The organism is Pseudoalteromonas apostichopi, from assembly GCF_030297135.1.
GTDB lineage: Bacteria > Pseudomonadota > Gammaproteobacteria > Enterobacterales > Alteromonadaceae > Pseudoalteromonas > Pseudoalteromonas apostichopi.
Genome location: NZ_AP028066.1, coordinates 807,401 through 865,071, shown reverse-complemented (window position 1 = coordinate 865,071; position 57,671 = coordinate 807,401). Strand labels below are relative to the sequence as shown.

At 40.0% G+C, this 57,671-nt stretch carries 56 protein-coding genes (2 of these 56 running past the window's edge); 24 read left to right on the top strand and 32 right to left on the bottom strand.

The features are described 5' to 3' along the window. The 5 genes from QUE86_RS19900 to QUE86_RS19880 all read left to right on the top strand — a co-directional run. Positions 1-1,016, top strand: partial view of an SAM-dependent methyltransferase gene (locus QUE86_RS19900; RefSeq protein ID WP_286260632.1) — the 3' portion only. It extends 247 nt beyond the left edge of the window; only the last 1,016 of its 1,263 coding nucleotides appear in the window; its start codon lies beyond the left edge, outside the window; the stop codon is at positions 1,014-1,016. Between the two features lie 28 nt (positions 1,017-1,044). Beyond that, positions 1,045-1,488 carry a DUF2878 domain-containing protein gene (locus QUE86_RS19895; RefSeq protein ID WP_250662181.1) on the top strand — a complete coding sequence of 148 codons (444 nt, stop codon included), beginning with the start codon at positions 1,045-1,047 and terminating at the stop codon, positions 1,486-1,488. A gap of 55 nt (positions 1,489-1,543) precedes the next feature. Further along, entirely contained in the window at positions 1,544-2,041 is a 498-nt protein-coding gene (locus QUE86_RS19890; protein WP_286260631.1) for a chalcone isomerase family protein, read from the top strand. Next, a complete protein-coding gene (locus QUE86_RS19885; protein WP_130052657.1) occupies positions 2,034-2,567 on the top strand; it encodes a DUF3833 domain-containing protein in 534 nt (177 codons plus the stop codon). Before QUE86_RS19890 ends, QUE86_RS19885 begins: the two co-directional genes overlap by 8 nt. A gap of 204 nt (positions 2,568-2,771) precedes the next feature. Then, the gene (locus QUE86_RS19880; RefSeq protein ID WP_036972004.1) at positions 2,772-3,047 is read left to right on the top strand and encodes an HU family DNA-binding protein; all 276 of its coding nucleotides are present in this window, start codon (positions 2,772-2,774) and stop codon (positions 3,045-3,047) included. A gap of 82 nt (positions 3,048-3,129) precedes the next feature. Here QUE86_RS19880 and ilvN read toward each other — a convergent pair whose 3' ends face one another. The 9 genes from ilvN to QUE86_RS19835 form a co-directional block, all read right to left on the bottom strand. Next, the gene (ilvN, locus tag QUE86_RS19875) at positions 3,130-3,627 is read right to left on the bottom strand and encodes an acetolactate synthase small subunit (RefSeq protein ID WP_130052656.1); all 498 of its coding nucleotides are present in this window, start codon (positions 3,625-3,627) and stop codon (positions 3,130-3,132) included. Further along, positions 3,627-5,351, bottom strand: coding sequence for an acetolactate synthase 3 large subunit (locus QUE86_RS19870; protein ID WP_130052655.1), 1,725 nt, complete (start codon positions 5,349-5,351; stop codon positions 3,627-3,629). Before QUE86_RS19870 ends, ilvN begins: the two co-directional genes overlap by 1 nt. A 750-nt stretch (positions 5,352-6,101) precedes the next feature. Further along, positions 6,102-7,076, bottom strand: coding sequence for a transposase (locus QUE86_RS19865; RefSeq protein WP_286260630.1), 975 nt, complete (start codon positions 7,074-7,076; stop codon positions 6,102-6,104). Positions 7,077-7,288: 212 nt separating this feature from the next. Then, positions 7,289-8,296, bottom strand: coding sequence for an isocitrate dehydrogenase (locus tag QUE86_RS19860; protein ID WP_130052654.1), 1,008 nt, complete (start codon positions 8,294-8,296; stop codon positions 7,289-7,291). Between the two features lie 215 nt (positions 8,297-8,511). Then, on the bottom strand, positions 8,512-10,209 hold the full coding sequence (locus QUE86_RS19855) for a hypothetical protein (RefSeq protein ID WP_286260629.1): 1,698 nt from the start codon (positions 10,207-10,209) through the stop codon (positions 8,512-8,514). A gap of 6 nt (positions 10,210-10,215) precedes the next feature. Beyond that, positions 10,216-10,599: a DUF3192 domain-containing protein gene (locus tag QUE86_RS19850; RefSeq protein ID WP_054563904.1), complete on the bottom strand. Its 384-nt coding sequence runs from the start codon at positions 10,597-10,599 to the stop codon at positions 10,216-10,218. 71 nt (positions 10,600-10,670) lie between these two features. Beyond that, positions 10,671-11,444 (bottom strand): flap endonuclease Xni, encoded by a 774-nt coding sequence (gene xni, locus QUE86_RS19845; RefSeq protein ID WP_286260628.1) that lies wholly within the window; start codon positions 11,442-11,444, stop codon positions 10,671-10,673. An 11-nt stretch (positions 11,445-11,455) separates the two neighbouring features. After that, positions 11,456-12,799 (bottom strand): nucleotide 5'-monophosphate nucleosidase PpnN, encoded by a 1,344-nt coding sequence (gene ppnN / locus QUE86_RS19840; RefSeq protein ID WP_130052651.1) that lies wholly within the window; start codon positions 12,797-12,799, stop codon positions 11,456-11,458. Between the two features lie 71 nt (positions 12,800-12,870). Beyond that, positions 12,871-14,406: a GGDEF domain-containing protein gene (locus QUE86_RS19835; RefSeq protein WP_130052650.1), complete on the bottom strand. Its 1,536-nt coding sequence runs from the start codon at positions 14,404-14,406 to the stop codon at positions 12,871-12,873. A gap of 203 nt (positions 14,407-14,609) precedes the next feature. Here QUE86_RS19835 and QUE86_RS19830 point away from each other — a divergent pair, with 203 nt between their 5' ends. Continuing rightward, complete coding sequence (locus QUE86_RS19830; protein WP_130052649.1) at positions 14,610-16,391, top strand: M61 family metallopeptidase; 1,782 nt, start codon at positions 14,610-14,612, stop codon at positions 16,389-16,391. A gap of 4 nt (positions 16,392-16,395) precedes the next feature. Here QUE86_RS19830 and QUE86_RS19825 read toward each other — a convergent pair whose 3' ends face one another. The 4 genes from QUE86_RS19825 to QUE86_RS19810 all read right to left on the bottom strand — a co-directional run bounded on the left by QUE86_RS19825 (position 16,396) and on the right by QUE86_RS19810 (position 18,883). Then, on the bottom strand, positions 16,396-17,190 hold the full coding sequence (locus QUE86_RS19825; protein ID WP_286260627.1) for a glycosyltransferase family 25 protein: 795 nt from the start codon (positions 17,188-17,190) through the stop codon (positions 16,396-16,398). Between the two features lie 64 nt (positions 17,191-17,254). Further along, positions 17,255-17,440, bottom strand: coding sequence for a DUF1289 domain-containing protein (locus tag QUE86_RS19820; RefSeq protein ID WP_286260626.1), 186 nt, complete (start codon positions 17,438-17,440; stop codon positions 17,255-17,257). A gap of 41 nt (positions 17,441-17,481) precedes the next feature. Then, positions 17,482-17,994, bottom strand: a complete 513-nt coding sequence (locus QUE86_RS19815) for a hypothetical protein (RefSeq protein ID WP_256853886.1) — start codon at positions 17,992-17,994, stop codon at positions 17,482-17,484. 151 nt (positions 17,995-18,145) lie between these two features. Continuing rightward, positions 18,146-18,883: a DUF4097 domain-containing protein gene (locus QUE86_RS19810; protein ID WP_167657551.1), complete on the bottom strand. Its 738-nt coding sequence runs from the start codon at positions 18,881-18,883 to the stop codon at positions 18,146-18,148. Positions 18,884-19,093: 210 nt separating this feature from the next. Here QUE86_RS19810 and QUE86_RS19805 point away from each other — a divergent pair, with 210 nt between their 5' ends. After that, positions 19,094-20,473 carry a serine hydrolase domain-containing protein gene (locus tag QUE86_RS19805; protein WP_250662170.1) on the top strand — a complete coding sequence of 460 codons (1,380 nt, stop codon included), beginning with the start codon at positions 19,094-19,096 and terminating at the stop codon, positions 20,471-20,473. 43 nt (positions 20,474-20,516) lie between these two features. Here the strand turns inward: QUE86_RS19805 and hisIE are convergent, their stop codons facing one another. The 8 genes from hisIE to hisG are packed head-to-tail and all read right to left on the bottom strand — an operon-like array spanning position 20,517 to position 27,584. Next, the gene (gene hisIE, locus QUE86_RS19800; RefSeq protein WP_130052642.1) at positions 20,517-21,131 is read right to left on the bottom strand and encodes a bifunctional phosphoribosyl-AMP cyclohydrolase/phosphoribosyl-ATP diphosphatase HisIE; all 615 of its coding nucleotides are present in this window, start codon (positions 21,129-21,131) and stop codon (positions 20,517-20,519) included. Further along, positions 21,122-21,901, bottom strand: coding sequence for an imidazole glycerol phosphate synthase subunit HisF (gene hisF / locus QUE86_RS19795; protein WP_167657553.1), 780 nt, complete (start codon positions 21,899-21,901; stop codon positions 21,122-21,124). Before hisF ends, hisIE begins: the two co-directional genes overlap by 10 nt. After that, positions 21,883-22,617, bottom strand: a complete 735-nt coding sequence (locus QUE86_RS19790) for a 1-(5-phosphoribosyl)-5-[(5-phosphoribosylamino)methylideneamino] imidazole-4-carboxamide isomerase (protein WP_167657554.1) — start codon at positions 22,615-22,617, stop codon at positions 21,883-21,885. Before QUE86_RS19790 ends, hisF begins: the two co-directional genes overlap by 19 nt. A 27-nt stretch (positions 22,618-22,644) precedes the next feature. Further along, on the bottom strand, positions 22,645-23,235 hold the full coding sequence (hisH, locus tag QUE86_RS19785; RefSeq protein WP_130052610.1) for an imidazole glycerol phosphate synthase subunit HisH: 591 nt from the start codon (positions 23,233-23,235) through the stop codon (positions 22,645-22,647). Beyond that, the gene (hisB, locus tag QUE86_RS19780; protein WP_256853884.1) at positions 23,232-24,293 is read right to left on the bottom strand and encodes a bifunctional histidinol-phosphatase/imidazoleglycerol-phosphate dehydratase HisB; all 1,062 of its coding nucleotides are present in this window, start codon (positions 24,291-24,293) and stop codon (positions 23,232-23,234) included. Before hisB ends, hisH begins: the two co-directional genes overlap by 4 nt. Next, entirely contained in the window at positions 24,290-25,387 is a 1,098-nt protein-coding gene (gene hisC, locus QUE86_RS19775) for a histidinol-phosphate transaminase (protein ID WP_250662167.1), read from the bottom strand. Before hisC ends, hisB begins: the two co-directional genes overlap by 4 nt. Next, positions 25,377-26,678 (bottom strand): histidinol dehydrogenase, encoded by a 1,302-nt coding sequence (gene hisD, locus QUE86_RS19770; protein ID WP_250662166.1) that lies wholly within the window; start codon positions 26,676-26,678, stop codon positions 25,377-25,379. The genes hisC and hisD overlap by 11 nt, the downstream gene beginning before the upstream one ends. Positions 26,679-26,684: 6 nt before the next feature. Further along, on the bottom strand, positions 26,685-27,584 hold the full coding sequence (gene hisG / locus QUE86_RS19765) for an ATP phosphoribosyltransferase (RefSeq protein ID WP_130052606.1): 900 nt from the start codon (positions 27,582-27,584) through the stop codon (positions 26,685-26,687). Positions 27,585-27,940: 356 nt separating this feature from the next. Here hisG and QUE86_RS19760 point away from each other — a divergent pair, with 356 nt between their 5' ends. Together QUE86_RS19760 and QUE86_RS19755 are read left to right on the top strand one after the other, a co-directional pair. After that, positions 27,941-28,195 carry a hypothetical protein gene (locus QUE86_RS19760; RefSeq protein ID WP_286260625.1) on the top strand — a complete coding sequence of 85 codons (255 nt, stop codon included), beginning with the start codon at positions 27,941-27,943 and terminating at the stop codon, positions 28,193-28,195. 91 nt (positions 28,196-28,286) lie between these two features. Beyond that, positions 28,287-29,252, top strand: a complete 966-nt coding sequence (locus tag QUE86_RS19755) for a sensor domain-containing diguanylate cyclase (protein WP_286260624.1) — start codon at positions 28,287-28,289, stop codon at positions 29,250-29,252. Positions 29,253-29,279: 27 nt separating this feature from the next. Here the strand turns inward: QUE86_RS19755 and QUE86_RS19750 are convergent, their stop codons facing one another. Continuing rightward, positions 29,280-30,563 (bottom strand): cation:proton antiporter, encoded by a 1,284-nt coding sequence (locus tag QUE86_RS19750; RefSeq protein ID WP_130052603.1) that lies wholly within the window; start codon positions 30,561-30,563, stop codon positions 29,280-29,282. A gap of 225 nt (positions 30,564-30,788) precedes the next feature. Further along, positions 30,789-31,868, bottom strand: coding sequence for a mechanosensitive ion channel family protein (locus QUE86_RS19745; protein ID WP_250662162.1), 1,080 nt, complete (start codon positions 31,866-31,868; stop codon positions 30,789-30,791). 379 nt (positions 31,869-32,247) lie between these two features. Here QUE86_RS19745 and QUE86_RS19740 point away from each other — a divergent pair, with 379 nt between their 5' ends. From QUE86_RS19740 to QUE86_RS19720, 5 genes are all read left to right on the top strand, one after another. Next, a complete protein-coding gene (locus tag QUE86_RS19740) occupies positions 32,248-34,443 on the top strand; it encodes a M4 family metallopeptidase (protein WP_286260623.1) in 2,196 nt (731 codons plus the stop codon). A gap of 53 nt (positions 34,444-34,496) precedes the next feature. Then, complete coding sequence (locus tag QUE86_RS19735; RefSeq protein WP_286260622.1) at positions 34,497-36,359, top strand: M28 family metallopeptidase; 1,863 nt, start codon at positions 34,497-34,499, stop codon at positions 36,357-36,359. A 104-nt stretch (positions 36,360-36,463) separates the two neighbouring features. Further along, the gene (gene yoaA, locus QUE86_RS19730) at positions 36,464-38,380 is read left to right on the top strand and encodes a DNA repair helicase YoaA (protein WP_130052600.1); all 1,917 of its coding nucleotides are present in this window, start codon (positions 36,464-36,466) and stop codon (positions 38,378-38,380) included. 10 nt (positions 38,381-38,390) lie between these two features. Then, positions 38,391-39,083 (top strand): tRNA (adenosine(37)-N6)-threonylcarbamoyltransferase complex dimerization subunit type 1 TsaB, encoded by a 693-nt coding sequence (gene tsaB, locus QUE86_RS19725; protein ID WP_130052599.1) that lies wholly within the window; start codon positions 38,391-38,393, stop codon positions 39,081-39,083. Positions 39,084-39,159: 76 nt separating this feature from the next. After that, the gene (locus QUE86_RS19720; protein WP_062565644.1) at positions 39,160-39,483 is read left to right on the top strand and encodes a hypothetical protein; all 324 of its coding nucleotides are present in this window, start codon (positions 39,160-39,162) and stop codon (positions 39,481-39,483) included. 87 nt (positions 39,484-39,570) lie between these two features. Here the strand turns inward: QUE86_RS19720 and QUE86_RS19715 are convergent, their stop codons facing one another. After that, positions 39,571-40,860 carry an alkaline phosphatase gene (locus QUE86_RS19715; RefSeq protein ID WP_054563873.1) on the bottom strand — a complete coding sequence of 430 codons (1,290 nt, stop codon included), beginning with the start codon at positions 40,858-40,860 and terminating at the stop codon, positions 39,571-39,573. Positions 40,861-40,970: 110 nt separating this feature from the next. Between QUE86_RS19715 and QUE86_RS19710 the strand changes: the two genes are divergently transcribed. The 3 genes from QUE86_RS19710 to rnd all read left to right on the top strand — a co-directional run bounded on the left by QUE86_RS19710 (position 40,971) and on the right by rnd (position 44,780). Next, positions 40,971-41,822 (top strand): alpha/beta fold hydrolase, encoded by an 852-nt coding sequence (locus QUE86_RS19710; RefSeq protein WP_286260621.1) that lies wholly within the window; start codon positions 40,971-40,973, stop codon positions 41,820-41,822. 117 nt (positions 41,823-41,939) lie between these two features. After that, positions 41,940-43,601: a long-chain-fatty-acid--CoA ligase FadD gene (gene fadD / locus QUE86_RS19705; protein WP_286260620.1), complete on the top strand. Its 1,662-nt coding sequence runs from the start codon at positions 41,940-41,942 to the stop codon at positions 43,599-43,601. 48 nt (positions 43,602-43,649) lie between these two features. Next, the gene (rnd, locus tag QUE86_RS19700) at positions 43,650-44,780 is read left to right on the top strand and encodes a ribonuclease D (RefSeq protein ID WP_167657563.1); all 1,131 of its coding nucleotides are present in this window, start codon (positions 43,650-43,652) and stop codon (positions 44,778-44,780) included. 34 nt (positions 44,781-44,814) lie between these two features. Here the strand turns inward: rnd and QUE86_RS19695 are convergent, their stop codons facing one another. The 5 genes from QUE86_RS19695 to QUE86_RS19675 all read right to left on the bottom strand — a co-directional run bounded on the left by QUE86_RS19695 (position 44,815) and on the right by QUE86_RS19675 (position 50,777). Beyond that, entirely contained in the window at positions 44,815-45,261 is a 447-nt protein-coding gene (locus QUE86_RS19695; protein ID WP_286260619.1) for a hypothetical protein, read from the bottom strand. A 402-nt stretch (positions 45,262-45,663) separates the two neighbouring features. Further along, entirely contained in the window at positions 45,664-46,386 is a 723-nt protein-coding gene (locus QUE86_RS19690; protein ID WP_286260618.1) for a cytochrome b/b6 domain-containing protein, read from the bottom strand. 31 nt (positions 46,387-46,417) lie between these two features. After that, complete coding sequence (locus QUE86_RS19685) at positions 46,418-46,723, bottom strand: DUF3240 family protein (protein WP_055022338.1); 306 nt, start codon at positions 46,721-46,723, stop codon at positions 46,418-46,420. Next, positions 46,716-49,784, bottom strand: a complete 3,069-nt coding sequence (locus QUE86_RS19680) for an efflux RND transporter permease subunit (RefSeq protein WP_167657566.1) — start codon at positions 49,782-49,784, stop codon at positions 46,716-46,718. The genes QUE86_RS19685 and QUE86_RS19680 overlap by 8 nt, the downstream gene beginning before the upstream one ends. A 3-nt stretch (positions 49,785-49,787) precedes the next feature. Beyond that, on the bottom strand, positions 49,788-50,777 hold the full coding sequence (locus tag QUE86_RS19675; RefSeq protein ID WP_286260617.1) for a hypothetical protein: 990 nt from the start codon (positions 50,775-50,777) through the stop codon (positions 49,788-49,790). A gap of 197 nt (positions 50,778-50,974) precedes the next feature. On the opposite strand from QUE86_RS19675, the gene QUE86_RS19670 reads away from it, so the two are divergent. The 7 genes from QUE86_RS19670 to QUE86_RS19640 all read left to right on the top strand — a co-directional run bounded on the left by QUE86_RS19670 (position 50,975) and on the right by QUE86_RS19640 (position 55,347). Next, positions 50,975-51,484, top strand: coding sequence for a helix-turn-helix transcriptional regulator (locus QUE86_RS19670; RefSeq protein WP_130052591.1), 510 nt, complete (start codon positions 50,975-50,977; stop codon positions 51,482-51,484). Positions 51,485-51,766: 282 nt separating this feature from the next. Then, complete coding sequence (locus QUE86_RS19665) at positions 51,767-52,153, top strand: YybH family protein (protein WP_175580347.1); 387 nt, start codon at positions 51,767-51,769, stop codon at positions 52,151-52,153. A 560-nt stretch (positions 52,154-52,713) separates the two neighbouring features. Further along, positions 52,714-53,064: a hypothetical protein gene (locus QUE86_RS19660; protein WP_286260616.1), complete on the top strand. Its 351-nt coding sequence runs from the start codon at positions 52,714-52,716 to the stop codon at positions 53,062-53,064. Between the two features lie 108 nt (positions 53,065-53,172). Continuing rightward, the gene (locus QUE86_RS19655; RefSeq protein ID WP_286260615.1) at positions 53,173-53,733 is read left to right on the top strand and encodes a hypothetical protein; all 561 of its coding nucleotides are present in this window, start codon (positions 53,173-53,175) and stop codon (positions 53,731-53,733) included. A gap of 33 nt (positions 53,734-53,766) precedes the next feature. Beyond that, on the top strand, positions 53,767-54,120 hold the full coding sequence (locus tag QUE86_RS19650; RefSeq protein ID WP_286260614.1) for a hypothetical protein: 354 nt from the start codon (positions 53,767-53,769) through the stop codon (positions 54,118-54,120). A gap of 122 nt (positions 54,121-54,242) precedes the next feature. Beyond that, positions 54,243-54,902 carry a restriction endonuclease gene (locus QUE86_RS19645; RefSeq protein WP_286260613.1) on the top strand — a complete coding sequence of 220 codons (660 nt, stop codon included), beginning with the start codon at positions 54,243-54,245 and terminating at the stop codon, positions 54,900-54,902. Positions 54,903-55,026: 124 nt separating this feature from the next. Next, the gene (locus QUE86_RS19640; RefSeq protein ID WP_130052588.1) at positions 55,027-55,347 is read left to right on the top strand and encodes a DUF2834 domain-containing protein; all 321 of its coding nucleotides are present in this window, start codon (positions 55,027-55,029) and stop codon (positions 55,345-55,347) included. A 104-nt stretch (positions 55,348-55,451) separates the two neighbouring features. Here QUE86_RS19640 and QUE86_RS19635 read toward each other — a convergent pair whose 3' ends face one another. From QUE86_RS19635 to QUE86_RS19625, 3 genes are all read right to left on the bottom strand, one after another. Next, on the bottom strand, positions 55,452-56,282 hold the full coding sequence (locus tag QUE86_RS19635) for a sugar phosphate isomerase/epimerase family protein (protein WP_286260612.1): 831 nt from the start codon (positions 56,280-56,282) through the stop codon (positions 55,452-55,454). A 68-nt stretch (positions 56,283-56,350) separates the two neighbouring features. Continuing rightward, positions 56,351-57,106, bottom strand: a complete 756-nt coding sequence (locus QUE86_RS19630; protein ID WP_286260611.1) for a gluconate 2-dehydrogenase subunit 3 family protein — start codon at positions 57,104-57,106, stop codon at positions 56,351-56,353. Positions 57,107-57,108: 2 nt separating this feature from the next. Beyond that, positions 57,109-57,671 carry the 3' portion of a GMC family oxidoreductase gene (locus QUE86_RS19625; protein ID WP_130052585.1) on the bottom strand. It continues 1,117 nt past the right edge of the window, so the window shows 563 of its 1,680 coding nt (coding positions 1,118-1,680); its start codon lies beyond the right edge, outside the window; its stop codon occupies positions 57,109-57,111.

Sequence of the window (57,671 nt, the reverse complement as noted above, 5' to 3'; positions counted from 1 at the left end):
TTGGTTATTGGGATTGTGACAACCTCACTAAACTTATTGAAATATTTGCCCTTAATCAAGATCAACTAGATGCCTTTGAGAAAAAATTTGCTTTTTTAAGTGGTATTGCGCACAGACTTAATCATCTTAAAAATAAAAACTCAGCCAGCGGTTCGAAAAAGAATATTGCAGCGCATTATGATTTAGGTAACGACCTATACAGTGCATTTTTAAGTGATGAAATGCTGTATTCTTGTGCAGTGTATCCTTCAAAACAAGCCACCCTTGAACAAGCCCAATCTCATAAGCTGGCATTAATTTGTGAGCAAGTTGATTTACAGCCAGGTGATTCTGTTATTGAGATTGGCACAGGGTGGGGCGCCTTTGCGATTTACGCTGCAACACATTTTGATTGTCATGTTACGACTACGACGATTTCTGATGAGCAACATGCTTATGTAGAACAAAAAGTTAAAGAGCTAAAACTTGAGGATAAAATCACTTTACTGAAGCAGGATTATCGTCTGTTAGAAGGTAGATACGATAAGCTTGTGTCAATCGAAATGATTGAAGCAGTAGGTCATGAGTACTTACCAGGCTTTTTTGCTAAATGTCAGTCTTTATTAAAAGACAGTGGTGCAATGCTTATCCAAGCAATTACCATCGCTGATCAGCGTTACAGTCATTACCTAAAGAACTCAGACTTTATTCAGCAATATATCTTCCCAGGTGGCTGCCTGCCTTGCTTAGATGAAATGAATAAGCAAATAAAGCAGCAAACAGACATGGTCGTGCATAGTGTCAAAGATATTGGTGTTCACTATGCAAGAACCTTGGCTGACTGGCGTGAGCGCTTTGTTGCTAGTTGGCCTGAAATAGATAAAGTGAAATTTGACCAGCGTTTTTATCGCTTATGGCTATTTTACTTAGCTTACTGTGAAGGAGCATTTAGAACCCGCGCCATCAGTACCGTTCATTTAGTTGCCCGTAAACCGCGTTTTGGCCATTCTGGCGATGATATCGCGCTCAATTATTAATTTTGCGTTGTTTCAAGGAGTTTGGTTTATGGCCTTACTCCTCGAACACAACTCTCTGATACCCGCTTTAGCTGTTGTAGCTGTGATGATTTTTTTATCAACGCAGCGAAGACAAGATATTTGGCTAATTTTATGCGGCTTACCGCTTGCTTTAGGTTATGAATGGCTAGCGAGTAGTTTTAATTTACTCGCTTTTAAAGAGAGTCCCTTTCCCTTATGGCTTGCTGTACTTTGGACTGCGCTACTTCTAACTATTAATACTTCGATGAAATTTCTACAAAAGTTGCCTTGGTATATTGGCTGGGGTGTTTGCGCGTTATTTGCTCCAGCCAGTTACTACGCTGGGATGCGCTTTGAAGTACTTAACACACAATTTGCTATTTGGCAGTTTTGGCTTATTTATGGTTTAGGATGGGCGAGCATGTTTATGATTATCATCACTATTAATAAGCGATTTTTAGCGTCTAAATGATCAGTTCAGTTATGCTTTACGTAATGATTAATAACACAACTTTTAGGATTTATTGATGTATCAGTCACTTAAATTATCCTTGTTTGCTGCGTTATTTTTTTCAGCAGGGGCTATCGCAAACGGCTTTAAAACAGTAGGACAAGCCAAGATGGAGTATCTATTTTGGGATGTGTATAACGCCAAACTAGAAACGCCAACGGGTTCGTATCAATTTGGTCAGCACCCCAGCAAGTTAACACTTACCTATTTACGGGATTTTGATGCAAAAGACATCGTTAAAGCAACCAACGAGCAATGGCAACATTTAAAGCTCAATGACATGGTAGGTGTATACGACGAACAGTTATTAGCCCTTTGGCCTGATATCAAAAAGAATGATTCGCTGTCGTTTCGTACGAACGAGCAAGGCATTGGTACTTTCTACTTTAATGACAAAAAGTTAGGTCAGGTTGGTGACAAAAAATTCGCTAATAACTTTTTAGCAATTTGGTTAAGTCCTGACACTTCTGAACCATCACTTCGAAAACAGCTTATTGGAGGGAAACATGATTAAGCTCAAAGCACTTTTTATTTTTGCTATGGTATTGTTAATTACCAGCTGCTCTGCGCCAAACGTTGATTATTATCAAGGCACAGAACCTAAGTTTGACTTTAAACAGTTTTTTAGCGGAAAGCTCAAAGCCTACGGCGTTGTTCAAGACCATAAAGGTGAATTAACTCGTAAGCTGGTTGTCGATATGAAAGCAACTTGGGATGGCAATCAGGGAGTGATTGACGAGCAATTTGTTTATGATGATGGCGAAACGCAAACGCGTATTTGGTATATCACCATCAATGAAGATGGCAGTATCACAGGTACAGCCTCAGATGTGGTTGGCGAAGCAAAGGGTGATAGTAATGGTAGTGTGTTCCACTGGACATATTCTGTCGAACTTCCATATAAAGATAGTACTTTAGTGGTGAATTTCGATGATTGGATGTACTTGGTAACACAATCACGCTTGATAAACCGTACCGCTATTGATAAGTTTGGCTTTGAGGTTGGGGAAGTTACCTTAGTTATCGAGAAAATTGAATGATGGTTTGGCTATCATAAAATTTAGTTATGGAAGTTAAATTAAGTCTTTATTAATACTGATGTCACTAACCTTGTGATTGATAGTTAAATAGTAGTCATTTTTGAATAAATTACGTAAAAATAGCAATTTGCTGTTGCTAACTTCTCAAAAATGCATAAAGATAGGTTTTGCGAAGGCAAAATAATAACGAATAGGAATCTAACAATGAATAAAGCTCAATTAGTTGAAAAAATTGCTACTGATGCAGAAATCTCAAAAGCGGCAGCAACTCGTGCACTAGATGCATTCACTGGCGCAGTTACTAACTCTCTTAAAGAAGGTAACTCAGTAGCATTAGTTGGTTTCGGTACTTTCTCAGTAAAAGAGCGTGCAGCGCGTACTGGCCGTAACCCACAAACTGGTGCAGAAATTCAAATTGCGGCAGCAACTATCCCAAGCTTTAAAGCGGGTAAAGGTCTTAAAGACCAAGTTAATCCTTAATAGGGTAACTTACTATTTATTGAAAAAAGGGCTTATAGCCCTTTTTTTGTGTCTGTAATTTAATCGCTACTGCGAAAAAGGCTTACGCCTTTAACGCTTTATCACCACGACCAATGCCAACTGCACCTGAACGCACTACCTCAATAATATCGGTTTCATGACGCAGGGTATCAAGGAAAGATTCGATCTTTTCAGTACTCGCTACAAGCTGCAGAGTGTAGCTGTGGCGACCCATATCTAAAATAGCACCTTGAAATACATCTGCAACACGAGTTACTGCTGCACGAGTTGTCTCATCTTGGGCAAATACTTTAACTAGCAACAGCTCACGTTCAATATGCGCCATTTCGGTTAGATCAATAATCTTGAGGACATCTACTAACTTGTTCACTTGCTTGGTGATTTGTTCAACGATACGATCATCACCCATAGTGGTAATGGTAATACGCGACAGAGAATGATCGTCAGTCGTACCAACAGTAAGGCTATCGATGTTGTAAGCGCGCTGTGAAAATAAGCCTACAATGCGCGATAACGAGCCAGGTTCGTTTTCTAATAAGATTGATAAAATACGGCGCATTATGCTTTTACTCCTTTACGTAACCACATATCATCGACTGCCCCTAGCTTGATTTGCATAGGGTAAACATGTTCTTTCTCATCTACACAGATATCTAAAAATACTAACCTGTCATTTATAGACATGGCTTTTTCAATAGCAGGCTGTAGCTCATCAATATGATCAACGCGAATACCTATATGACCATAGCTTTCTACTAATTTTACGAAATCAGGAAGTGATTCCATGTAAGAAGATGAGTGACGACCTGAATACATCATATCTTGCCATTGACGCACCATGCCCAGAGAGCGGTTATTCAACGACACAACTTTTACTGCTAAATTGTATTGTAAGCAGGTTGATAGTTCTTGGATGTTCATTTGAATTGAACCATCTCCAGTCACACAGATTGACTCTTTTTCAGGGAAAGCAAGCTTCACGCCCATTGCCGCAGGTAAACCAAAGCCCATAGTGCCTAAGCCACCAGAGTTAATCCATTGGCGTGGGTGTTTAAACGGATAATACTGAGCTGCAAACATTTGATGCTGACCTACATCAGAGCTGATGTAAGCATCACCATTGGTTGCCTTGTAGATTGCTTCGATAACCGCTTGTGGTTTGATTTTATCGCCATCGGTGCTGTAGCTAAGGCATTTTTGTTCACGCCAGCTAATGATCTGACGCCACCAATCTTCTTGTGCAGAACGATCAATTGAAATAGAGCTTTTATCAATCGCTGTTTGTAACTGTTCAAGTACAGTTTGTAAGCAGCCAACAACTGGGATGTGCGCTTTGATTGTTTTAGATATTGAGGTTGGGTCAACATCAACATGAACGATGGTGGCATTTGGGCAGAATTTCTTAACATTATTTGTTACCCGATCATCGAATCGAGCACCTAAGGCTAAAATAACATCAGCATTTGCCATGGCTTTATTTGCTTCAAGGCTACCGTGCATACCTAACATGCCAATAAAGTTAGGGTGCGTACCGCTGATGCCACCCAGACCCATCAAGGTATTAGTGATCGGTGCGTTTAATGATTCAACCAAGTGAGTTAGTTGCTCAGAGGTGTTTGAAAGTATGATGCCGCCACCTGAATAAATAACCAGCTTTTTAGCTTCTAATATAGCGCTAACAGCTTTACGAATTTGTTTTGAATGACCCTTGGTATTCGGGTTATAAGTTCTAAGCTCAGTCGTTTTTGGAAACTCAAACGGAAACTTTAATTCAGGGTTAAGCATATCTTTTGGTAGTTCAACCACAACCGGGCCAGGGCGGCCTGTACTGGCTAAGTAAAATGCTTTGGCTAAGATTGTTGGAATATCTTTTGCGCTACGACAGTTATAACTGTGCTTTACGATAGGGCGAGAGCAACCAACGATATCAGTCTCTTGGAATGCATCATCACCTATTAAACCTGTAGGAACTTGGCCTGAAAGTACCACCATAGGAATAGAGTCCATGTAAGCAGTAGCAATACCTGTAACACAGTTTGTTGCACCTGGGCCTGAGGTTGCAAGTACAACACCAACTTCACCAGTCGCACGGGCATAACCATCAGCCATATGAGTAGCAGCTTGTTCGTGGCGTACTAATATATGCTCAATATCTTCTTGTTGAAATAACGCATCATATAAATCAAGGACAGACCCGCCAGGATAGCCGAAAATATACTTTACATTCAATTCTTTAAGTGCCCGAACAACTAGTTCGGATCCATTATATTCAGTTGTACTCATCCTCATTCCTCTATCTGTGCAGCATAAATGCATAAAAAAACCCCCGCATAAGGCGGGGGTTTTTTAAAAAGCGTGCTTTCACCTTTTAATAGCCTCCCGCTGGGCTTGTAACTAAGACCAGTACGAGAACGTTGACGACTAAAAGGTGGCGGCGAATATTCATTATTTTTAATTTCTTCTAAAAACAGACAGCAGACTAAATGTTTGCTGTTTAAAAAATGTTAGTAGTATTTTTAAGTGTTTTAGAAACTGATGTCAACCGCAAAAGAGTGTTTTTGCATTAATTTTTCCATATTTGATTTTTATGTTGGTTTTTTTGCATCTGTATTTTGTTTATCCTGATTTTGATGGTGTAACTATGCATTGAATCGTTCGTGTAGTTAATTAATAACTCTACCAATAGATAATGCATTTTCATGTCTGAAATGCATAACTTAGCCACTTTATAAGAGATATTTATTTAGACACCCATTTTAATAAAAAGCTTCTTTAAATTATCTGAAAACATGACACCCAAATTAATTTCTAACAGCAAGCGGTCATTTAGTAAGATGTAAGTCGAGGTCAACAAATTATATAGACTAAGAAGTTTTGTACTATTTGATGGGGACTCTTCAAAAAAGCAATCCAATATGATGGCTTTATTTTTTAAATTGTGCGTACAGGGTAACTCTATTTGTCAAGAAGGTTCGCCTCCAGTTTGCAAGGAAGTTTAGTTTATAAAATAGAAACTCAATGCCTAACATGCAACTAAGCAAATAAAGCTAAACTATTTGTAATCGAGCTTCTTCGCTGTCGCTTCATGCGATTTGTATATGCATTGATAGCTCTCTCTTTACCCGCTGCATTTTTGAATGACTGTGTAAATGAGGTGGTGAGTGTAAGCCAGTTGACAGCACAGATATTTAATCGTTCAAAGATAGGTAGTGCGTCTTTAGGTATTGCACCGGGTTTACCCTTTTGTATTGAGCGGCCAGTCCAATCAACGAGCTGCAAATATGTTTTAAGCTCAAATGGTAAGCCTTTAGACATATGATTATGTGGCTTACTAGCAAAACGCATCAATGATTTGGGTTGTTTGTCTTTTTGAGCTGATTCAATGCGTGTTTTTATACTTGTATAATCAGAACGCTCTGGTAAATCAGCCACTTTTACTCTTACTGGGTTTAAGTCAACGTAAGCAAGGCAAGCTGCAAGTGCGGCTTCATCTAGCAAGGCTTGCGATTTAAAGCGACCTTCCCAAAATCGCCCTTTGCACTCATCTTCTTGATTGGCCTTTCGTGCAATGCTCTCATTAAGCACACGCATAAACCAACTAATACTGCTGAGCCTTTCTCGATATATATTTACTCTGATATTCACCGCTGAAAGCTCTGCTTGTGTTAGTAATTCGCCATTTAAGAATCGTTGACAAAGAAAAGTGCTTTTAAATAACTTGTGCCACCTAATCAGAATAGCTTTATTATTTAGACGCTTAGCTTTTGCTATATCAATGTGTAGAACCAAATGAGTATGATTACTCATAACTGCATAGGCACAAACATCAATACAAAATATTCGACCGAGTTTGAGTAGTTTTTTTTCTACCCATTCGCGCCGGTGTTCATAAGAACGACCGGTTAGTGGGTCTTGACCACACAAATAAGCACGACGAACGCAGCGTGAAATACAGTGGTAGTAAGGTGTGTTTGAAACGCTAATTAAGTTTCTACGAGGGGTTGCCATGCTCTTCTCCTCCATGAGTTGAACAATCTAAGTTTAGGCACAATTTTTAGGAATGTGAAATATTAAGTTGGGTGTCTTGTTTTGCTTTTCTTATCTTGATAAATAAAAGTGGGTGTCTGATTAATTAGAGGTAATAAAAAAGCCAGTCTGAGACTGGCTTTTGGTAGGGGGGTTAAGGGTTATGTTGTCATAAGCCCTAAACAATTGTTCTCTTATAGACGCTCAATTACAGCTTGAGTGAAGTCTGTAGTGCCGTGGCTGCCGCCTAGGTCACGCGTTGTGCGGTCGCCTGTTTTGATTACATCAGCAACTGCACTACGGATGCGCTCTGCAGTGTCAGCCATACCTAAGTGCTCAAGCATTTGGATAGATGCTAAGATCACTGAAGTTGGGTTAGCAAGGTTTTTGCCTGCGATGTCTGGAGCACTACCGTGTACGGCTTCGAAGATAGCTGCATCTTCACCAATGTTTGCACCAGGAGCCATACCAAGACCACCAACAAGGCCTGCACATAAGTCAGATAAGATATCACCAAATAAGTTTGTAGTAACAATTACATCAAACTCATCAGGAGTCATAACTAGTTTCATACATGTTGCATCAACAATCATTTCTGTTGATTCGATTTGCGGGTAACGCTCAGCTACTTCACGTGCAACTTTTAAGAATAAACCAGATGTTGATTTAAGGATGTTAGCTTTGTGCACAGCCGTTACTTTTTTACGGCCTTCACGTACCGCTAACTCGTATGCAAAAGTTACGATCTTTTCTGCACCTTCACGGGTGATTTTAGACATTGCTTCTGCTTCGTTACCATCTTCAGATACTACTTGACCAAGGCCAGAGTACATACCTTGTGTGTTCTCACGAACTGTGATGATGTCGATATCGTCGTAACGAGCTTGTGTACCTGCGAATGATTTAACAGGACGAACATTAGCATATAGGCCAAACTTTTTACGTAAAGTTACGTTGATTGAAGTGAAACCTTCACCAACTGGTGTAGTTAATGGGCCTTTTAAAGTGATCTTGTTACGCGCGATTGTGTCGATTGTTTCTTGCGGCAGTAACTCACCAGTTTTTTCTAGGGCAGCAAGGCCAGCATCAACGAATTCATAATCAAAATCGCAACCTGCAGCTTCAAGGATCTCAAGTGCTGAATCAATAATGCTAGGACCAATGCCGTCGCCTTTGATCACTGTGATGGTTTGTTTAGCCATTTACTTTTCCTATTTATGAGTAGATAAACACGTAAACTCGTCGCGAAATAGCATGCGATTTACTTGTTAGAAGGTTTACGTGAATGTGTTTGAAAATTTAAGCGGCTTTTATAGCAATTTATTCAGCTTTTTGCCAGTTTATCCTGTGAATACTGACTATAAACAGACTAAAGTTCATATTTATTTAACGTTTTCGCACTTTTTAACAACACACTCTAAAAATTGTCTGCAAATTCACAGTTTTTGAGATATGCATAAAAATCTGCTTTTGATTGCCAACCAGCAGCCAATAAACTATCGGAAATAATTTGCTCTTGCCAACTACTAAACAGGGCTTTTGGTTGGAAAACATAATAAGTAAAAAGCTTAATTGCGACCCAATGCTTTTCGTTGATATCAAGTTGCTGTTTTTTATGTTGCTCACTACCTAGTAAATGCTGAGTCCAGCTATTGTCGCCAATCAGCTGATTTAAATACATCGTCAGAGGTTCTTGGTTTAATTGACTAACACCAAATAAACAAGCCAGTGGCGGGCTTATTATCTGTTCTTCGGCTTGTTCAAAAATGGTTTTACGTGAAAGGCTAGTTGCTTGATGCTCGCAAAGGAACAAAACATAGGCATATAACGGCAAAGCAACCTGTTCAAATTGAATTGAGTCGATGTGTTTAAATAGCGCCTGGATAATTCGCACCATATTCTCAAGGCGCTTAGATATATGCTGAAAAAGCGGATGAGAGGTGGTTGCAACTAAGCGTTGAAATAAGACTTTTTGAATAATCGCAGGGGCGTTATCGTATCCGACCATAGATAAACAATGGCGTAAGTCTTTAGCTCTTTGCTGCTCTTTATTATAGGGCTTAACGGCAATAGTAAGCTGCGTAATCAATTCAGGGTAGGGGCTTAAAAGCTTATCTAAGCTACGGTAGCTGTATTCTTTTGATACTTTTAATGTGCTAATTAGCTCTAAATATTGCTGTCTACGTTGCTGATTTAAAGGCTGTGGCTCGGCAAAATTAATGTTTTCACTAAACCATACGGTGTATAGCAAACGAGTATCTTTACAAAGTCTTTGTTTGTCAAAAATAGTTAAGTTTGCTTTAAAGCGGTGCCAGCGAATTTTATCTGGGCAACTGGCATCAACTAAAATATGGCGGCCATGTTCATCTGTGGCTAAATAGATAAGCACCTGCTCTGCGTACTTTATTTCACTTGCTGGAATATAAGGACCAATATGAGCAATCAATGCTTTTATAGCATTTTGAGCAAACTCGTTCGGAGTGCGCAAGTAGATATCAGCCATAGCTTTGTGCATACTAATATGACCACCCGAATCGCGATAAGTCGTATTCATAGCAATAATATTAGCTAGAGCTACTAGGGTTGTTGCACCATCGTAAATCATAATTTTTGGTGCGCTTAATAGTGCTTGTTTATATTTATTTAAACGAGCTAATAAATGCTGAATAGAAAGCGTATGTGGGCCTGAGTCTTTTAGTAGTTTTGCGGCTAATTGATGACGACACTGCCAAAGCTTTTTATCTTGAGCTGTGAGTGTTTGGCCTGCGGCTAATTTATTGCTTTGTGATTGCACACATAGGTAATTGGCTAAACAACAGCTAATTATCTGTTCACTAATTGCTTGGTTGTAGTTAAGGCTGTGGCATAAAGTACAGGCAATAACACATTGGTTTACGACTAAATTGGTCGTGTAGCCGTGGTTCGCAACATACAAACTTAATTGCGCTTGCATGCCTTTTGGGCAGGCTTGATATAGTAGATAATACCGCTCGGCAAGATTACTTAGTATAGGGAAAATTTGTGACCATTTTTGCTTTTGATGATAAAGCTTGAGTAACTGGTGCGTACTATCAAATAAGCGTGCCAATTCTCGTGGCGTCACGTTTTCCATCATAAGCTGTTAGGTTTCTTGTTGATAGCTTTCATAGGCACTTGGTCCCCATAATACCAGCTGACCATTTTTAAAAAGTAGGCCAGTGCATTCATCTATAGTGGTTATCCCATCAGATTTAACATGCTGAGTGCGATAAAAAATAATTTGCCAAACATTGTCCTCAACTCGTTTAGCATAGGTTAGATCGGGGCTACCTAAATAATCAAGTACAGCATTGAGGTTTTCGGGCTTATCAATAGATAGTTTCGCGATATAGCGTTTATTAAAAGCTTCACGGTCTTGCCAAATCATAGCTTGCGGATCATCTTTATAAAAAGTGATCACTAGGGTTGCTATCAGTGCATAAACACCTAACCCAAGTACCAGATATTGGAAAACCTTTTTAAACATGTGTAACTCTATAAAACTAACGCGAATTTTCAGTATACGCCCAGTTAGCAAACTGTGCTACGAGATTGCGACTAATTGAGCCTTAACTGCTTTAAACTAAAGCCTAAGTTAATATCGGTACGCAGCATGACAAGGTTTTTTGATATCACAAACATGTCCATACCAGCACTAAGCTTACGTTTTAGTGTTGGGTTTAAATCATCGTCATTAATAGCTGCTTCAATCGACTCATAATCATTTATAAGTTGCTGCGCTGATTTGTTACCAATGCCTTTGACCCCAGGTATATCATTGGTTTTATCACCTGCTAAGGCCCAAAAATCAGCGAGCCGATGCTTGGGTACATTAAAACGCTGCTTTATATCTTCAACGTCAAGATATTGCTTTTTAAAGTAATCATATATAGCTATTTGCTCAGATAAAAACGGTAAAAACCCTTTATCTGTTGAGACGATAGTAGAAGGTACATTATTAGTCGCAGCTTTATGAGCAAGGGTAGCAATTATATCGTCTGCTTCGTCATTATCTGGTGAGAAAATCACAATGCCCGTTTCTTCAATTGCTTGTTTAAAGCATGATAAGTTTTGTTTGAGGGTATCGGGCATCGGTGAACGAGTGCTTTTATATGCTTCAAAATAGTGATAACGCCAGCTTTTTTCACCATCAAACACTGCAATCGCGTGAGTAGCATTCGTTTGCTGGCGTAGTTTTTTGCAAGCATGTGCCACGCGGGCACAGCTTGCTTTTATCATATGTTCTTCACTGTGATGACTCTGATTACTATCAACAGCATAGATGCGTCTAATAAGATTAAGCGCATCTATTAAAAGTAATTGGGTTGTCACATAGGCTCCTATTAAGCTTTGATCTCATAGCAAGGAATATATCTACTGCCTGGTAACTTCATGCGGCCTTGCTCAACAAATGCTGCCAGTAGTTTATCCATATCAGCCATAAGTGCAGGCTCACCACTTAACACAAAGCGGCCATGCTGTTTGATGGCTTGTAAGCCTTCGTCTTTAACGTTACCAGCCACGATGCCTGAAAACGCACGGCGTAAATTAGCAGCTAATTGCTGAGTTGGTTGATCTAAATGTAGATCTAAGCTCGACATATTAGCATGAGTCGGTGCAAACGGTTGTTGGAAATCATGATCGATTTTTAGCGTCCAGTTAAAGTAATATGCATCACCTTGGCTTTTACGATAGTCACGTACCTCGACCATTTTATCTTTTAATGTTTTACCAACACGCTCTGGATCGTCGATTATCACTTCAAACTTATCAAGTGCCGCTTTACCTAATGTTTTCTCGATGAATTTACACAGCTCAATAAAGTAGTTTTCACTTTCTTTAGGGCCTGTAAGGATTACTGGTAAACATTGTTTTTCGTTATCTGGGTGCAGCAGAATACCCAAAAGGTATAGCAACTCTTCAGCGGTACCTGCACCACCTGGAAAGATAATAATGCCATGAGCGGTGCGAATAAATGCCTCTAAACGCTTTTCGATATCAGGCAAAATAACCAACTCATTTACTATTGGGTTAGGTGGTTCAGCGGCAATAATGCTTGGTTCAGTTAAACCTAGATAACGGTTGTTTGTAATACGTTGTTTAGCGTGTCCAATGGTGGCACCTTTCATTGGGCCTTTCATTGCACCAGGGCCACAGCCGGTACAAATATTTAATCCACGGAGGCCAAGCTCATAGCCAACCTGTTTGGTGTATTTGTATTCAACCTCGTTAATTGAATGACCGCCCCAGCATACGATCATACTCGGGTCACTATTAACTCTAAGTGCGCCTGCGTTTCTGAGCATATCAAAGACCATATGAGTGATGGCTTTTTGTTCTGTTAAGTCTTTTTCATATTTTTGACAAATAAACAGAATATCGCGAATAACCGAGAAAATATGTTCATGAATACCGGTAATAATTTCGCCATCAACAAAAGCGGATTCGGGTGGGTTTTCAAGTTCAATTTTAATACCACGCTCTCGGCTTAATAAGCGAATATCAAAGTCTTCGTATTTATTGTAAATTTCTAAGCTTGAATCGGTGTGGCTGCCCACATTGAGAACCGCAAGCACACAGTTCCTAAATAATTTATAGCGCTCGCTGGTGGATGATTGTTCGAGTAGATCAACTTCTAGTTGCGATAGTAAATCCAGTACACCTGTAGGATTCAGTTGTTTTAACATAAGCACTCTCCCGGCTCGTCAATGAGCCTTTATCATTATGTGTCAAAGACCTCACATACTAGATGAGGCCTTTATTTGCTAATGCAAACTTTATTTCGTCCCTCGTTCTTGGCTTTGTATAATGCTTCATCGGCACGGTCAAAGGCAATTAGCGGGGTATCACCTTTTTTCAACTGGGTTGCACCAGCAGAAATAGTGATTTCTACTTGCTTATCTTTGAATTTAAACGGAATACTTTGAATAGTCTTGCGCAGCTTTTCTAGCGGTACTGTCGCTTTTTCAATCGCCATTCCACTCATTAGTAATACAAACTCTTCGCCCCCGTAACGGGCAATGAAGTCTGATTTACGAATTGATTTTTGTAATGCTTTGGCAATCACCTGCAGTGTTTTATCACCAGCACTGTGGCCATATTGGTCATTGATTGATTTAAAGTGGTCAACATCAATCACTACAAATGTGATGTCTGATTCCTGCACATTAAACAAGTTGAACTCATGATTGAACCGCTCATCGAACGCAGAACGATTTGGTAACTTCGTTAGACCATCCAGTAAACTCTTAAAGCGTTGTTCATTAAGGCGCTGCTTGTAGGTCGAAAGCTTGCTTTCTAAATGACTAATACGGTTATTAATATCGTTGAAGCTGGCAAGTAAGTTCTCGCGCTCCGTTTGTTCTAGCTTTTCTTTAGCGATTAAATCATCACTTAATGATTTTAACTCTTCTTCTACTAGCTCTTTAAGCGAAGAAATAGATGTAGCCTGCTGTGTTTGCGTATGCAAGTTTTTAATCTTGTTTTCGATTTGTTTATTCAGCGTATCATATTCGGCGCTGAGAGATTCTGAGTGTTTACTAGTAGAAACAATTGAATGATGTAAATCTTCAATGGTCTGATTTAAAGAGATCAAAAAGCTCTGAGCTGATTGCCGCTCTTTACTCATATTGCGTGTAACGATGCTAATTATATTCAGCGCAGAATCAAGTAGGTCGTCAACACTATCATTATGGGTGATTTTGCTTTTGATGCTATTTATTTGCTCGGCACTTTCTTCCTCGAGCACTAAGTCATTAGCAAGAGATAAAAGTTGCGTGGCAAGTTCAGGCTTGATTTGTGCTTCAGTTTTGCTTGTCGTTGCAAGTTTGGCTTGTAGGGCTTGATGATAGATAACCACTAACTTTGAGAGTAACGGAACAAAGTCATGATTAGACTGAATATTATTTAATTCGTGGTCGAGTAGATAACGCAGCGAACGACGGGCATCATCAGGCAGACCTCTCACTTTTTGTAGCTGCTTACCAGCGTCAGTGACACTATCATTCAGTTCGCGTTGAAGTGCCATTTGCTTAGTTTCTTGGTGTTTTAACAGGCCAAGCACATCATCTATTAGCGGTGAAAGTAAATCGAAATTTACACCTTTTTTTAACGCATTTCTAAATTTAGCCAATCGATTGTCTAGTTCAATGTCTAGTCCCTTACAGCTGAGTGATAGTTTCGCTGCAAATTGAGAAAGGACTTCAACTTGATGTTTGCGCGCATCTTCGACCACTGCACGAGCGTCGATCGCTTGCTTTAGCTTTTTATTAAGAACATCATGCTGTTGCTGCACCAAGTAATACCGCCATCAAATTTCAAAAATTGCTATACGATAAGTTTACAACAAATTAATACGAAATGTAGTTTCCAAGTCAAAAACTTAGCTATTTTGTCTATCAAACTTGTTGCAATGGTTGTTTATCGGTTTTTAATTCACATTTTTTCTCGCAATTGTTAGTCTGTTTTGCAATTTTGATAGTAATAAAAAGAGTTGTTATGAAAAAGTTTTTGGCAATGTCTATCTTGGCGGCCTGTTCTAACAGTGTGTTTGCAGATGTAAACTACTCACTGTCTATCACTCAGCCAGAGCACCACCTAGGTAATGTAAGTGTTGAGTTTCCCCAAACCGCACAAGCACATTTAGATATTAAACTTCCAGCTTGGCGTACTGGCCGTTATGAAATTTTAAATCTTGCCAATGGTGTACGCTTTTTCGAAGCAAAAGATGATGACGGTAAAGCATTAAAGTGGGAAAAAATTGACCACAGCACTTGGCGTGTTCATCTAAACGAGCCCACTCAAGTAAATGTAGACTACCAAGTATACGCTAACGAGCTAGGTAAACGCGCTCGACATATTGATGACAGTCATGCATTTATTGATGCATCTGGCTTTTTTATGTTTAGTGAATCATTCCGTCAAGACCCTGTGACTGTAAAACTAAACGTACCAAAAGAATGGCGTTCAGTGTCGGGGATGGAAAATGCGGGTTCTAAACATAGCTTTAAAGCTGCAGATTACGACATTTTAGTTGATTCACCAATCGAGAGTGGTATCAATGAGCTACATAAGTTTAGCGTTGATGGTCGTGAATACGAACTAGTTATCTGGGGTGAAGGTAACTACGACGTAGATCAAATGCTAACCGACCTTAAAAAGCTCGTTACAACTGGCAATGTAATTTGGGATAGCTACCCGTATGAGCGTTACGTATTTATGGTACATGCAACGTCAGGTGCCGGCGGTGCAACAGAGCATTTAAACTCAACAATTATACAACGTCCTCGCGATCGTTTTGGTTCTCGTAAAGATTATCTTGCGTTTATCAGCACCGCAGCACACGAATTTATTCACACTTGGAACGTAAAAGCGTACCGTCCTAAAGGGATTGCACCGTACGACTACACGAATATTAACTACGCGAAAACATTATGGATTGCAGAGGGCTCAACCAGCTACTTTGAGGATCACTTAATGGTTCGTGCAGGTATTGAAACAATGGATGAGTTCTTCGGTACATTAACCAAAACAGTTAATCGTCACTTACAAACACCGGGTCGCGAAGTACAAAGCGCAACTGAAACTAGTTTTGATAAGTGGATTAACCAAGGCGGCGATCATGCACGCAACTACAGCACCAATATCTATTTAGAAGGTTCATTGATCTCAATGGCGCTTGATATTGATTTACTAGAAAAGAGCGACGGCAAAATTAGTTACCGCGATGTTCACCGTGCACTTTACAACAAACACCGTTTACCAGATGGTTTTACGCCTGATGATGTTAAAGCGATTTTAAAAGAGCTAACGGGTCGTGATTACAGCGCATGGTGGCAAGCGAATGTGGATGAGCCAGCAGCTATCGATTTTGATTCACTACTTGCAAAAGTGGGGTTAGGTTTAATTCGCCCTGAAGGTGCAAAATCAGTACCTAGTATTGACTCGTTCGCTAAAAACAGCGGTGAGTTATTAACCTTAACTCATGTTCGCCGTGGCGGCGCTGCATGGCAAGCGGGCTTAACTACAGATGATAAAATCGTCGCGTTTAACAAAAAGCATGTTGGTAAAGATTTAACAGCCAGCCTTGAAACGTTTAAAGCAGGCGACACAGTGACTGTTGATTTCATTAGACGTGATGCATTGCAAAGTACGACACTGACACTTAGTGAAGACTTTGATAAAGAGAAAAAGGTACAAGCATTAAAAGATGCAACACCGGCTCAAATGGCATTGTTTAAAGCATGGATGGGCGTTGATCACCCAAACCTAGCAAAATAACTCGTTAATGGTTTTTGATTGGTAAGAGAGGAGCTGCGGCTCCTTTCTTTTTGTTTGGTGTTTGCTGCGCTTTTATAAACTGCTTAGAGTATTTTGCATTTTGTACAGTGCTTTGGAGTTGCTGCTTTTTTCGTCGCCAAAACGATTTTTTAACTTTGTCTGTTCGGTCTCGAATATCACTTTGTGGATTATCGGGTTGTGATACTGGGTAGGGCAGCAATGAGTATCCATATACGCCGGTTTCCCAAACATGCTGTAAATCACAATCAACGGGGCGGCCAAATGTGGCTGTGGCCTTTAAAAGTGATTTTGCACCTTCCAAACTAACAGCTGTTGCACAGCAGCCAGACATAAGCTTTTTATGAATGACTAAATGCTGCTCATCAGCGAGTTGTTTTGTGAAAGCAATGTCGCGATTGCGGTCTTTGTAAGCAGCCAATTTTATTAGCTGCCAAGGCTGTTTTAATGTATTAATGTTGTCAATTGCACTGTGAATAGAGCGGTCGAGAACAAAGTCATCTTCTAAAATAATGGCATAATCTAATTGCCTATCGACAATGGTTTGCCATGCTTTTCTGTGGCTTAAGTAACAGCCAATTTCACCTTTGCTCAATGGCTTATGATATTTTTTTAGGTTTAAATCAGCACTATAGTGCTTGGCTATCTCTTTATCAGACAGCTCTCTTCCATCAATTGCATCAAGGCGTTCAAATGCCAAATTCTGTGCGTTGAGCTCATGGCTTACACGGTTTAATCGTTCAGTAGAGCTTGCTAAGTTGATTACAAAAATAGCGGTCATTATCGTTACCTGATGGTCAGTTTGAATCAGGCTAACAAGCTTTAATGACGCTTGGGTGTCAGAACTATTTCGTTTTTATGTCAGGGCGAGGGGTATTTAAAATTACTTTTTTTTCTTGCTCGGATAAAATGATCCAATCAAAAATTTCATCATTACTGCGGCCACAGCCAGTGCAAAAGCCATTTAGGCGATGACATTGGCCGATGCAATCTGTTTTGAATTGGCTGGTTGGTTTTTTTGAATTTGTCATAGTGATGAGAAGGCTAATGTCTATTAGCCTTCAAGGGTATTTTATTTGCCTTCAACGGGTTTACCAATTTCAAGAGTGGTAGACCAAGGCTGTTTACGCGATAAGGTTTTACCCGAATGAATTGAGATAACAGGGTTGTTTTCGTCAAGCACAAACGTGGTGCGTAACGATTCTGCAGACTCTTTTTGTGTTTGATGCCAATTATTACCTGCTAAACAAGCTTGGGTAAAATTAACCGCACGGGTGTGATCGGCCACAGCTTGCTGCTGTTGCTCATAGTTGCCTACACAACGGTAGGTGACATTGTCTTTATCAAGCGCCGTGATTTGACAGTTATCAGCAATAAGGTTGTATTTTGCTGTCCATGTTTCCATGTATTTAGTATTTACACGGCTACGTTTTAAGCCTTCAAAGCGGTTGTCGTAAGCACCTAATAGGGCGTTGATTTTCTCGCAAGGGGTTAAGTTATCAATGGCAACTTGTTGTTCAGTTGTTAGTCCTGTACAACCTGTTAAAACAAGGCCAGTTAGTAAGGCGACGAGTGGCTTTTTCATATCAGGCTATCCTTTTAAATAGCAGTTCCTTAAACGTTTTCTAGAGGATACCTAAGCCCTTGTAAAAATGCTAATAAAGATTGGCAATTACAATGCAAAATGCCCTCACAAAGGAGGGCATTTGGTTATATCTTGTTATATATTCGTGAGCTTACATCTTAGTTTTACCGGCAATATTAGTTACTTTTACAGAGCCAGAACCATCACTTAATAGTTCAAAGTTTGCCGCAGTATCAACGCGAATGCTTCCAGAGCCATCTGAAACGACAACATCACCGGAAATATCATTTAAATCGATACCGCCAGAACCGTCGTGTACTTCAATATTGCCCTGTGCTTTTGCCACATTAATATTGCCAGAGCCGTCATGAATTTTAATATTACGGCTGACATTACGAACATCTATGCTGCCAGAGCCGTCATTGATTTCTAAAGTGCCTGTAATGTCATTAGCTGTAATTGAACCAGAACCATCGTTGATTACTGTATCAGCTACTTGGCTAATAATAATCTCACCAGAACCATCGTGCACATCGACATTAAATGAACGCGGGATCGCAACAGTTAAATCAATGCGAGTTTGCTTATTGGTATGGTGTTCACATTGTCCTGCACCAAGTGCGGCATTATTGCCTTTAGCTTCAAGCGTTAAGCAGTATTCATCGTGCGGCTGTTCTTGATAAATTTCAGCTTTAACGGTTACTTCATCACTGTCAGTGCCTGTAATGTGCAAAAAACCAGAGCCAGCTTCGACTTTCAAAGCACTTAATGATGCTGCATCTAGCTTAAGGTTTTTGGTTTCTTGCAGAGGCATTTCACCCCAAGCAAATGTTTGGGCTGATAATAGGCCTGCGGCAATAAGCGAGAGTGTTTTTACTTTACTTAACATGGTTCTTCCCTTTCATATTTGAGATGTTTTTAGCTTAGTCGCAGGTGCTGGTACAAAAGGTTTAAACAGTTTATAAACTTTTAAAAAAATAATGCTTCTTAGTTTTTAATATCCAGCTTTTTTACCGTTAAAAGCGTTAACTCTGCCGTAAAAACATATCATTATTTTTTCCTTTTGCTAACTTATAGTATTTGCCCCCAAGGAATAATAATGAAAAAAATAATCTTCCTAAGTAGTTTATTGTGGATCAGCTTTTGTGCTTGTAGTGAGGAAACTGATGTAACCTTAAATGCTTATGCTGCAGGGTATGTCGCCAACTTTACTTGTAGTGCCACGTTTAATGCTGACAAAACGACTGAGCAAATCGTTACAGATGAACTTACGGGAATTTATCCTTTAATCGCAGACACGGTAAAAACACTGCAAGCAAATATTGATACCAAGCATAGGCGAGTCACTGTCGATTATGATAAAGATAAGCAGCGTATATCAGTGTGGCGTCCGCGTTTAGGTTGCGTTGATTTGCCTGTTGGAGCTAGCCTAGAATCTGCATCACTTGTGCAATCTCCGTTTAAAGAAAACCTAGCTGATCTAAAGGATGATGGTAAGCCATGGCAAACGCTAAATGGTGTTAATAAAACAACGGGCAATAAGGCGCTTGATGAGGTCATTGCTCAGGCTTTTACTCGTCATTATGGCGAAGGCGCACGTACTTCAGCTATTTTAATAGCAAGCCCACAGGCGATTTTAGCAGAGCAATATAAAGCAGGCTTTACCCCAGAAACCGCACAGCGAACTTGGTCTGTTGCAAAAAGTATTGGCGCTAGCATCATTGGTGTGGCGGTAGAGCAAAAGCGACTTGATGTAACTAAACCAGCGGGGCTTGAAAGTTGGTCTCATTCGCTTGATCCGCGTGGTGAAATAACTCTTGAAAACTTACTTCATATGGCATCAGGCTTAGATAGTAATAAAGCGGGCAACCGGACAGATCGGGTTTATATGGGGGGCGGTTTAGTGTCTGATACTGCAACGCATACTGCGTTAGAAGTAAAGCCTGGCAGCCGCTGGAAATATGCCAATAACGACACCATGTTAGCGCTTCGAACTCTAAGAGAAACTTTCAACGATGAAGCGAGTTACTTACGTTATCCGTATGAAAACTTGCTCGATAAAATTGGCATGCAGCATACTTTTTTAGAATCTGACTGGCAAAGTGACTTTATTTTGTCATCGCAAGTGTGGACTACCTCACGAGATCTTGCTCGTTTAGGACTGTTACACCTAAATAATGGTCGCTGGCAAGGTGAGCAAATATTACCAAAAGATTGGTTAAGTTATATAAGTAAACCAGCACCTGCGCAGCCCCCAGAAGCTGCACCTGGATACGGTGCACAGTGGTGGCTTTATAACGAACGCTTCCCAGAATTACCAAACGATACTATCGCAGCGCGAGGCAACCGAGGTCAATATTTGGTGATTATTCCAAGCGAGCAGCTAGTTATTGTTAGGCGAGGGTATGATCTTGCGGGTCTTAAAGGCTTTAGTGAACATGACTTTACTCGTGATGTTTTAAAAGCACTTAGGCAATAAGATTTAAGATGCACCTGAAAAGGTGCATCTTAATGTACTTCATTTACTTATGGCGGCCTTGTAAGCAACTCACCACATCGGCCAATGATAAGCCTTGGCGCTGTAATAACACGGTTAAGTGATACAGTAAGTCTGCCGATTCATTGGTTAATTCATCGTTATCATGTTTCATAGCTGCAAGGGCAACTTCGACACCTTCTTCCCCCACTTTTTGGCAACTACGGCTTAAGTCTTTTGCAAATAAAGACGCAGTGTAGCTTTTGCTTGGGTCATCATTTTTACGCGAGACAATAACTTGTTCAAGCTCGGCCAAAAACGATAAGCTAGGTTTTGCATCATCGCCAAAACAGCTTTGTGTACCCAAGTGACAGGTTGGGCCAAGTGGGTTTGCGAGTACTAATATAGAGTCGTAATCACAGTCGGTGTGCACCGAGACAACTTCAAGGTAGTTTTCTGATGTTTCGCCTTTAGTCCATAAGCGCTCTTTAGAACGTGAGAAAAAGGTTACTTTTTGTTTGTCAAAAGTGGCAGCTAATGCGTCTTGATTCATAAAGCCTTGCATTAAAATAACCCCAGTGCGTGCGTCTTGCACAATAGCTGGGATCAATTCGCTTTTGGCAAAATCGACTTGAGTAAGAGTGTCTTTGGTTAATTGCATAATCTTGCCGCTACATTATTATCGATTAAAAATTGTTTTAGTTCGCCAATATCAATGACGTTCTTGTGAAATACGCTGGCAGCGAGAGCACCATCAACTTGGCTTTGCTGAAATACATCAACAAAGTCTTGCATTGTCCCTGCGCCACCCGAAGCAATTAGTGGAATATCGCACAGTGCACGCATTTTTGATAGCTGAACATTGTCGTAGCCTTTACGCACGCCATCTTGGTTCATGCAATTAAGGACGATTTCGCCAGCACCTAGGTCTTGCACGCGCTTAACCCATTCTTCGGTTTTGTAGCGAGTACGGCTTGATGCATTTGGATCACCCGTTAACTGATACACCAAATACTCATCAGTTTTTTCATCATAAAAACTATCAATACCAACAACTACGCATTGTTTACCGAACTCATCGTGTAATTCTTTAATTAGCTCTGGGCGAGCGATAGCTGGGCTATTAATACTGATTTTATCTGCGCCACGTTCTAAAACACGTGCCGCATCAGCAACAGATTTAATGCCACCAGCCACACAAAATGGAATATCAATATGGCGCGCAATGTTCTCTACCCAATTTACATCAAGTAGACGCTTTTCGACGCTGGCACTGATTTCATAAAAAACTAGTTCATCAGCACCGGCATCGCTGTATGCTTTTGCAAGCTTTAAAATATCACCAACTACTTCATGGCCTTTAAATTTAACACCTTTAACGACTTGACCGTCTTTAACATCTAAACAAGGAATTATGCGTTTTGATAACATGCTAACGCCTCCTCAACATTAAAGGCACCATCGAGTAATGATTTACCTAATATAACACCGCCAACGCCAAGTTTTTTCAGCTTTGCAATATCATCAAGTGAGCTTACACCGCCTGATGCTTGAACTTTAATCTCGCTATTGTGGTTAGTTAGATCTTCATAAAGTGCAAATGAAGGGCCTGTCATCGTGCCGTCTTTACTGATGTCTGTACACAGAAAATCAATTACACCGAGAGCTACGTAAAAATCAACAAGTTCGAACAAACCAAACTTAGATTCACTTAGCCACCCATGTGTCGCTGGTGCCCAGCCGTTTTCCGTTTTATTTACATCAAGTGCTATAACGAAGTGCTTTGCACCAAATTTTTCAATCCAAGCTTGTACTTGCTCGCGCTTTTCAACGGCCATTGAGCCAATCACGACTTGGTTAGCACCGGCTTCAAGCCAGTCGGCAACATCTTGCTCAGAGCGAATACCGCCACCTACTTGATAAGGCACATTAAGCGCTTTGGTTGCCGCTTGAATATGCTGCCACTGTTTTTTATTTGGATCGCGCGCACCTTCTAAATCAACGAGGTGTAGTTTACCTGCGCCGCTATTTGCATACTCTTGTAAGCGTGCGCTAAGTTCGTAAGGGTAAAATTGTGCTGTATCATACTTACCTTGATATAAGCGCACAATTTGGTTTTGTAATACATCGAGTGCTGGAATTATCACGTTTATTTCTCTTATTTTTTGCTGCGCTTACAGCTGCCAATCTAAAAAGTTTTGTAAAAGTCGGGTGCCTACTTTAGCACTTCGCTCAGGGTGGAACTGCATACCTGCGTAGTTATCTTTGGCAACAATCGCTGAAAAAGCTTGTCCGTATTCACCGCTAACTAAGGTGGCATCGTTCACTGTGTGAGCAAAGCTATGCACAAAGTACACTTGATCTTGCGCTGATAAACCTTTAGTGAGGGCATGCTCTTTTAAGACGCTTAGGTCGTTCCAGCCCATGTGCGGTGAAGTTAATTCACCTACATCAAGTTGCTTAACAATACCTGGGATTTTGCCAAGACAATCAACATTGCCTTCTTCAGTTTTGTCACAAAGTAATTGCATACCTAAACAAATTCCCATCAGCGGGCGCTGATATTCATCAATTGCTTGCTGCCAGCCACCGTCTTTTAAGCGTTTCATTGCAACAGAGGCATGGCCTACGCCAGGTAAAATCGCACGTTCAAAACCTTTTAATTGCTCAGGTGAAGTGATCACCTCTGGTGTTTTACCTAAGCGTTCAAAGGCAAAACGAACAGAGTTAATGTTGGCACAACCGGTATTAATTATAGCAATCATAAACACCCCTTAGAGCTAGCAGTTTGTTGCGAAGCATCTTTAGCAATCGCAGCGCGAAGTGCTCTAGCAAACGCTTTAAATAGACCTTCAACTTGGTGATGGCAGTTACCATCGCTAACCGACAGAATAAGGCTCATCGCAGCATTATCACTTAAGCTTTTAAAGAAATGTTCAACCATTTGTACGTCTAAGTCGCCTACTTTTTCACGGCTAAAATCGGCATTTAATACAAATGATGCACGGCCTGATAAGTCGATTTGTGCTTCAGCTTTGCATTCATCCATAGGCAATGCGAAACCATAACGACCAATTTGCGTTTTTGTACCTAATGCTTGTTTAAGAGCAAGACCAAGTGCAATGCCGATATCTTCAACTAGGTGGTGCTCATCAATGTGTAAATCGCCAGTTGCTTGAATATTAAGACCGATATTGGCATGGGTGCGAATTTGGTCAAGCATGTGATCGAAAAAGCCAAGGCCTGTGCTAATTTCACCATTTTTTGTTTGGTCTAAATTAACTTTCACATCGATTTGTGTTTCTTTGGTATTGCGAGTGACACGGCCTTCACGGTTCGCTGTTGTCAACTTTGTGACAATTGTATCCCAGCTGCCATCATACAAAATGCCTTCGCAACATAAGTTCTTGGCAAGTCCGATATCTGTTTGGCGATCGCCAATCACAAATGAGCGTGCTAAATCGACTTTACCTGAACGCATTAGCTCAGTAAGTAATCCGGTTTTTGGCTTACGGCAGTCACAATTTTGTTCATCAAAGTGAGGGCAGATCAGAACCTCATCAAATTTGATTCCTTGGCTGTTTAAGATATTCATCATTTTGTCTTGAGCAATATCAAAATCAGCTGTTGGGAAGCTATCAGTTCCTAAACCATCTTGGTTCGAAACCATCACAAGGCGGTAACCTGCCGCTTGAAGTTGTAATAGAGCAGGGATCACATTCGGCAAAAACACCAATTTTTCAAGGCTATCAACCTGTTTGTCGGTGATTGGCTCTTCGATAATCGTGCCATCGCGGTCAATAAATAAATACGGGTTGCTCATGATAATTCCTGTTCTACTGTTTTGCTGGTCAGTGATAAGCCATCTAACCAAACTTTTACTTGTTCTAGTTCTTGCTCGTTACCGATAGAAATTCGTAACCAATCATCTTCGCCATATAAAGTGAAGGCACGCATTACGAGTCCTTGCTCAAGTGCGATATTAAATGATTGCTTGTCTTTTAATTTTAAAGTGACAAAGTTACCTTCACCGCTCAGTACTTTGATAACGGCAGGTGATTGCTCAAGCCAACTTTTTAGTTTGCTTTTTAAGCTATTGAGAATTGTCACCTGACGGCGCATTGAAGCGATGTTGTCACTACTTAATGCGTCTGCTGCAATGCTCGCAACAACGGTTGATACAGGGTAAGGCGCAATCACTTTACGAATAGGCGCAAGTAGCTCATTGTTAGCGAGTGTGAAGCCTGTTCTAAGACCCGCAAGTGCAAACGCTTTAGATAAGGTTCTCAGTACCACAAGGTTACTAAACTCATTAATGAGACTTGCAGCTGTTTGCTCTGGGCAAAATTCTATATAAGCCTCATCAACCACGACAATCGCTTTACCTGCAAGTTGCTGGGTGATTTTTCTGATTTTGTCTAGGCTAGTCATACTGCCAGTTGGGTTATTTGGATTACAAATAAACACCAGTTTTGAGTCAGCAACTGCGGTTACAATCTCATCAACCGTACCTTTTAATAACAGTTCTTGAGTTAAACCGTTAATCGCAATGTTGTGAGTGTCAGCGGTTACTTTGTACATGCCGTAAGTTGGCAAAAAGAGTGCAATGCTATCTTTAGCTGGACGACAAAACGTACGTACTAATAGCTCAATACCTTCATCAGCTCCGCGAGTCATTAGTACTTGCTCCGGCTCTAAATTAGCATAGCAAGCATAACGATTAATCACTTGCTGAGGCTGCGGATCTGGGTAGCGATTTAAATCAGCTAAATTGATATTTGGAGTACGTGAATATGGACTTTCGTTGGCATTTAACCAAGTAGTGCCTGTGAGCTTTTCACTTTTCGCTGAACTATAGGCTGTAAGTGCAGCAATGTTATCTGGCAACAGCGTTGTTATTTTTGCATTATCGCTCATTGTTCATAGCCTCAAGACGAATTGAAACAGCATTAGCGTGAGCATCTAGTCCCTCTGCTGCAGCTAAAGGTAAAATTGCTTTAGATAATTCACGTAAGCCATTTTTACTGATGGTTTGCACTGTGTAAGTTCTAAAGAAGTCCAATAAGTTTAAGCTCGAATAGGTCGCACTGTAACCATACGTTGGTAGTACGTGGTTAGTACCGGACGCATAGTCACCGGCAGACTCAGGGGTGTAATCACCCACAAATACTGAACCGGCATTTTTCACTAAGCTTAGATAAGGCTGCGCATCAGCAAGTTGTAAAATAAGGTGCTCAGGACCATATTCAGCAGACACTGCAAAGGCTTGCTCAACCGAGTCCACTAATATCAAGCTTGAGTTAGCTAGGGCTTGTTCGGCAGTGTCTTTACGACTTAATTTTGCTAGCTGCTCTGTTAATGCTTGCTGTGTTTTTTCAATAATACGTTCGCTGTTACATAGTAAAATAACTTGCGAATCAGCGCCGTGCTCTGCTTGCGACAATAAATCAGCGGCAATAAACTCAGGGTTTGCACGCTCATCAGCAATCACTAACACTTCAGAAGGGCCGGCTGGCATATCAATCGCCATACCCGGAATAGTTTGCGCAACAAGTTGTTTTGCCATAGTGACGAAACTATTTCCAGGGCCAAAAATCTTGTTTACTTTAGGCACTGATTCTGTGCCGTATGCCATCGCTGTAATCGCACCTGCGCCGCCACTTTCTACAATGGTTTTAATACCACATAGTTTTGCCGCATATAAAATGGCAGGGTTGATAGTTTCATCGGCTTTTACAGGTGTAGTAAGCACAACAGTTTGTGCACCACTTAACTGTGCAAGCACCCCTTGCATAATCACTGACGATGGCAATGGCGCACTACCACCTGGCACGTAAATACCTACCGCTTCAATGGCTTGATATTTAAGTTCACACAGTACGCCAGGTTGCGTTGTTAACTTAATGTCTTTAGGTAATTGTGCTTGGTGAAAGCGTTTTACATTGGCATAGGCCGTTTCGATGGCGGCTTTTAACTCGCTTGATAGTAACTGCTCAGCTTGATTAATTTCTTCAACCGGTACTAATAAGCGAGGTGTTTCGCGCTTATCAAACTCTTTTGCCATCTTTAATAACGCTGCATCACCTTCTGTTTTAACTGCATTTAAGATGTCGATACAAATTGCTTCGACCTCTTTACTTGCAGTAACAGCAGGGCGGGTGAGTACCGCCTGCTGTGCTTGTTGATTTTCCTCATTCCAGCGAAACATGGATAATTACTCCATCATTTTTTCAATAGGCATAACGAGAATTGAGTTGGCACCCAATGCTTTTAACTGTTCCATCGTTTCCCAGAATAGGGTTTCGCTGCTAACCATGTGCAGTGCTACATAATCGTCGCTACCTGCAAGCGATAGTAAAGTTGGTTGGCCAGTACCAGGTAGCAAGTCGCACACTTCATCAAGCTTTGCTTTAGGAGCGTGTAACATGATGTATTTACTTTCCTTAGCTTGACGAACACCTCGTAGACGCGGCATTAGCGTATTGATTAAATCAAGTTTACTTTGATCTGCTAGGTCTTTGTTTTGAATTAAACATGCATTTGATTCTAAGATTGTGTCGCCTTGCATTAAGCCATTGGCTTCTAAGGTTGCACCGGTAGACACTAAGTCACAAATCGCATCAGCCAGACCAGCACGCGGTGCCACTTCAACAGAGCCTGTTAACATTACCGTGCTTGCGTTGATGCCTTCACGTTTTAGATATTGGCTTAAAATTTCAGGGTATGTAGTTGCAATGCGTTTACCTTCGAACCAGCTTTTATCTTGTGGGCCAAGTTCTTGTGGCCATGCAAGTGCTAAACGGCAGTAACCAAAATCAAGTTTAGAAAGCTTATTTACTTCGAATGCCACACCTTGGCGTTCGCGTTCAGCTTGTACTTCAACGAGTACGTTTTCACCGACGATACCTAGGTCACATACACCGTCCATTACAAGACCCGGAATATCGTCATCGCGTACACGGAGTACATCAATTGGCATGTTGGTAGAGTGTGCGATTAAACGTTGTTCACGAAGATTTAATTTAACACCAAGTTGCTTAAGTAACTCTTGGCAGTCTTTTGATAAGCGGCCGCCTTTTTGGATGGCGATTCGTAAACGGTTGGTATTGCTCATTATTCATTTTCCTTTAATTCAAAAACTAAAAACCCCGAGGGAACCTCAGGGCGAAAATAAATAATTTGGTTGATTGCTCGCCAGAGGTTCCTTTTAGGAATAACCTCTCAGCGAAAAACCTGACAGGCTATTCCGGTGAATGATGGTGATGATGGATAGTTGTCAGATTGAAGCGCATAATTTTTCCTGTATTGCACTCGTTTGTATAAACCAGTGCGTAAATCTGTTTAAATAAGTTACGTATATAGATAAACATGCTTTGCTAATCTTTGGCAAGCATTTTTTTGCGAAATTAAAGTATATCTTATAACTGTCGATATATATTGGATAGGTAGGAGGTACAATAGGAGGTACAAATGGATATCATGATCCCCTTTTTAGGTCGAATAACGCGCTTACAGTTGGAGAGTAAAGGTGCGTTTCATATTGCGGGCGTAAAAGACGCGAACGTGCAGCGAATTGAACTCGAAAAGCGCCAAAAGCGTGAAATAGAGCGCCGTAAAAAAGCAGCTGAAAAAGCAGCTGAAAAAGATGATAAAAACAGTAAAAATGCCATTGAAGAGGATGAAGAGGATGAAGAGGGTAATAAACACCTAGATACATGGGCTTGATACTCAATATAAGAATTTGTATTTATGCAACAGGTCGTTTTTTTCTGCTAACGTAAAGAAACACTTGTGTTGTTCCTTACAAGGCAATTCAATGGAAAAACCTTCAGTACCTTTAAACGAGCAAGCTAGGCTTGAAGAGCTTCGCTCGTTGGATGTTTTAGACTCTCAAAGTGAACCTGCCTTTGACCGAATCACTCGCCTTGCCCAACAGTTTTTCTCTGTGCCTATTTGTGTTATTAGCTTAATCGACGAGCAGCGACAGTGGTTTAAGTCATGTGCGGGGTTAGACGTCACAGAAACAGCGCGAGATATTTCTATTTGCGCCCATGCAATTTTATATAAAGACCCACTAGTGGTTGAAAATGCTTTAAATGATAAGCGCTTTGCAGACAACCCCTTGGTAATGGGTGATCCAAATATTCGCTTTTATGCGGGCTGCCCAATTACACTCAAATCAGGAAATAGAATTGGCACTTTGTGCCTTATCGATCATCAACCGCGCAGTTTTAATAAACAAGAAATTAAAGCGTTAACAGACTTTGCCGCAATTGTTGAACGAGAGTTTGCAATCATGCAGTTAGCGACTACCGATGAGCTTACCTTATTGCCTAATCGTCGAGGTTTTAATAGCACCGCAGAGCATTATCTTGATTTATGTATTCGCCATCATTTAAAGGCAAAATTAGTATTTATTGATTTAGATAACTTTAAAGCAATTAACGACAAATTTGGCCACGCCGCAGGCGATAGAGTACTGAAAGATTTTGCTGGGTTGCTAGAAAGATGTTGTCGTAAAGCTGATTTATATGCGCGTTTGAGTGGTGATGAGTTTGTTATTTTATTTACAGATTTAAATACCAGCGAATGCGAAGCAATCATGCAACGTTTGTTGCTGTCATTTAATCACTCACCCAATAGTTTTAATAACAAAATTGAACTTGGCTTTTCTTATGGTATTGCTGATTTTTCAGACCAGCAGCCTTGTTCGTTGACTAAGTTACTTGCAGTTGCAGATGGTCGAATGTATGCCAATAAAGCACAAAAAAAGGCTCGATAATCGAGCCTTTAAAGTAAAAAGCGGTGCTTAATTTTTCGCTTCTGCCGATTGAATACTACTATGGATCAGCGGTGATATTGTTAAACCTTGTACGATGATTGAAAAAATGACTACCACGTAGGTTACAATAACGATTAAATCGTGTAGGTCAGAGCCTGCAATCATTACTTGATCTCGTGGGATCGCAGCAGCCATGGCTAGCGCTAAACCACCACGTAAGCCACCCCAAGTGAGTATCTTCACTGAGTGCTTATCGTATTTTCGATATTTTTTAAAGAACACAAATGGCGCACCTACACTTATAAAGCGAGCTAGCAATACTACAGGTACTATCAGTAAACCTAGGCCAACTTCTGCAAGGGTAATTGGCATAGTGACAATCAGCATACCGATGATCAAAAACAGCAAGGCATTTAAAAAGCTATCGGTGGCATGCCAAAAATCTTTTACATAGCGGGTATCTTCTGGTCCTGTGCGCTCGGTTGCCTTAGAGCGAGTAATATTGCCAAGTAAAATACCACTTGTAACCATGGCAAGAGCACCTGAAATTTCCCAAATATTTGCTGCGGCAAAGCCAGCGGTTGGTATTGTCAGTGTTAATAGCAAACGAATGTTCACATCGCGACTATTAATAATTAAAAAATGCCCAACTAACGCAATTACTAGGCCAAACACGATACCGCCAATAGCATCCACTAAGAATAATTCAGCAACGTCAGTAAACGTGGCTTCGGTACCATAAAAGGCCACTGAAAATATCGTAGTGAAGATCACTAAACCAATGCCATCATTAAACAAAGACTCACCTTCAACTTGCACAGAAATACCTTCTGGGGCTCGCATTTGTTTAATAATGGCTAATACTGCAATTGGGTCGGTTGGGCTGATTAATGCTCCAAACAACAAGCAGTAAATAAACGGCACTGGCCAGCCAACAAAAGCAAATAAGTAATAGCTTAAGTAACCAACGATGACTGTGGAGGTAATCGTTGAAAATAATACTAATGCGGTTATTTCCCAACGCTGTTTACGAAGGGCTGCTAAGTTTATTTCTAATGCGCCAGCGAACAGTAAAAAACCCAACATGCCTTTTAATAGCAACTGATTAAAATTGATACTAGAGACTATTTGAGTTATTTCGAGGGCGGTGGTATCACCAAGCATTTTAACAGCAAGAATAAGTAGTAAAGAAATAACAACAGAGCCTGTTGTTATAGCAATAGTGGTTTGCATTTTGAGGATAAATTGGTTAGCAAAAGCAATAAAAATAGCTAATGCTGAAAGAAAACAAATGAGGTACCAAGCATTCATTGTTTGACCTTAAATATTTGTATAACAAGACGCAGAAAGCAGTCACTTTCTGGCGGCATATAGTACGCCTCTAATATAGGTATGTCACAGTGTTTATGCGATTTTTATTGTATTTTAGAGTAAAAATTCAAGGCTTCGATTGCATATGTATAATAGGTGTTAAAAATGTCTAAAAAGAGACATAAAAAACCATACAAATATGCAATTATGATAAGCTCTGTTAGGTCAATCAGCAGGTTTAAATTGCGCAGACTCTTGGCTGGTATTAATAGCCCTAATTGGATAAGGAATAACGATTCCCTCTTCTGCGTAACGTTGATGTAATGCTTTAATAAACGCAGATTTCACCCAAAAACGGTTAAAATACTCTTTTGCTCTTAACATCACTGTAAAATTGATACTGGATTGATCAAAGGTGTGAAATACAACAAATGTATCGTAATCATCTACACCCCATTTGTGGCTTTTTAAAATCTGTCTAGCAACATCCAACGTAACTTGCTCAACCTTATCAAGATCTGAGCCGTAGTGAACACCAACCTCAACAGGTACGCTAAGCTCTTTTTCTGGATAAAAATAGTTAATGATGCGTGATTTAGACAACTGACTATTTGGGATCACTATCATATTATTAGGCAACATTTTTACCCAGGTTGAGCGCCAACCAATTTTCTCAACAAAACCTTGATCGCCACTTTCAAGCTCTATAAAGTCGCCAACCCGAATAGGTTTATCAACCACCAGCTGAACCCCAGAAAAGAAGTTTTCGAGTGTAGGTTGTAAAGCCAAAGCAACAGCAAGAGATGTAATGCCTAAAGAGGCAATAATAGGGGTGATAGAAATTCCTAACGTGCCCAATAACACCAGTAAGCCAACACATACTATTGCACAGCGGATCAAGCCTTTAATTATGCTATGGCTATTTGAAACCACAACCGAACGGGCACTGTAATAATCAACGGTGCCAAATAAGAAATGGTCTAAAAATAACACTAAGGCAAAAATACAAATAGCTTTGGCGGTGGCTGAAATCGGTAAGGGGTGCCCAGCCATAAAGCCAGTTGTGTTCAATAATTGACCAAAGATGATCACAAGCACCATCATTGTGCATAAGGTCAATGGCGTAGCAAGTGAGTCAACCAATAAAGAGTCGAACACAAAGTCGGTTCGCTGGGTCCACTTTTTTAAGCAATAAATAATCACAAACTTTAATAAAAACAATGCTATGGCAGCTAAAGTTGTGCCACCAATAACGACTAACCAAGGCTTATTTAGCCAATCGCTTTGTATCAGTTCAGTAATCATGCTTAATCCTTAAACCTTAGTTACTTGGTGTTATTGCAATTTATATACCTAGGCTTTTCTGCAATGAGTTATGTCTTCTAACTATCAAATAGAAAAGATGAGATGATAAAAATAAAAGGTACAAATGTTTAATAAATGTTATAAATTTGTATCATTAATTTTACACCTCAACTCCGTTTGTTAACATTTTGTACATGTGAAATCCATTATCATATTGTTATTTAAGGAATAATGTTTTAGAGCTAATACTTTACTTGTAAATTTTTTGTTTCATTTTCAATTTCGCTCCATTCAATCTAGGCTGGTCATTAATCGGGAACAGTGCAGTCCGATTACAAGGAAAACATTAAATACATAACAATCTAACGGAGCGTAAAACGTGAATTTATCTAAAATCACACTAGCAACTCTTGCTGCTTTTGCTTTGACTCAAGCAACAAGTGCAGTAGCTGCGAATAAGAAATACCTAAACGAACAAACAGGGATTAACCAAGCTTTGCAAACCAATGCGTCATCGGTTTTGAGTGCAAATCCAAATCAGTTAGTTGGTTTAGGTGCAGGGAATGATTTAGTGGTATTAAAAGAAATCAAAACCAGTAACGGCAATACGACGCGCCGTTACCAACAAATGTATCAAGGTCTGCCTGTCATCGGAGATACGGTTAGCCTTACATTTGATAGTAATGGTCAGTTAAAACGTGCACATGGTGCAGCTGTGTATGATATTGCCGCAGACATCGATTCTGTGTCTCCGGCACTTAACAAGAAAAAAGCAGTCGCTAAAGGGCTTGCTAATTCACCCGCTGCAATTAAGTCAGTCGGGTTAAAAAAACATAATGAACAATCACGTTTAGCTATTTGGCTAGATGAAGATAGTGTTGCTCATCTGGTGTATGAAGTTACGTACGTAACTTATGGCGAAAACCCATCTCGTCCGTACCAAATTATCGATGCAAACAGTGGCGAAGTATTATTTAGCTTCGATAACCTTCAACATGCCAGTGCAACAGGCCCTGGTGGTAACTTAAAAACAGGCAAATACATCTACGGCACTGACTTTGATAACCTAGATGTTGCTCAGTCGGGCAGTACCTGTACGATGAATAACGCTAACGTAAAAACCATTAACTTAAATGGTGGTACGAGCGGTTCGACAGCGTATTCGTTCACATGCCCTGACAATACTTTTAAAGAAATTAACGGTGCGTACTCGCCTTTAAATGATGCACATTATTTCGGTAACGTTATTTTTAATATGTATAACGATTGGGTCGGTACTGCGCCATTAACTTTCCAGTTGAAAATGCGCGTTCATTATGGCAACAACTACGAAAATGCGTTTTGGGATGGTAGTGCCATGACTTTTGGTGATGGTCAAAATACCTTCTATCCACTAGTAAGCCTTGATGTATCAGCTCATGAAGTAAGCCATGGTTTTACTGAACAAAACTCTGGCCTTGTTTATTCTGGTAAATCAGGTGGTTTGAACGAAGCCTTCTCTGATATGGCAGGTGAAGCGGCTGAGTTTTATATGAAAGGCTCAAACGACTGGTTAGTGGGTCAGGAAATTTTTAAAGGTAACGGTGCATTACGTTACATGAATAATCCAACCCAAGATGGTAGCTCAATTGATCATCAAAACAATTATTACTCTGGCATGGATGTGCACTACAGCTCAGGTGTATTCAACAAGGCATTTTATAACCTTGCAACCACACCTGGTTGGGATACGCAAAAGGCGTTCGTGGTCATGGCTCGTGCTAACCAACTTTACTGGACTGCCAGCACAAACTGGGATTTAGCAGGTAATGGCGTGATGGATGCGGCCTGTGATTTAAGTTATGACCCAGCAGATGTACAGGCGGCGCTTGCGGCAGTCGGTGTGACTTCAAGCTTAAGCGCAGGTAGCAGTTGTGGTACGACTGAGCCACCTCCAAGCGGTGATGAAGAACTAACTAATGGCGTTGCACGCACAGGGATCAGTGGCGGTGCTAAAGATCAAATGTTCTTTACCCTCGAAGTACCAGCAGGTGCAACAAATTTACAATTCAATACAACCGGTGGAAGTGGGGATGCAGATCTCTATGTAATGTATGGTGCAAAACCAACATTGAGCAACTTTGATTGTAAAAGTACTTCATCTACTAGCACAGAAAACTGCGCTATTAGTAATGTGCAAGCAGGTACTTACTACGTAATGGTGGAAGCTTGGAATGAAATTTCAGGTGTATCACTAACTGGTAGCTTTGATTCGGGCAGCGGTGGTGGTGTAACACCTATTAACCGCACTGAGTCTAACTTAAGTGTTGCTACAAATAGTTGGACTCGTTTCACGCAAGACCTAGATGCTGGGTATTCGTCACTTGATGTGACTATTTCTGGTGGTTCAGGTGATGCTGACTTGTATGTGAATTTTGGTTCGCAATCGACTACATCTAGCTATGACTGCCGCCCTTATAAAAATGGCAATAGCGAAACCTGTACATTTACAAATCCTCAAGCGGGTACTTGGTATATCGACCTTCGCGGCTATCGCGCTGCAAGTGGTGTAACACTCACCATTTCGGCTAACTAGCCACCCTTTTAGGGAGCTCCGGCTCCCTTTTTTATTTTTAATAAGGAGCGATTATGACAACCCGCCTAAAGCAGTGCCTAGTGGGCTTTGCCACTCTGTCACTGAGCCAATTAAGTTATGCAGAACAAGACGAAACAATTTGGGTGACCATTGATGCCCTTGCTGCAGAGCATTTTCAACAAGATACAGTGAGTAAGCATAAACTAAACAGTAATTTTGCGATGCAAAAATCAGTGTTGAATCAAGTTAATTTTATGCGCGTTAACAAACAGGATATAGCTGGTTTAAGTGAATTTATGCACGATAATTATCATCGCTGTGGTGGTTTTGTAGCCCATGACTCATTAGCAGATGCAGAGCTATATACTCAGCAATTAAATACGCTGTCGCAGACTGCGATGAATGCAAGCTTGGTAAATTACAGTATTGATAATGCCGCGACAGTCAATGCGCTAGTATCATCGATTAATAGTAGTGAACTGAGCGATACGGTTAATAGCATGATGAACTTTCATAACCGTTATTATTCAGTGCAAAGTGGTGTTGATGCGGCTGACTGGTTAAAGAGTCATTGGCAACAAATTGCCAGTAGTCGTAGTGATATCAGTGTTGAGTACTTTAACCATAGTTTTTCGCAGTCATCAGTTATTGTAACCATACCTGGTGCAGAAAAAGCAGATGAAATCGTCGTTATTGGTGGTCATTTAGATTCAATCAATCAGTCAAACCCGAGTAATGGACGTGCTCCCGGTGCAGACGATAATGCCTCTGGCATTGCGGTGCTCACACAAACCTTGAAAGCGATTGTGGAAAATAACTACCAACCTCAGCGAACGATTCAAATAATGGGATTTGCCGCTGAAGAAGTGGGTCTTAGAGGCTCGAAAGATATTGCACAAAGCTATAAATCACAGGGTAAGAATGTTGTTGGCATGGTGCAATTTGATATGACCGGTAATAACGGCAGCAGCACCGATATTGTGATGATGACGGATTACACTAATTCATCGCAAAACCAGTATCTATCGCAATTGCTCGATGCTTATCAACCCACAGTGAGCTATGGCTTTGATCAATGTGGTTATGGCTGCTCAGATCATGCCTCTTGGTATCAGCAAGGGTTTGCCGCCTCAATGCCATTTGAATCTAAAATGAGTGATATTAACCCAATGATCCATACATCAAATGATGCCCAGTTTGATGCGGCTCACGCGAGTAAATTTGCAAAATTGGCCGTGAGCTATGTTGCTGAAATGGCAAAGAATGCTGGTGATGTAGTGACTGAGCCAACTAATGAGCTTGCAAATGGTGTAACTAAAACGGGTTTGGCGGGCTCAGCAAAAGAGCAACTTTTCTTTACGCTAGACGTACCCGCAATGAGTAGTAACCTTGAGTTTGTAACTGAGGGCGGCTCAGGTGATGCCGATTTATACGTGAAGTTTGGCAGTAAACCGACATTACAAGACTTTGATTGTAAAAGTACTACCTCTACAAGTAATGAAAGCTGTGTGATGTCGTCTGTTCAAACGGGCACTTATCATGTCATGGTTGAAGCGTGGAATCAGATTTCGAATGTGTCACTTACGGGAAGTTTCAGCACTTCTGGTGGCAGCGAAAACATTGACAGAACTGAGACAAATATTAGTGTCGCAACAGGGAGTTGGCAGCGCTTTACTCAACAAATACCAGAAGGCCTTAGTAATTTTACAGTGACTATTTCCGGCGGTAGTGGCGATGCTGATTTGTATGTTAACTATGGCTCAGCGTCGACAAGTTCAAATTATCTGTGTCGACCCTACAAAAATGGTAACGAAGAAAGTTGTCAATTTGATAACCCGCAAAGTGGTACTTGGTATATAGATTTGCAAGGTTACCGAGCCGCTTCGGGCGTGACATTAACGATTCAAGGACAATGATTTAAGAGCAATCATACTTTTAACCATGAGGAAGCCTTGCTTCCTCATTTAGTCTTGCCCTTGGCAAGTCAGTTACGTAAAATCTGCTCATCACTTTTAATCTATTGGCGAAGTTTATCAAACAACTTTTCAGTGCCACTGGCCCCCTTGCACTTTCTCTTGATGGATATACTCCTCGGCAGCCACAAATTGACATGGCTGTTGCAGTTGACGATGCCTTAAAAAAACGTCACCAATTAGTGGTTGAGGCGGGCACAGGCACGGGTAAAACCTATGCTTACTTAGCGCCTGCGTTAAAATCAAAAGGCAAAACCATCATCTCAACGGGTTCAAAAGCACTGCAAGAGCAGTTGTTTCACCGTGATTTACCCAATTTAGTCAAAGCACTGAGCGCCACCAAAAAAGTCGCCCTTTTAAAAGGCCGCGCGAATTATTTGTGTACGTATCGTTTAAGTCAGCATGTCGCGCATGTGCCAACAGATGATCCAGATGTAATGCATCAACTTGCGATGGTGGCAAAGTTTGCAAGTGAAACCCGTTCAGGCGATTTAGCAGATTGTATTGGCATAGAAGAAGACGCCAAGGTACTGCCTTATGTTAGCTCAACCGCTGATAACTGTTTGGGTAAAGAGTGCCCAGATTTCCAAGATTGTTATATTCGTAAAGCACGATTAAATGCAATGGAAGCCGATGTGGTGGTGATCAACCATCATTTATTCTTTGCAGATATGGCAGTAAAAGACACTGGCTTTGCTGAACTTATGCCAACCGCCGATGCCTACATCTTTGATGAGGCTCATCAGCTGAGTGAAATTGCCAGTGACTATTTTGGTGAAAGTGTAAGTACCAAAAAGCTGGTGGATTTAATTAATGATTTACGAGCGATTTACCGTGCCGATATTCCCGATATGCTGCAATTAGGTAAAACTCTCAACAAGTTAGAAACTAGTGTCGCAGATTTACGCTTGCAGTTTGGGCTAGATGGGAGTCGTGGTGATTGGCGCGAAAAGCTAGCCGATAAAGATATTTGTGCTGCACTACACAGGGTGATCAGTGATCTTGACTTTTTATACCAGGTGTTGAAATTATGCTTAGATCGTAGTGAAAAAATCGAGCATCCGTTTGAGCGTACATTAGCCTTTAAAGGTCAGTTAGAGCGGGTATTTGATACTGCACAAACGGGCTATAGTTATTGGTACGAAACAACCCGCCGATACCTAACGGTGAACATTACGCCACTCAATGTGTCGGCTAAATTCGCACAAATGATGAAAGACACTGGGGCTGGTTTTGTGTTTACATCGGCCACTTTATCGGTCGATAACGACTTGGCACATTTTAATGCCAGCCTTGGTCTAAAACCAACACAAAGTATGATTGTTGAAAGTCCATTTGATTATCAACAACAAGCAATGCTTTGTTTACCGCGCTATTTACCTGAGTCTCATGCGAACAATATGCCCCATGCTATTATCAAGCTGACCCTTGAGTTGATTAAATCAGCAAAAGGTCGCTGCTTTGTGCTGTTTACTAGCTATCGTATGATGCATTTAGTGGCTGAAGGTTTAACGACACAAATGGATTATCCGGTTTATATGCAAGGGCAAATGTCAAAACGCATTATACTTGAGAAGTTTACCCGTCATGGTAATGCCGTTTTACTCGGCACAGCTTCATTTTGGGAAGGTGTAGATGTTAGAGGCAGTACATTAAGTTGTGTTATCATTGACAAATTGCCGTTTGCCGCACCAGATGACCCATTATTGCAAGCAAAAATGCAAGATTGCCAATTACAAGGCAAGGACCCATTTGCACATATTCAATTACCCCAAGCGGTCATTGCATTAAAGCAAGGGGTAGGGCGACTTATTCGCGATAGTAAAGATAAAGGTGTGCTGGTTATTTGCGATAACCGCTTAGTAACACGCCATTACGGCCAAGTATTTTTAAAAAGTTTGCCACCAATGCGCCGCACGCGCGATTTAGCAATGGCAAACGCGTTTTTAGAACAGATCAATTAGAGTAACTTAGATGATTAAACACAATATTCTTGCCTTAGATGCATCAACTGAAGCTTTATCGCTGGTGCTACATTATCAAGGGCAAACATTTCATCATTTTGAAGAGTGCCCACAGCAGCACAGCCAAAAAATCTTGCCTTTAATTGATGAGTTACTCGCTAAGGCGCAATGTAAATTAGCAGACTTAGATGTTATTGGGTTTGGTCAAGGACCGGGCAGCTTTACAGGAGTGCGTATCAGTGTCGCGATTGCGCAAGGCTTAGCATATGCCGCACGCTTGCCTTTGGTTGGTGTATCAACATTACAGATGATGGCGCAACAAGCGTTTGAACAAGACAAAGTTAGTGATGTGTTTTCAGCGATTGATGCGCGTATGGGTGAAATATATTATGCCCACTACAAGGCTGATGAAAATGGCTTAATGACGCTTGTTGATGAAGAGCAAGTAATTAAACCTGAGTTGCTAACGTTACCTGAAACAGCAGCAACTGCGGTGGGCACTGGTTGGAAAACCTATCCTGCGCTTGTCACTGAACTTGCAAATGTAAGTCTAAATGAAAACATTTTACTGCCTGATGCGAAGTACATGCTAGCCTGGGTTGCAACTGCCTTCGCTAGCGGTGATACAGTAACTGCAGCGAATGCGCAGCCTAAATATGTTCGTGATACAGTGACTTGGAAAAAACTACCTGGCCGAGAATAAAGAGACGATTAACGACACTTGCGTGCTTGTCAGTTATGGCACATAATTTAGTCATGTTTGATGTGGAATTACTAGTTTGACTTTACCTATTGGCTCAGGCTTTTATACCGGTGACATTCCCGGTCAATATAGCCGTAAAAATACCGTTACTGATAAGCCTAAAGCGATATCAGATCAAACGGCTGAGCAAAAGTCGTCAACAGAGTATGTTAAATCAAGCCCTCAAGCAGTTGCTATTGCCGATGAATTTAAAGCTGAGTCGCAAAGCTACCAGCAAACAATATATGATAAACCAAGCAACCCAAAAACAAGTCGTGCTATTTCAACCTACACTGAGTTTGCTAACTTAGAGCGCCGTGCCGAAGTGCAAAGCTTAATTGGCGTTGATGTATACGCTTAATTAATAAAGCAAGCAACTGAATTAAAATGAAAAAAGCCTAAACAAATGTTTAGGCTTTTTTTATGATTGGACAGTATTCAATATAAATTACTGTTTTATATAATCAATCAGTTTGTCGGCAATCGCGGTATTGTTTTGCGAACCGTAGAAATCTTCAGCACGTTTACCATAGGCAAATACTTGTACATCAATAGCCGTGTGGCCGCCAGTAGTCCAACCTGTGAAGCTTGCATGATTGATGATATCTTTTACAGCAAGTAAAAGTGCTTTATCACCCATTTTCTTAGCTTGGCTAAGCTTAATGCTGTTTGCATCAGTGAATTCGATATCAGAATACTTTTGCCATACTGCTTTTAAGTCATCGCTTTCAAGTAGATCTTTTGTGATAGTGCCAGCAGTTGCTTTAACACCTTTAACAACGTCTGTTTCCCACTTATATTGACCATGAGCACCGAGTGTTAAGCCACCTGTTGAGTGATCGGCAGTGATAACAAGCAGGGTATCAGGGTTTTTATCTACATACGCTTTTGCTTGTTCAATCGATTTAGCAAAGTCATCCATTTCGCCCATTGCACATGCAATGTCGTTTGCATGACCACACCAGTCAATTTGGCTACCTTCGATCATCACAAAGAAACCTTTGTCGTTTTGACCATCAAGTAAATCGAGTGCTTTCGTTGTCATTTGCGTAAGGCGCGTTGGATTTTCGTCAAGCGCAAACGGTAAACCGACTTCAGCGAATAAACCAAGCGCTGGAACTTGCTTTAAGTCATTCATTGCTGCAAAGTCATCGCTGTACTGATAGCCAGCCGCTTTAAACTCTTCTACAAGGTTACGGTCTTCACGAACGTAATATTTCGTGCCGCCACCTAACATTAAATCAACCGGCAATTTGCCTGCGATTTTGTTATCGATATAGTCGTTGGCAATCTCGTCATAATTACGGCGAGATTCGTTATGTGAAGCAAAGCTTGCAGGGGTTGCGTGGTTAATTTGTGATGTCGCCACTAATGCTGTGGTCATACCGCGTTCTTTGGCAACTTCTAGCATGGTTTTTACTGGTTTTTTATCAGTATCAACAGCAATTGCGCCATTATAACTTTTATGACCACTACTAAGAGCTGTTGCACCCGCTGCACTGTCTGTTACATAAGTATGATCATCTGGGTAAGTATGCGCCATACCACGTAAAATAGTATCGAAAACAGTTGGGTCAACAACTTTAGTATTTGGATCATCTTTAAAGTAACGATATGCAGTTGTGTACGCTGGGCCCATACCATCACCAATCATATAAATAATGTTTTTTGGTGCTGATTCAGCCATTACTGAGCCTGCTGAGCATAATAATGCTAAAAGACTTAATTTTAATTTCATTGATGTAACCTTATTATTGTGCCCTTATTTATACTGCGAGGATTATTGTATACTAGCCAGAGGATAAATAAACGCCTTTAAGTTGAAACGCTTAATAAATAGGAGTAATTGTGCAACCATTTTCTTTTCAAACTGGCACTCAGGCAATGCATGGCCTAACCTTTGGTCATGGCGATGAGGTCGTGATTGCCTTACATGGTTGGCTTGATAACGCACATAGTTACATACCTATGTTACAAAATGTGCAGCTTAACCAGCGTTGGTATTGTCTCGATTTTCCTGGTCATGGTTTATCAGATTGGCGAAGTAGTGACGCACACTATTACTTTATTGACTACATTGATGACGTTTATAAATTTGTTGAGTCACTTGATGTGACTAAAGTGCATTTAGTTGGTCATTCAATGGGGGCTATGGTTGCTGGAGTTTTTGCCAGCTGCTTTCCTGAAAAGGTAGCATCGGTAAACTTCATTGAGGGCATTGGTTGCGTTACAACAGACAGCAATGACGTGAGCAGCCAACTACGTAAAGCGATTTTAAATAGATCGCGGGTAAACAGTAAAGGCCCTCGCGCTTTTGACTCAAAAGCGCACATTATTAGTGCAAGGCTCGCAAGCGGTGACCTTGAATACCCACAAGCAGAGCTACTGATGACACGAAATTGTTACGAAAAAGCAGGTAAGTGGTATTTGACAACCGATCCAAAACTTAAAAATCACTCAGGGTTTCGCTTTGATGAGGCACAATGCATTGCAACCATCAAACAAATTAACGCACCATGTCAGCTTATCTTAGGGGGGAAGGGTTACCCTTTTGTTAAAGATAACCTAGAGGCATATGGTAAATATTACAAGGAGTTAAAAATTCATGAGATACCAGGAGGTCACCATTGCCATATGCAAAGTCCTGCATTAACCTTAGAGCACATTCATGCATTTATTGGGCAGTATAAAGCAAGTTAATTGTATAATTGCACCAAATGTGGGATTATCTGCACCATTAGAGTATTTACTCCATTGAGAAACTGCCTTAGTTAGATTAAGGTTATTAAAAAATATAATTATAAACAGGAGCTAAGAGTGGAAAAAATCTGGCTTAAACGCTACCCAGAAGGTATGCCTGAAACAATCGACCCTGAGCATTATCACTCGCTACTCGACTTGTTTGAAAAAAGTTTTGCTGACTATAGTGACCTTCCAGCCTTTACCAACATGGGTAAAGTGTTGACCTATAGTGAGTTAGACAGTGCTACAAAACGTGTTGCGTCGTACATTCAAAATGATCTTGGTCTAAAAAAAGGCGATAAAGTAGCGGTGATGATGCCGAATCTACTACAAACGCCTGTGACTATTTTAGGTATTCTTCGTGCTGGTTGTGTGGTGGTTAACGTAAACCCACTTTACACTGTGCGTGAATTAGAGCACCAGTTAAATGACTCAGAGTCATCAGCAATTTTCATTCTTGCTAACTTTGCCGATACCCTAGAAAAAGCATTACCAAAAACGAACGTTAAGCACATTGTGGTTACCCAAGTGGGTGATATGGTGGGCGGTCTTAAAAAGCACATTGTTAACCTTGTGGTTAAGCACGTTAAGAAAATGGTGCCTAGCTACACATTACCAAATGCAATTAAATTTGCAGATGCACTAGCTGGTAATGAAGCGAGTTACAAAAAGCCTGAAGTTGATTTAAACGACTTAGCATTCTTACAATACACAGGTGGTACAACGGGTGTATCTAAAGGTGCAATGCTATCTCATGGCAACATGGTTGGTAACCTTGAGCAAGTATCTGGTTGTTTAGATAATGTACTAGAGCGAGGTAAAGAAGTGGTTATTACGGCATTGCCGCTTTATCACATCTTTGCATTAACTGCGAACTGCCTAACATTTATGAAATATGGTGGTTTAAACGTACTTATCACTAATCCACGTGATATGCCGGGCTTTGTAAAAGAGTTAACACAACACAAATTCACTGCGATAACGGGAGTAAACACCCTATTTAATGGTTTATTAAATACCCCGGGTTTTGCTGAGCTTGATTTCTCGAGCTTAAAAATGTCGCTTGGTGGTGGTATGGCGGTACAACGTCCTGTAGCTGAAAAATGGCAAGCTGTAACAAAAACCAAGCTAATGGAAGGGTATGGTTTAACTGAATGTGCACCACTTGTAACACTAAGCCCATATGACCTTGACGGTTATAACGGTTCAATTGGATTACCTGCACCAAGTACTGATATCAAGCTAATGCTTGAAAATGGTGAAGAAGCAGCTAAGGGTGAACCTGGAGAGCTTTGGGTTAAAGGCCCACAAGTAATGCAAGGTTACTATAATCGCCCTGATGCAACAGCTGAATGTTTAAAAGACGGTTGGTTTGCAACAGGTGATATTGCAACTTACGATGATGAAGGTTTCTTCTATATTGTTGATCGTAAGAAAGACATGATTATCGTATCAGGGTTCAACGTGTTCCCAAATGAGATCGAAGAAGTAGTCGCAATGCACGATGGCGTGCTTGAAGTAGCTGCTATCGGTATCCCTCATGATGTAAGTGGCGAACAAGTTAAAGTTTTTGTCGTGAAAAAAGATCAATCTTTAACTGAAAAAGATATAATAAAGCACTGTCGTGATAATTTAACGAACTATAAGGTGCCTAAACTCGTTGAGTTTAGAGATGAACTACCAAAAACAAACGTTGGTAAGATTCTCAGAAGAGCCTTAAAGGACGAAGAAAAATAATTTAAGCCGGCATTAGCCGGCTTTTTTATGGTAAAGAAAGGGGTATAAGTGCAATATCAACTGATCGAAACACAAAATCAATTAAATGATTTTGTAGAAAAAATAACAGGTAAACCGGTACTAGCAATTGATACTGAGTTTATGCGTCGTCGTACGCTTTACCCTGAAGTTGCACTTATTCAAGTATATGATGGTGAGCATTTAGCGTTAATCGACCCACTGGCTGAGTTGTCGCTTTTTGATTTTTGGCAAGTACTTAAAAACCCTGAGGTGTTAAAAGTACTGCACTCACCGTCAGAAGATATTGAAGTGTTTCAAAAATATGCTGGTTTTGTACCAACACCATTGTTTGATACCCAATTTGCTCTACAAATACTAGGCCATGGTAACTGCATGGGCTTTGCGCACATGGTTAAAGAATTACTTGATATCGAAATTGATAAAAGTGAATCGCGCACTAATTGGTTACAGCGCCCACTCACTGAGAAGCAGCTAGATTATGCCGCTGCCGATACGTATCACTTACTGCCTTGTTTTGAAATTATTAAAAAACAAATTGATGAAGCTGGCTTTTTTGACATCGTGATCAGCGAAAGCGAGTTAGTTGCGCAAAAACGTGCTTACCAAACACCTGCAGAGCAGCTTTACAAAGACATTAAAAATGCATGGCAATTACGACCGCACGACTTAGCGGTATTGCGCGAACTTGCTGCATGGCGCCGTGAAAAGGCAGAGCGCAAAAATCTCGCACTTAACTTTGTGGTAAAAGAGCACAACATGGTTGAAATTGCTAAGCGTAAGCCTACAAGTTTAAATGCGTTACGCCGAGTGCCAGGTGTTGAGCCTATGGAAGTTAACCGTTCGGGCGTTGAAATTTTAAAATGTATTGAGCGTGGTAAAGCTGTTCCTGTAAGCGAACAACCAGCACAATTAAAACGTTTAATTGATTTTCCGGCATACAAAAAAGCCGCTAAAGATATTAAGCAAAAAGTTACTAAAGCTGCAAAAGAGCAGGGTATTCCTGAAGATGTATTGGCCTCTAAAAAACAGATTAACCAACTGATCAGCTGGAATTGGAAGCTCGATGCCGATGAGCGTAAAACTGCATCAAAACCAGACCTGTTTAACTCATGGCGCTATGAGCTTGTAAAAGACGTACTTAAAGAGTGGCAAAACTGAGCAACAGCCTATTAAAAGGGCTTTGTACTCGTCACTAATAGCCCTGAAACTTGCTGCGTTTACGCGTTACCTGTAACCAATGCAGCAAGTTATTATCATATCGTTTTAATCGTTGTTTTTGTTTTGACGTTAAATAATAAAATGGCGCAAATATAAAGTAGCCATGACCAATAATTACCACGCAGTTAAAACCATATTTAGAATATTGTTTAATTAGTTTAGTTTTGTTTGGCTCAATATGAACATTACCAAACGCTGAGCTATAAAAAATACCGTGGCGACATATCGTCAGCTCATTTTTACTGTTCAATATCAAAAATATAATTACAAACGATGTAAGCATAAAAGCCATTAAAAGTAGGTCATGAAGTGGATGCTTTTGTGATGTCACTTTCAGTATAGACAATGTTAAAACGGCTAAAGTTACGAGGATAGCAAGTGTGCTTTTCTCTGAACTCTTCCTTAAATTCAATACTTTCATTCTCAGTCCTTGAGAGGTTTTTCTAATATAGTACTTTGCTACTTAGATAAAACAATCTGCCAAAAAAATGAAAATAAATGCTATTTTTAATGGTTTATTATTATGCTTTGAGCTTTGGTTTTTTAGCTTGTTGAATTTAAATAAAATAATTAATTGTTATTCTCTAAGTCTAAATAAGAGGCGTCTGGTTGTCAGGAAAAGCCAGTAGTCGAATAAACCAAAATCTATAGTGATATATGTCGGAAGGTCTGCCTTGAGCGACTAGCTGCCATTCGGCATAACTTATCTAGCATTAATTGCCAATTCTCACTTGTAAGCAATCACCCAAAGATTTTAATTCCAAAAAGGAATACCTCAGTTTGCCTTTTGTATTTATAGCCTAAATAAACTAATAGATTTAAATTAAGTTTTGTGATTATTCGATTTTTCGGGTAGAAATTTATAACCATTGATCATTGCTGAAACCAGTCCTGACTTTTCTCTTCGTTCAGCAACGATAACACCTAGTATATGCAATGGTATAAGTATTACTAGGGCATAAAATGCGTATACATGAGCAGTGATGATGGGGGAGCGAAACTCTTTAAGCTGCTTATAACGTTCATCGTCAACATTAACTTTTGAATAAGGCTCGATTACGTCAAGTTGAGTCTCGTCAAGCGCAATGCTTTTAGCAAAGTGCTGTCCTAACGGTGGGTAGTAAATATCAGTCCCTGCCAGTATTAAGCCCGTTGCCATTTGAATTGTCATTGCTATCAGCAAAGCTAATACCATGAGCTTTCCTATTGGATTATGGCCTTTGTATACTTGTTTGGGAGAACGTCTGAATTTAGTTAGTTCCTTCTTATACCCTTTCATAAATGGCAGAGTTTGTGACCACATGTCATTCGACGAACCAATAAAACCCATAACCAGCCGAATGATAAGGTTTATGGCAAAAATGTAACCGATAGTAACATGTATGGTTTTAAGCATTATTTTGGCGTCCACCGTTACACCAAGTGTTTTTCCATTAAAGATGATTAAGCCGATCACAATTAGTAAGCTAATTGTGATGACGTTTATCCAGTGAAAAAGCCTGATGCTTTTAGGCCATACATAAGTAAGTGTTCTAGTTTTGTTCATAACATTTCTCCTTTTCCAGAGATTGCGTAACTTATAAATGGCCTGTTTCGGTGATAGTTGTTGTCCAATACCTAATTTTTATGGTTGTGAATAGTAACTTTAGTTCTTCTTTAAGCTTTTCTAATTCACATTGCTCAATAACTACTTCAAACTTCAGCATATCTTTGTAGCCTCTAACTTGTTCCTCTAAGCTAAAAGCACTATGTTTCTTGCTGTAGCCCATGATCGGGAAAATGTTGAAGCCGGATGCTATATCACTCAGCATTAATTGGTCGATAACATCATCCTTGTGCTTCTTAGGGACTATGAAGGTAAAAACTAATGATGAACTAAACATTGCGCTGCTCCAATAAACGATACCAGATTGGTAATAAATAGAGAGTTGTTGCCGTTGAAGTCAGTAAGCCTCCTATAACAACTATAGCAAGCGGTTTTTGTATCTCAGCTCCCGGACCTGAAGCAAACGCTAAAGGCATTAGGCCAAACATTGCAGTGGTCGCGGTCATAAGTACTGGACGCAGCCTTCTTCGAGAGCCATCTACTACACGTTCAGTGATATTAGATATAGTGGTTTTGCTCTGTTCGAAATAACTAACCATAACGATACCATTGAGCACTGCAACACCAAGTAATGCAATAAAGCCAACTGATGCAGGAATTGATAAATATTGTTCAGATATTAGTAACGCAAAAACCCCTCCCATTAAGGCGAATGGGATGTTACAAAGAATCAAACTTGCTAAGGATACAGAGCGAAAAGTTGTAAATAAAATCACAAAAATTAAGATTAAAGCTAGAGGAACAACGATTATTAAGTTCTTCATTGCTCGTTGCTGATTTTCGAACTCACCACCAAAAGTTACGTAATAGCCGCTAGGAAGCGACAACTCAGAGTGAACTTTAGCTTGTAAGTCTTCAACAAAACTTACCACATCTCTGTTTTCAACATTGGTTGTAATTGAGACAAAACGTTTACCTCGTTCTCTTTCGATCAGTAAAGGTTCTTGTTCTACCTTAATGTCAGCGACGCTCTCTAGAGGTAAAATGGTATTATCAGGCATTAAAACAGATACTTGTTTCAAATCATTTATTGAGCCAATCTGACTTGCTTTGTGCTTCGACGAAGCACCGAAAACAATAGGCGTAAATTTATTAACGGTAACTAGTTTAGATATTTGTGAGCCTTCAAGTTGTGGCTTTAGAAAATCAGTTAATGCTTTAGTGGTTAAACCAAATTGATGAGCTATTTCAGGTTTTAATGAAATGCGAATGTATTTTCCACCTTCTATCAATGCTGTTTGTATGTCTTGACTACCAGATACTTGGCTTACTAACACTTTCATTTTTTCAGCGATATTTGCTAATTCTTGGACTTTATCCCCAAAAACTTTTATTGATACATCGCCTGTAGTGCCAGTTAGCATTTCAGTTACCCGCATTTGAATAGGTTGAGTAAAATTTGTGTTCATACCGGGGTAATTTGATAATACGTTGCGTATATCTTCGATTAGCTGTTGCTTGGTATCAAAGCGCCACTCATTTTGAGGCTTCAACTCCATGAATATATCCGTTTCATTTAGGCTCATAGGATCTAGGCCAAGCTCATCTGATCCAGTTCTGGCTACAATTTGAAGTATTTCAGGTACTTGTTTTAGTAGTGCTTTCTCTACTTGGGTATCAATATTTAAAGAGGATTGTAGGGTAATAGATGGCGACTTTTCTAGTTGAACAATGATGTCTCCTTCATCCAACGTAGGCATAAAACTTTTCCCCAAACTTACAAAGGCAAAAATGCTTGTGATCAACACCAAAAAAGCTATCGATGATGCTGATTTAGGTGAATTAATAACGCTTAATAGCGACTTTTTGTACTGTATTTGTAATGATTTGATGAAGCTAGGCTCACTCGCTTCATTTGATTTCAGTATCATTGAAGCTAGCACCGGGATGCAAGTAAACGCTAAAACTAGCGCAGATAACATCGCAAAAACAATCGTCAATGCAACAGGCGTAAACAGCTTCCCTTCTAACCCTGAAAGAGTTAATAGAGGGGAAAAAACAATAACGACAATTAATGTTCCTGATACAGTTGGCACAGAAACTTCTTTACATGCTCTATAAATAACATGCAGCTTAGGAAGTTTGCTGTTTTCTGAAAGCCTATTTACAGTATTTTCAACAACGACAACAGATGAATCAACAAGCATACCAATAGCAATAACTAAGCCTCCTAAACTCATTAAATTTGCTGATATGGAAAAATGGCTCATTAATATAAAAGTGGCAAGAGCTGCCACCGGCAAGGATATAGAGACAATCAGTGCCGCTCTAAAGTTGCCAAGAAATAAGGCTAGCAATATGATAACGAGCACTACAGCTTGAACTAATGCATTTGTGATGGTTTCAATAGCAGTACTAATCAAATTAGATCTGTCATAAAAGACATTGATAGTAGTACCACTAGGTAGTGAGCGCTCTAGTTCTAAAAGTTTTTCTTTAACTGAACTTACTACTTGGTCGGTATTACTGTTTTTTAGCGCAATAACTAAGCCTTGTACGGCCTCTTCACCATTATGTGTCACTGCACCATAACGTATTAAACTTCCTTCGCTGATTGCTGCAACATCGGCTAACCTGATTATTCCTTGTTGGTTGTTTTTTATAACTAACTGACGTATATCATCAATTTTTTCAAATTGTCCTTGTGTTCGAACAACAAAATTGTCGTTACCTTTGTTTATTCGGCCAAGTCCTCCATTTAAATTGTTAGCTATTACGGCTTGTTCAATATCACTAAAAGAAACGTCTAGTGATTTCATTTTCAAAGTAGTTGGTGTTATTTCATATGTTTTTACATAGCCGCCTAAACTGTTTACGTCTGCGACGCCTTCAACTGTTCGAAGAATCGGTCTGATCTGCCAGTCCAAAATATCACGTCGCTGTTGAAGGCTTAAGTTTGGATTATCAACTGTAAACATAAAAATTTCACTTAGAGGCGTACTCATAGGAGCAAGACCACCAGAAATACCCTCTGGGAGTTCAGCCCAAATATTCATCAGCCTTTCATTTACTTGTTGTCTCGCCCAATAAATATCAGTGCCTTCTTCAAAATCAAGTGTAATATCAGTAATAGAATATTTTGTAGTTGAACGAAGAATCTTTTGGGATGGAATACCAAGTAACTCTGTTTCGACAATACGTGTAATTTGAGTTTCTATTTCCGAAGTTGTCATTCCCGGTGCTTTTAAGACAATTTTTACTTGGGTAGGAGAAATGTCGGGAAAAGCATCAATTGGCAAATTAAACCAAGCGTTGACTCCTGCAGCAGTTACGAGCAAAGTCAAAATAGTAATAAAAATTCGTTGAATAAGAGAAAACCTGATTACCGCACTTATCATCGTTTATTCTCCCAGCCCGAGAAATAGACCTTGGGCAATGCTAACGAAGGAGCTAAGTACTTCGGCTTGAGGTGTTAGATTGTCAGATTGAACAATGTAGCTATCATTCTCATTGCCAATAATAATGACCTTAACTAAGTTTATTTCTTGTCCTCGTTTTACTGCAACATAGCTTTTGTTATTGAGTTCGAATAATGACTGGTGAGGGACTTTAATACCTTCAATTAAAACGATAGGTGTTAGTAACAGTTGTTGCCCGAGTTTAAGCTCACACGATGAGTCGAAACTACTCCAGACTGTTTGCTTATAACGGCTGATTGTTTCGTCAACATTTTCTACTTTTAGTATGCAATTATCTTCAGTTTTAAATGAGTTAACATTTTTTGCAGTGCTTGCTAATAGCGAAGATTTTACAAAAACATTATGTGAAGGAATTATTTCAAAAAGGTATGGTGATTGTTCGTTCGTATACTTAAGTTGACCATTAGAAGGACTGATTATAAAAATATCGCCGTTTTTATCGATGGCTAATTGTTGTAGTGCATGGCTTAAGTGTTCAAAACTTAACTTTGCTTGAAGATAGGTTTTGTTGATGTCTAACCATTCAGCACTTTTTATCGTTTTCGAATTTGCATAATTTTTAACAGACTCAAGATGCTTCTTACTTTTTAAAAATATTGATTTACTGGCATCTATTTCTTCTAAGAAGTGATGTACTTCTGGCCCTTCTATTCTAGCTACTTTTTGTCCTTTACTTACCTTAACACCCGGATTGTATAAAAAAGATATTTGTTGCGGTGTAAAAGGCAGTTGTACTTTGAAACTGGATTTAGGTTTAAAGGATACCTCTCCAAGCACTTGCTCTATCTCCATACTGTCAACCTGATGTACGGTTTTGAACTGATGTTTAAAGCTTCCCAATTGTGAAATGGCGATCACTGAATTGGTGACTTGTTCAGCTTGAGTTTGCATGCTTAAAACGGTTAACAACATTGACGCTATTAATGAGAATAATCGATATGAGGTTGCTATCATTTGTTACTGACTCTTGTTAGGCTAACCGCGATAGTTGCCTTGTTTTGTTTTTAAGTGAACTTATCCTACAAATAATGTGTAGTTTTTACGTCAGGCATGTGTTGTAAATTCATAAGACAAATGTCCCATAAACTTTTTAACTGGTTGATTTTTATATGAAAGATAAAGCGATAGCAGTGCTTCTAGCTATAATAATGGTACTCAATTTTTTTGATGTAATTACTGATATTTCTTTAGGTGTTCCGACTTGGCATATTGTCGAAGAAAGTTTGATTGTTTTAGCTTCAGCGATTGGTTTTGTTTTTTTGGTTCGAGATATTTCAAACCGCACAAAGCGTATTAATCAGTTGAAAAGTGAATTAGATAAATCGGGCATTCAACTAAAAAATATTTCGGAAGAAATGAAGCTTGCTCGTATAAAATACAGTGAAGTCATAAATGAACAGTTTAATCAGTGGGGACTGACAAAAAGTGAACAAGAAGTTGCTATGTTGATGCTGAAGGGATTGAGTTTTAGAGAAATTAGTGGTGTAAGAGATACTAAAGAAAAAACAGTTCGTCAGCAGGCCTCTAGTATATATGTCAAAGCGGATGTAGAGGGTCGACATGAGTTTTCAGCTTGGTTTTTAGAAGACTTCATGGAGCCAGACAGTACAATAGAGTAGTCATCCTTTATCTTGCCTACTATCACTAGGAGGTTCGCTCTTTAAAGTGTATGTAAGGGTGAATACTTTAAAAAAGCATGGTCTTTACTGTAAATAAATGATGGTCAGCTATTAACACAGAGCGCACTTTCGGCACTAACGCATAATTGTCCAATTTCAAGTCAGAGTTTGCATTGATAATTTTTTACGTAAACAGTCATTGACCTAGATTTTTTAATGGTAAATTATGATATTTCAATAAATATCACACTCAACTGTTACATTATTAATTTTGGAGAAATCATGGCTCATCCGATAGTTGAACAAATCAGAAAAGCCGATAATGCAATTGTTGCCGAAGACTTCGATACACTTCTTAATATCTATACAGATGACGCCATTTTAGTTATTGAGCCTGGTAAAAATGCAAAGGGTAAAGCTGCTATACGTAAGGCTTTTGAAGCAATTTCTGTATATTTCAAAAATGGGTTGCAAGTAAAACAACAAGGTTTAGAAGTTCTTGAAACCGAAGATACTGCTTTAGTTTTAGCAAATACAGTTGTGTCAGCACCTAATTACCCAGAAGTAATTCGAAAAGCGACATATGTTTTTACCAAAAGCTCAGAGGGTGTTTGGTTGTGTTCAATCGATAATTCGTATGGTCATGAAATCATTGTAAAGTGTGAATAACAACTATGGAATCACTTTTATATCTGTAATTGTGTATGGCAAATACGATTCCATCCCCAAAATGAGCTGGCTAATTAGTTAACCGCCTTACGGCGATAGATGATTTTTTGTGTATTTTTAACCCATAACTCTAAATAGATTAATTTAGGTAACCTATTTGGAGTCATGGATAAAAGTGCAAGTCATAATCAAACAAGTCTTTGCCCATTTCGCGTTAACGCAAATACTCTAAGGGTGTCTTTGAGCGATTAGGTACAGTGTTATTCATCTAATGCTATTGGCTCTACTCCATAAAACTGATATTCCACTAACTTTATGTCATCACCAATACAAATGACTGTTTTAATATACAGTTCAGTTTTTGTGCTCCCATATTCAAGAAAATGAGCGACGAGCGCACTTTCTTTTTACTGAATCTCTTTAGCTTCAATAAAAAATTATAGTTGGCAATACATTACGTTATTTGTTAAGAATAGATTCATTAATACATGAGCGTGACATCGGCAGAAAGATGCGCGAAGCGCGCACGATAAAATTGTTATAAGCCATAGGGAAGATCGGTGTTCAAAACGTTAATAGGCAAACTCGATGTACTCAGCGTTTTTATCGCGTGGTCTCTTTTGATCGCGTTCTTTCTAGCGTTTGGTTACGGCAAGTTTTTCTCTCCACCGGAAGCTAGTGCAAGTCATTTGGTATTCATCTTCGGTGCGTTTGTTGGTGCTGTTGCTGTTCATATTGTCCTGGCATTTTTTAATCGTTGCCCTCACTGCAATAAGTGTTTAACTGTTCAGGGCTTCGTAGCACCACATCCAGCATCAAGTGGGGATTGGTCTAAAGTTGTTTGGCTGTGGTTTTCTGGCTCAATTGTTTGTATTCATTGTGGCAACAGGGTCAACACAAATGGCTTATAACAAATTGCTTAATTTCGTTCCGGCCACAAACAGCGTGGCCTCCACGGGACAGCCTACACTGCGTTTCGGCTGCCCATTAGCAAAGCGTTAGGCTTACAAGGAAGTCATGTGCAAACTCCATTATTAATTTCTATAATTGCGGTTTTTATTTCTGCTATAAGTGCAGCGGTTACTATATTTAATATATATAGAGATCGTGCAAATGTGATTTCATGGTCAGAAATTGTTTACGATATGTCGCAAGATCCAGATGACCCACCACCAGTATTGTATATAAAAATTGTAAATACAGGGTTAAGACCAATAATCCTTACATCAATTAAAAAGATAGCTAAAAATTCTAGTTGGGGTAACGCTCTTAGATATCCAGACTATGATCAACTTAATGTAAACGCTTCAGACGCAATTAGAGATCCAGAAACACGTCGTTCAGTTTTTTCTATTAAAAATACTAGTGTCGTATTAAAGGAATCTGAATATTTTGAAGTATCATGTGGAATTGATGACTTTCAGCATGAGGTTCGAAGTTTTTTTAACGATGAATTACACGAAGCAACAAGTATGCAAATCGAAGATGTTTTAGGTACTAAAATTAAAATCAAAGATATTAAAAAAAACATCGAGGCTATGTATCAATATAAGCCTAACAAGAAAATCAACAAGGACTAAAAACAGTGGGCTGTTATTTAGGCGTTATATGCCATGAGAAAAGTCGACGCGATTACTAAGATTCAAGCTTCTCTTGATACCAGTGAGCCTCAAATCATTACGCCGAAAGGCCAAATTTATGAGAAACATATTGAGCAACTCGCGAAGCAATTACTTCGGTCTGTTATTGAGCCTGTCTCGGTAAAAGTGACCTCTACGATCATTGAGGATGCTGACTTTGACACATTCAGAAAAGCAACTGTTTGGGGTATAGCTAGATCAGGTGTCAACTGGCTGTTAACTATCGAAGGACAGCAGGAATTTGCGCTAGCATTAGGTTCAAACCCTTTAGACTTGAAGTTGCATGGTTGCTCTTCAAGCGATGCTCTAGCAGAGTGGTGCAGCTAGGCATATAAGAAGGCGTTTAAATAGGCGGACACGTAACAGTTGGCTCGGTTCCGCTTCGTTACACAGTTTAGCCAACTGTTAGTTAGCCGTTTAACGCGGCGTTGGTTTCTAAAGGAGTTTGCGTGTCATCTGATAAGGAAGTTCCTAATTGGCGTCAATATGAATGGCTTATTTCAAAGATATTCCACGACAATCAATCTTCATTAAATACAAAAGTATTGCATGATACTCGTGTTGTAGGAGAGTATTCGGAACGTTCTAGACAAATAGATATATTGGTTGAAACACAAAGTTCAAAGACAATGATTGAGTGTAAGCATTACTCAACTCCTATTGATTTAAAAGCAGTCGAAGCTTTTCTAGGTATGCTTTCCGATGTAAAAGCAGACTACGGAGTTTTGATTTCCTCTAGTGGTTTTACTAAATCTGCAGAGAAAAGAATTACAGAATTTTTAGGTCGAATTACTTTAGAACACCTTGACTGGGAAATTGCATATGAAAGTTCTTTTAATGAAATATCATATGGGCGCATGTCGGATGTTTGCAGTCATTGTTTAATAAATTACGAATCAGGCAAAGCGGTACCTGGTTTACTTTGTTGGGAGCATGGTTTTGGCTTTGAAATTCAAGGGAAATTATCATCGTTTTCAATTGCTAAATGCTTAAAATGTAAATCACATACCGTATACTGTGATTCATGTGGTTGGGTTACAGTTGCGGAGCATGATGAGCCATGCTGTGAGCTTCGTAACGAATTTGTGCAGTGTTACAACGAAACTTAACAAGTCGTTTAAAAGGACAAAAAACAGTTGGCTTTTGCTCCTTTGTCGCTAAATTTAGCGAACAATTTTTTGCCTCTTAACGAGGCGTTAGGGCTTACTACGAAAAATTTGCAAGGGTGGCGAAATGATAAGGTTTTATCTGGTTCTTACTTTGTTGGGAATATTGCTACCATACGGGGCGTTTGTTCCTTGGCTAGTTAGCAATGGCTTAGATATTGGTCTTTTGTTCAGTGAAGCGGTGGCAACCCCAATTAGTATTTTTGCTTGGCTTGATGTCTTGGTTGCGGCGATTGCTCTATTAGGTTTTATCGTGGTGGACGGCAAAAGACATAAAGTGAAGTATCGATATTTTGCAGTGTTGGGAACTTTGTCAGTTGGTGTATCGTTTGGGTTGCCACTGTATCTTTACTTGAAAGAAAAGCAGTCGCTCCAACCGCAGCCCTAACAAACGCTTCTGTCCAAAAACAAGGTAATGCTTTTCTTACTCATCCAATCTAAATCTCAGTCATGAGCTCACTCGTTTAAAGCGAGCTCATTTCTACAATAACCTTACAAACCAAGTAAAATCTTATCTAAGTTTTGTTTTGATTTAGCAACGCTTTGTAGCGGCGTTAATCCACGTGGGTATTCTTCTTGCTCAAGTACTAACCACTTGGTGTTGCCGTGGGTTTCTAAAGTGTCGATGATGGCAGGCCAATCAATGTTGTTTTCGCCGATAATCGGGCTCATGTTGCTACCCTCAATCGTACGTACTTTGATGTGCGTAGCGAGAGTGCGGTTAGGGTACTTTTTAATGAAGTAAATTGGATCTTTAGCTGCGTAATTAACCCAGCCGATATCTAGCTGCAGTGGCATGGTTTTGGGGGTATGACTGGCAATATAATCCCAAAATGTTGCGTTATTAAATGCATTAAACTCTTTATTATGATTGTGAAAACCGATCTTCATATCAAAGCGGATTGCATAATCACTGACTTTAGTGAGCTCTTTAACCAATGATTTAACCCCTTTTGGGTGCCATGCTCGCTCATCCCACGGTACATAAAGAGTGGTAACGCCAAGGGTTTTGTAAAACAGTAGGGTGCTATCAATAGTGCTTTCGCTGAGTGCATCAAAGCCGATGTGGGCACTACTGGCAACTAAGCCTAATTCAGTGAGCTTTGATTTTAAGGCTGCTGGGTTATTTGAGTAAGGGCCAAAATCTCCGGCAAATTCAACGCCGTCAAACCCCATTTCGGCAAGAGACTCAAGCGTACCATGAAAGTCATTTTTTAAGGTGTCTTTGACTGACCATAGCTGCACACTTACTGGTAGTTTTGCAAATAATTGACCACTAAATACAAGGCTAAGAATGAGCAATAAAATGCGGGTTTTAAACATACTTAAATCCTAAAAAAAGCAGGGGAGTGACCCCCTGCACTGTGTTAAAAATAACACAAGGGGGAAAGTTAATCGGTATAGGCGTACTCGCTCAGACCAAGCTCTGCTAAGACCTGATCTAAATGAGCTTTTGCTTCATCTGAAGGGCCAGGGTAATCACCCGCAATTGGTACATTGCCGAGGTAACCAATGTCTTTACAGCCTTCAGGTGTACAGAAAAAGGCTGCGAGCACTAATTCTTTAAAGCGTAAAAAGGCTTTACCAATACGCTTAAACTGCGCCAGTGTTTGCTCGTTTAAAAACGCAATATCGTCTAGAATCGCACGATGTTGCTTTTCGTTCAGCGCAACAAATTGCTTTTTAAAACGAAGCTGTGCTTCATCGTTAAGCCAAGCTAATGAATTTAAAATTTTAATTCTATCGCGTTGTTGGCCTTCATAAGGCGCACTCACCCACTCATTAATGACCGCTGGTACTTGTAGCTCACTGGCTGAAGGAATATCACCTTCGCGCGGTACAATGTAATCAGATAATAGCGCTACTAACGTAAGCTCGTCAGCCGTTAAGGTCAGTGGCCAAGGTGATTCTGGTGGCATCACCAAATTAGGATCTTGGCCATAGCCTTTTGCGGTGACAGGCTTAATATCTAAATCAGGCCAATGCTCTTTTGCAGAGACAGCACCGTCATCTTCAAGTGCTTTTGTGCAACCAGCGGTTAAACCCACTGCCGAGCCTGCAGCTAATAAGCCAAGCCATTTTAAAGACTCACGGCGGCTCATGTTAGAAACATAGTTATATGAGTCGTGTTCGTTACGATGATGCATAATTAAAGTACCCCGTTATCAATTTGTTGAGCAAGCCAAGTTGAATTACGCATTGCCAGCGTCATGATGGTGAGCGTACAGTTTTTATGAGGGTTTGAAGCAAATACACCGGCATCCATTACAAATAGGTTATTACAATCCCACGTTTGTCCCCATTGATTGGTGACCGAATCTTTCTTTGAGCTACCCATTCGTGTGGTTCCCACTTCGTGGATGATTTCGCCGCCTTTTGAAATTGCTTTTTCAGCAGGTGGGAGGTCGCCAACGGTCGCACCCATGTTTTCTAAAATTTGCTTCGCAGTTTTTAAACCATGTTCAATTTGCTTTAACTCTCTGTCAGACCACTTAAAGTGGAACTTTGATACCGGAATACCCCATTTGTCTTTAACCTTTTCGTCAATTTCCATATAGGTATCTTTGTTCGGTAACATCTCGCCACGCAGAGCAAAGCCAACGTAAGAGCCATATGCATCACGAATTTGTTGTTTGAGGGCAGGACCATAGCCTTGTTTATCACCCGATACACCCGAGCCTGGTTGTCTAAAGCCACCGCCAATTTCAAAGT

What these genes read in the sequence shown, in the direction of transcription:
- hisB (WP_256853884.1), bottom strand. Translation starts at nt 24,293, where the DNA reads ATGAGCAACCCGTATTTATTTATTGACCGCGATGGCACGATTATCGAA.
- QUE86_RS19640 (WP_130052588.1), top strand. Translation starts at nt 55,027, where the DNA reads ATGATAAGGTTTTATCTGGTTCTTACTTTGTTGGGAATATTGCTACCA.
- QUE86_RS19810 (WP_167657551.1), bottom strand. Translation starts at nt 18,883, where the DNA reads ATGTTAAGTAAAGTAAAAACACTCTCGCTTATTGCCGCAGGCCTATTA.
- hisG (WP_130052606.1), bottom strand. Translation starts at nt 27,584, where the DNA reads ATGAGCAATACCAACCGTTTACGAATCGCCATCCAAAAAGGCGGCCGC.
- QUE86_RS19675 (WP_286260617.1), bottom strand. Translation starts at nt 50,777, where the DNA reads ATGTTGTTAACCGTTTTAAGCATGCAAACTCAAGCTGAACAAGTCACC.
- QUE86_RS19690 (WP_286260618.1), bottom strand. Translation starts at nt 46,386, where the DNA reads ATGAACAAAACTAGAACACTTACTTATGTATGGCCTAAAAGCATCAGG.
- QUE86_RS19755 (WP_286260624.1), top strand. Translation starts at nt 28,287, where the DNA reads ATGGAAAAACCTTCAGTACCTTTAAACGAGCAAGCTAGGCTTGAAGAG.
- QUE86_RS19830 (WP_130052649.1), top strand. Translation starts at nt 14,610, where the DNA reads ATGAAAAAGTTTTTGGCAATGTCTATCTTGGCGGCCTGTTCTAACAGT.
- hisF (WP_167657553.1), bottom strand. Translation starts at nt 21,901, where the DNA reads ATGTTATCAAAACGCATAATTCCTTGTTTAGATGTTAAAGACGGTCAA.
- QUE86_RS19695 (WP_286260619.1), bottom strand. Translation starts at nt 45,261, where the DNA reads ATGAAAGTATTGAATTTAAGGAAGAGTTCAGAGAAAAGCACACTTGCT.
- QUE86_RS19745 (WP_250662162.1), bottom strand. Translation starts at nt 31,868, where the DNA reads ATGATTACTGAACTGATACAAAGCGATTGGCTAAATAAGCCTTGGTTA.
- ppnN (WP_130052651.1), bottom strand. Translation starts at nt 12,799, where the DNA reads ATGTTAAAACAACTGAATCCTACAGGTGTACTGGATTTACTATCGCAA.
- QUE86_RS19680 (WP_167657566.1), bottom strand. Translation starts at nt 49,784, where the DNA reads ATGATAAGTGCGGTAATCAGGTTTTCTCTTATTCAACGAATTTTTATT.
- QUE86_RS19635 (WP_286260612.1), bottom strand. Translation starts at nt 56,282, where the DNA reads ATGTTTAAAACCCGCATTTTATTGCTCATTCTTAGCCTTGTATTTAGT.
- QUE86_RS19860 (WP_130052654.1), bottom strand. Translation starts at nt 8,296, where the DNA reads ATGGCTAAACAAACCATCACAGTGATCAAAGGCGACGGCATTGGTCCT.
- QUE86_RS19735 (WP_286260622.1), top strand. Translation starts at nt 34,497, where the DNA reads ATGACAACCCGCCTAAAGCAGTGCCTAGTGGGCTTTGCCACTCTGTCA.
- QUE86_RS19815 (WP_256853886.1), bottom strand. Translation starts at nt 17,994, where the DNA reads ATGAAAAAGCCACTCGTCGCCTTACTAACTGGCCTTGTTTTAACAGGT.
- QUE86_RS19685 (WP_055022338.1), bottom strand. Translation starts at nt 46,723, where the DNA reads ATGTTTAGTTCATCATTAGTTTTTACCTTCATAGTCCCTAAGAAGCAC.
- QUE86_RS19870 (WP_130052655.1), bottom strand. Translation starts at nt 5,351, where the DNA reads ATGAGTACAACTGAATATAATGGATCCGAACTAGTTGTTCGGGCACTT.
- QUE86_RS19665 (WP_175580347.1), top strand. Translation starts at nt 51,767, where the DNA reads ATGGCTCATCCGATAGTTGAACAAATCAGAAAAGCCGATAATGCAATT.
- hisH (WP_130052610.1), bottom strand. Translation starts at nt 23,235, where the DNA reads ATGATTGCTATAATTAATACCGGTTGTGCCAACATTAACTCTGTTCGT.
- hisIE (WP_130052642.1), bottom strand. Translation starts at nt 21,131, where the DNA reads ATGCAATTAACCAAAGACACTCTTACTCAAGTCGATTTTGCCAAAAGC.
- QUE86_RS19715 (WP_054563873.1), bottom strand. Translation starts at nt 40,860, where the DNA reads ATGAAATTAAAATTAAGTCTTTTAGCATTATTATGCTCAGCAGGCTCA.
- QUE86_RS19650 (WP_286260614.1), top strand. Translation starts at nt 53,767, where the DNA reads ATGAGAAAAGTCGACGCGATTACTAAGATTCAAGCTTCTCTTGATACC.
- QUE86_RS19855 (WP_286260629.1), bottom strand. Translation starts at nt 10,209, where the DNA reads ATGATGGAAAACGTGACGCCACGAGAATTGGCACGCTTATTTGATAGT.
- hisD (WP_250662166.1), bottom strand. Translation starts at nt 26,678, where the DNA reads ATGTTTCGCTGGAATGAGGAAAATCAACAAGCACAGCAGGCGGTACTC.
- QUE86_RS19885 (WP_130052657.1), top strand. Translation starts at nt 2,034, where the DNA reads ATGATTAAGCTCAAAGCACTTTTTATTTTTGCTATGGTATTGTTAATT.
- hisC (WP_250662167.1), bottom strand. Translation starts at nt 25,387, where the DNA reads ATGAGCGATAATGCAAAAATAACAACGCTGTTGCCAGATAACATTGCT.
- QUE86_RS19890 (WP_286260631.1), top strand. Translation starts at nt 1,544, where the DNA reads ATGTATCAGTCACTTAAATTATCCTTGTTTGCTGCGTTATTTTTTTCA.
- QUE86_RS19750 (WP_130052603.1), bottom strand. Translation starts at nt 30,563, where the DNA reads ATGAATGCTTGGTACCTCATTTGTTTTCTTTCAGCATTAGCTATTTTT.
- QUE86_RS19805 (WP_250662170.1), top strand. Translation starts at nt 19,094, where the DNA reads ATGAAAAAAATAATCTTCCTAAGTAGTTTATTGTGGATCAGCTTTTGT.
- QUE86_RS19760 (WP_286260625.1), top strand. Translation starts at nt 27,941, where the DNA reads ATGGATATCATGATCCCCTTTTTAGGTCGAATAACGCGCTTACAGTTG.
- QUE86_RS19670 (WP_130052591.1), top strand. Translation starts at nt 50,975, where the DNA reads ATGAAAGATAAAGCGATAGCAGTGCTTCTAGCTATAATAATGGTACTC.
- QUE86_RS19865 (WP_286260630.1), bottom strand. Translation starts at nt 7,076, where the DNA reads ATGGCAACCCCTCGTAGAAACTTAATTAGCGTTTCAAACACACCTTAC.
- QUE86_RS19895 (WP_250662181.1), top strand. Translation starts at nt 1,045, where the DNA reads ATGGCCTTACTCCTCGAACACAACTCTCTGATACCCGCTTTAGCTGTT.
- QUE86_RS19850 (WP_054563904.1), bottom strand. Translation starts at nt 10,599, where the DNA reads ATGTTTAAAAAGGTTTTCCAATATCTGGTACTTGGGTTAGGTGTTTAT.
- QUE86_RS19880 (WP_036972004.1), top strand. Translation starts at nt 2,772, where the DNA reads ATGAATAAAGCTCAATTAGTTGAAAAAATTGCTACTGATGCAGAAATC.
- QUE86_RS19825 (WP_286260627.1), bottom strand. Translation starts at nt 17,190, where the DNA reads ATGACCGCTATTTTTGTAATCAACTTAGCAAGCTCTACTGAACGATTA.
- QUE86_RS19820 (WP_286260626.1), bottom strand. Translation starts at nt 17,440, where the DNA reads ATGACAAATTCAAAAAAACCAACCAGCCAATTCAAAACAGATTGCATC.
- tsaB (WP_130052599.1), top strand. Translation starts at nt 38,391, where the DNA reads ATGATTAAACACAATATTCTTGCCTTAGATGCATCAACTGAAGCTTTA.
- ilvN (WP_130052656.1), bottom strand. Translation starts at nt 3,627, where the DNA reads ATGCGCCGTATTTTATCAATCTTATTAGAAAACGAACCTGGCTCGTTA.
- QUE86_RS19630 (WP_286260611.1), bottom strand. Translation starts at nt 57,106, where the DNA reads ATGCATCATCGTAACGAACACGACTCATATAACTATGTTTCTAACATG.